Below are 42,899 nucleotides of genomic sequence, written 5' to 3'. Positions count from 1 at the left end.
CCCGTCGCCCGTCGTCGTGCCTCCGCCGGGAGTACCTTCGCCCGTCGTCGTGCCTCCGCCGTCCGTCCCGTCGCCCGTCGTCGTGCCTCCGCCGTCCGTCCCGTCGCCCGTCGTCGTGCCTCCGCCGGGAGTACCTTCGCCCGTCGTCGTGCCTCCGCCGGGAGTACCTTCGCCCGTTCCGGCAGCAGCGGAAATCAGCTCAAAATCGCTCAAGCTCCGCGGCTTTAGCTGGAACGTTGTTTTGAATATCGAAGCGATACCGGTCACCTTAACCGTGTCGCCCTCGCTGTAGTTCTGCAGAAAAACATCCCTCGAAAGACCCGTACGCGCGTCAACACGCACATGTGTTGTCGTATTGTCGGGGGCTATCGCATCAAATTCGAAAGAACCTGACGGCGACGCATCGACAATCGTATTTACCTTAACCTGATCGAGAGAAATGAGCTGTCCCTGATTGTAAGAGTCCACACCCGTAACCGTCTGCGGCACAGGAAGTGTGTCCGTCCCGGTTTTACTTAAATAATTAATCGACGTCAGCTCCAGCTCGCCGTTATACAAATCCAGATCACCGCTGACTAAGACAGTATCGCCAACGTTATAACCGGAAGCATTTGAATAAACGTACATACCACCGGTCGAATCCTGGATATAGAACGATTGTCCGCCGAACGAACCCGGCTGTGTCGTAACGACGCCCTTCAAGCTGACGGTCGTATTCACATTTTTGCTGCGCGCCGTCACGATCGAGCTGACCGGCACGATATCCGGCGGGAGCTGTTCCACCGAAGCATTCGCATCGGCAGGCACCGTTTTGGTGATTCGCGCGGTTGACCCTTCACGAATCCGAACGTTCGCGGAAGCGGGAGTCCCTTTGATTTTGACCTTCACCTCTTTGATCGCATGCCCCTTGGCGTTGGCCGTCACCGTGAAGCTGCCGCTGTAGCCCGGGTTCGCCGGATACGTCACGCCATCGTCCAAACTGACCATGCCGAGCTGCGCTCCGCCGCTTGGATTATAGAGACCCACATTCACATTCGATAACGTGGCGAACGGCGCCATATTATCAATCACAATACGCAGCGGAAATTCCTTCTCATTGGATGGCAGAGTCGACTGCGATACGAAGGAGAAGACAGGATTGCTTACCGATACCGTCGAACCGTATGAGCCCGGTTTAAACGTCGTCGAGTCGTACCACTTATAGCCTGCAGCCGGTGCCGCCCACGGTTCCGCCTGCGGCTCCGTGCTGGAAGCAGGGTTCTCGAAATCAAGAAGTGCCGTCGGCTGGTCCAGCGTCAGACCCGGGTACTGGTCCAAGCTCGTTATCGTCGGTTCTTTCATGGTCAGCCAATTGATGACGTTGACCAAATAGGTCGCATCCTGTTCCTCCGACCAGCCTGCATATGTAGTTTTGGTGGCGCCTGTCTCTTCGCGCAAATATTTCGGCGAAGCATCCTCGACAGGCGAGGAATCTCCGATAAAGGCCGCCTTGCCTGCCCCCACTTTGGCAATCGCCGAGAAAGGCCCCTCCGCGACACCGCCGCCATTGTAAACGCCTTGATCGACCGCATTGGCCCATTTCGCCGTCGTTTGCGGTAAATAAACAATACCTTTCGCTTTACTCGGATCAATGATCGCGAGCGTCGAGCCGGCATGCATCGCAACGTTCGTAACCCCTTCAGTAATACCGAAGGACTGGTCCGGGGAAACGATCACATCTCCCGACACAATGTCCGCAAGCGCATTGTAGCGGAAACGCACACCGAAATTGTCGGCAAGCCAGTCCGAGCTTTGAACTCCCTGCATCGCCGCCGAATTCGCTTCCTCCTGCGTCATGCCGGCGGCCGGATTGGCCCAAGCCCCGCGGCGATAACCGTTAAACACTTCGGAGGCGTCCCAGCGGTTTTTGTTCCGGTCCGCATTGTAGTGGTCGGCGATAAAGAAAATGCTGCCCCCATTGTTCACATATTGCAGCATGGCTTCTTGCTCAGAAGCTTTGTACGGAATGTTTGCCTCGCCGATGACGAATGCGTCATATTGCTCCAAATCGGCCAGCGTAATCGGAGTCGTCTTGCGCAGTTCCTTCACGTAATAGCCTTTGTTCGCGAGCGCTTCGCCGAAATCGGAGAATCCGCCGTCAATGACCCAATCCGCCGCTCCGGAGGTTTGGCCGTGCGTGTTGTCGAACAACACTTTCTTGTTATTAGGCACCCCTACCGGATTCAGTACCGGAGCCGGATCTGCCGGTCCCTCCGCATAAGCCGTCAGGCTCCCGCTATACGGAAGAACAGCCGGAAATGGCAGGGCTACCGAAGCAGCCAGAAGCACTTTCCATACAAAACCTTTGCTTTTCCACATGTTCGCGTCTCCACTTCCTCTAAGATGTCAGCATAATCTCGTCTCATTGCGAGTTTATCAGGAAAGTATGTTGAATTTGTTAGGCGCGCGCATGTAATTTGTGGAAAGCTAAGTCCCGCTTCCCCCCAAAGCCGACAGGGCCTCGCTCTCACGGATAGATGTTCACTATTCAATATTTAATTTAGATTTCGTTAAGAATTGTAATGTATACTTACATCTTTGAAGGGAAAGGGGGAAAAGCATTTGTCCATTAGATTTCGAATACTGCTTTCATTCATGACCACGCTTGCCGTAACTGTGCTTATATTTTTCCTTACCGCTTACTTGATTTCGGTTGCGGTAACCGGTGATGCCCGCAGTATCAGCCGTTTCTATAACATCCACTATACGCTCCATCCGTTGACGGCAGAAGAAGAAACCATCTTTATGGAAATGAAGTATTTGGCCAAAGAAAATCCGGAGAAATTGAAGAGCAGAACGCTGCTGGAGAACTATGATTTCCAATTGAAAATGGTTCAAGCCGGATTGATCGTACGAAATAACAGCGAACTGCTGTTTATGTCTCCTACGCTAAGAGAAACGAAAGTGGAATCCGCACTTCCTGACTATGAAATGAACAACTATTCCATCCGTAACTCCTTCAATGTAGGAAGCCGCTTTTTCTCCTATGCGAAATTCGATTTTTATTTTTCCGAACAAGACCGGGGAAGTATTTTTGTGATTCGGGAAAGAAGCCCTTTTGCGGAAATGATCCGAACGCTGCTGCCTATTTTGATTGGTGTTTTGCTAGCTATCTTGCTTCTAACCAGTATTGTGATCTATCGGTATGTGACCCGAACGATTGTGAACCCGATCAATGTGCTGCGCGATTCGGCTCAGCGGATTAAAGAGGGCGATTTGCAATTTAAATTGAAACCGGAATCGGCCGATGAAATCGGGCAATTGAGTATGGCCTTCGAACAGATGAGACAGAAATTGAATGAATCGATTGGGCTTCAAGTGCAATACGAGGAAAATCGCAAGCAATTGATCTCCAACATATCGCACGATTTAAAAACGCCGATTACAACCATCAAAGGGTATGTGGAAGGAATCCGGGACGGCGTTGCCGATACGAAGGAAAAAATGGATAAATACATCGACACGATTTATACAAAGACGATGGATATGGATCGATTGGTCGACGAGCTCTTCTTGTATTCCAAATTAGATTTGAAGCGAGAGCCGTTTTCTTTTGAAACGGTCGATTTACACCGGTTCATGCAAGACATGTTCGAAGAAACGGAATTTGAATTTAGGAACAAAGAAATCACTTTTCTGTGGGAAGATGCCCGTTACCCTGAAGTTTTCGTGCTTGCCGACCGGGAAAAGCTAAAACGGGTTTTCTCGAATTTATTGAACAATTGCGTGAAGTATATGGACAAATTGGACAAAGTCATAGTCGTAAAAACGACGGTAAACGATCGGCAATTCACCGTCGAGATCCGCGATAACGGACCTGGGATTCGTCCTGAGGTTCTCCCGCACATTTTTGAACGATTTTACCGCGGGGAGCCTTCCCGCAACACGAAGACGGGCGGAAGCGGCCTCGGGCTCGCCATCGCCAAGCAGATTGTGGAAGGGCATGGAGGCCGCATTTGGGCGGAAAGCGAATGGGGTCAAGGAACAAGTCTATTTTTTTCATTACAAATCCTCTCTACTCATGGTGATAACGATGCAAAAAATATTAATCATTGAAGACGAAACCGCTATTGCAGAGCTGCAAAGAGACTATTTCGAGCTGCATGGGTATATAGTTGACATCTGTCATACCGGAGACGATGGTCTGGCTATCGCTTTGAAAGGAGCTCACGATTTAATCATTCTGGATTTGCAGCTCCCCGGGATCGATGGCTTTGAGTTGTGCAAGCAAATTCGCCGAGTGAAGGAAATACCGATCCTGATTGTTTCCGCAAAGAAAGAAGAGATTGATAAAATTCGAGGCTTTGGCTTAGGTGCGGACGATTTCATTACCAAGCCCTTTAGCCCCAACGAACTTGTGGCCAGAGCCAAAGCGCATTTATCCAGATACGAACGCTTCATGGGCAAAAACAAGGATTCCGAGAAAATCCGGATCCGGGAATTGACGATCGATAAAGCGTCACGGCGGGTATTTGTTCATGGCAAGGAAGTGATTTTCACCGCGAAGGAATTCGATTTGCTGCTCTTTTTGGCAACACATCCGAACCGGGTATTTTCCAAAGAAGAGCTGTTCGAAAGAATTTGGGGGATCGATTCCGCGGGAGACCTTCCTACCGTTACGGTTCACATCCGGCGCATTCGCGAGAAGATTGAAGCCGATCCTTCCGCCCCTCAATTTATCGATACGATTTGGGGCGCAGGCTATCGTTTGACGGTATGAGGGTTCAGGAACGTAAAAGTTTCGAGTCTGTTTAGAACTATTTAATCTTTCTTTATGAGCGAGTTTAGAATGGTGGCCTATCATAGTAAACGTGAAAGACATCAAATATTGCTCATTGGGGGAAGATTCATATGAATAAGAAGCATCAGAAAATGCTGGCATTAACGATAGCGGCGACCATCGGCGGAAGCGCATTACTGCCTTTGGGCGCGTTGGCTGCTAACTCCATACCAGTTTCCGCAGACCAAGCTGTCCGTGAATTAGCTCAATTGGGCGTACTTCACGGTTACGAAGACGGCACAATGAAACCCGATAAGCCTGTCACACAAGCGGAGCTGGCAAAAATGCTCGTGCTTGCTTTCGGTATGCAGGCGCAGGGCGAAGCTTTGAAAGGGCAGCAGCATAAAGACAAATGGTATGTATCATACGTGAATACGGCAATTGCTTCCGGGATCATGGCGGAGGACAAGTTTGGACCGGATCAGCTTGTTACGTCCGAGGCGTTGTACGCAGCAGCAGCGAAAGCTTTACAAATCAGCGAGCTGACAGTGAAACAATGGATGAAAGATATGATTCACGGTAATCACACCGTGACTCGCGGGGAAGCCGCCCAACTCTTGCTGATGGCCAAACAATCGGCTCAATCCGGAGAAGGCGTAAATAGCAAAAATACCGTTGGGCAGCAAATGGCCGGCATGCTTAGCAGCACCAATTGGCAAGGAACCAAAGTGTATGATAAGTATCATAATGATCTGACAAAAGAAAATGCGAATTTTATCGGTTTGGCGAAATATGATCGGCAATCATCCCGATATGAGTTTTTTGATAAAACGACAAAACAAAGTCGAGGAGACAAAGGCACTTTCTTTATAACCAATGATGGCAAGACTCGAGTATTACTTTCAGAATCCATGGGATACCAAGCAATTGTCGAAATAACAGAACTGAATAACGATAGGTTTACCTATAAACGAATGGGTAAAGATGCTAATGGAAACGATGTCGAGGTTTTTGTGGAGCATATTCCTTATACGGAAACAGAACTCGCCTTCACGGATCCGGCTAAGACTTTACAAACGTATACGGGGGAAGTAGTGACAAATATCGATGGGGACCGGATTTTATCAAGCACGATATGGCGGGGAACGGTAGTCCTGGACGAAAACGGTCAAGATGTATCCAGCTATAACACGAATTTCCTCGGTCTTGCGAAATACGACGATCAAACCAATCAATATGAATTTTTCGATGCGAAAACAGGTCAAAGTCGCGGAGATTTCGGTTATTACGATGTTGTTAACGGAAACAAAATAAGGGCCCATGTTTCGCAAGGATTAAAGTACGGGGCCGTTCTTGAACTTACTGAGCTTAACGAAAATAAATTCACTTATAAGAGAAAAGGTAAGGATCAAGCTGGAAAAGAAATCGATGTAACAGTCGAGCACGTACCTTATAACGGTGATCTTAAGCTGAAATTCACCAAATAACCCTATTCTTCAAAATCAAACAGCGGCAGCCTGGGAATGTTCGTCCCGTCTGCCGCTGTTTCCATTGTCAGAAATACTTTGCTTACGAGCCGATCAGGAACGCCCGCGCCGGAGCGGCGTCGATCCCGGTCAGCTTCAGCGGCGCAATGACCATGAAATACGAACCGGCCGGAACATCCTTTAGACGCAGTCCTTCGACGATAGTGATCTCGTTCTCCAGCAGCGTCTTGTGCGTCATATAGTCCGGCTGAGCCCGCTCGATGCCGAGGCCGTCGGTACCGATGCCGCGCAGCTTCAGCTCTTTCGCATAGAGCGCGCCGTCAGCGGCCAAATAGACGAAGTTCGGATCGAACTCTTCGGACAGCGAATTGCGCGTCTTGAGCAAAATCCATTCTCCCGGCTGTACGGCCCACTTCTCCAGATCGGCGCGCGTCACCGCTTCAGCCACATCCGTCAAGTCCAGCACGCGAGCCGGGCCGACAAGCCGTTCCAGCGGAATCGAATCGATCGTCGCTCCGCCTTCAATCATGTGCAGCGCGGCGTCGACGTGCGTGCCGGCGTGAACGTCCATGGACAGCTGGGATTCATGCGTCTTGGCGTTCGTGAAGTCTTGCCGCGCCCAAATTTTCGGCTTCTTCTCTTCTTTATTTTTGTATACCTGCATGCCCTCGTGAATCGTCATCGAGATATCGTACAACCGGTACATAGTCGCCTCTTCCCCCTATGCCAATACGTTTGCTTCCGGCTTGGCGGCGGAAGTCGTCGTTTCCCAGTGGACCTCGCCTTCATGCTGGCCGTTCACCGGCCACCACTTGAAGCCGTCGTTTTCCAGCAGCTCCTGCGCCCGTTTCGGCCCCCACGAGCCTGCAGGATAGAACGCCAGGTCTTCCGAGCCCAGCTTCGTCCACGCATCGGCAATCTGGTCGACGAATTGCCATGCATGCGCCACTTCGTCCCAGCGCGTAAAGTAGGTGGAATCGCCGCGGGAAGCATCGTGGATCAGCCGTTCGTAGGCTTCCGGCGTGTTGATGCCGACGACGCAGCTCTGGCAGAAGTCAAGCGCAACCGGTACGAGCACGCCTTCGGAGCCCGGCTGCTTCGCATTCATTTTGAAATAAATGCCTTCCATCGGGTTAATGCGGAACACGAGCAGGTTCGGCTCAAGCGAATGCTTGCGGGACAAATAGACGTTGTCCGGCACGTTCTTGAACTCGATGACGATCTCCGTCGTCTTCACCGGCAGGCGCTTGCCCGTTCTGACATAGAACGGAACGCCGGCCCAGCGGAAGTTGTCGACGAACACGCGGGCCGCGAAGAACGTCTCCGTCGCAGACGCCGGGTTCACGTTCGGCTCGCTTCGGTAACCGGGCAGCGGCTTGCCCTTCAGCTCGCCCTCGCCGTACTGGCCGCGGACGACGTTCTCGCGGACATCCTCAGCCGAGGCGAAGCCGCGGAGCGAACGGAGCACCTTTACCTTCTCGTCGCGAATATCCTCCGGATGCAGACGGCTCGGCGGCTCCATTGCGATCATCGTCAGCATCTGCAGCATATGGTTCTGCGCCATATCGCGCAGAGCGCCGGACTTGTCGTAATAGCCGCCGCGCTCCTCGACGCCGACCGTCTCGCTCAGCGTAATTTGCACGTTAGCGATGAATTTGTTGTTCCACAGCGGCTCGAAGAATGCGTTGGCGAAACGGACGAACTCGATATTTTGCACCATTTCTTTGCCCAGGTAGTGGTCGATACGGTAAATATCCTTCTCTTCAAATACTTGCCGGAGCTGGGCGTTCAGCTTCTCCGCCGATTCCAGATCGTAGCCGAACGGCTTCTCGATCACGAGGCGATGGTAGCCCTTCGTATCGAGCAGGCCGCCGTCGCGGAGATTGAACGATACGCTGCCGAACAGGTCCGGCGCCAGCGCCAAATAAAACAGCCTGTTGCCGCCGGTCTCATACTTGCCGTCGAGCTCTTCGACCAACACGCGCAGCTGCCGGAAGCCGTTCACATCGTTAATATCCAGCGGCATGTAGTTGAAACGTTCGGCAAAGCTTGTCCAGTCGGTATCGCCGACCGACTTGTAGCGCCCGAATTCCTGGATCGATTCGAGTACGTCTTGTCGAAACTGCTCGTTCGTACGCGGGCGTCGGGCCAGGCCGATCACCGCAAAATTTTCCCCCAGCTTGCCTTCCCTATACATGCTGTATATGGCGGGGAAGAGCTTCCGCTTCGCCAAATCTCCCGTTGCGCCGAATAAAAGAATTACAGTCCCACTCATGGAATCATCGCTCTTTTCCTGAATTTGTAGTTACGCATAGCATACCCCAACAATGCCTACGATTCAAGTTTAACAACCGGGCTAACGTCCAATCGAATCGGGACAATCGCACATATCGTGAAATAGAAGCTACGAAACAATGGAGGTGTTCTCTCATGCAGCGTATCTACCCGATTACCGAGGAAGCCTGCCGCTGCCACTGCGGTAAACCCGTGCTCATCTACTTGGCGGACGGGTCCGAAGTGTACGGCATGCTCAGCCGCGTCGAGAACGGCAAATTGGTTTTGAATGAGCCTGAGACGGCAGCGGAAGCGAGCGGCAAAAGCGTAACCACGTCTCAGCGAAAATCATCGGCTCGCTCCGGCAAAAAAACGCGCGGCCGCTATCCGACCGTCCAAACGAGCGCATTCGGCGCTTTCCCTGGACCGTTCTTCCCGCCGTTCGGCCTGCTGGGGCCCGTGCTGGCGTTCGACCTCGCCTTCATCGCCGCTCTCTTCCTGTTGATTTAACAGACGGCTTGCTTAACTGCGGCAGTACGCAAATCAACTCCCGACCGTCGGAAAGGCGACGATCGGGAGTTGCCGTCTGAACGTCCCTCAGAATTCCGCAAGCCGTTTGCTCATCCGGTAGCAGTGCACGGAAGGCTCGTAGCTCTCGACCAGGTAGCCTTTGCCTACGTAGAAACGCTGCGCCCGCCAGTTGACGGCATCGACATACAAGTAGGCCTCCCGGCATCCTTTCTTGAGCCCTTGCCGTTCGGCTGCCCGCATCAGTGCGGTACCCAGGCCTCCGCCCTGATACCGCTCGTCCAAGGCCAGCATATCGATCAGCATTTTGCGCTCGCGGCATCTGCACGTGATGAAGCCGAACGGAGCGCGCCGCCCTTCCGCTACAGTTAAGGTAAAGTCATTCCCGTTCAGCCGCTTTACGATGGCAGGCATACTGGTCTGCGCAGTCGGCACAGCGGCGCGGGCGAAAGGCAGCAGCTGCCGCACAACCATTTGAAATATCGCCCCGTCGTCAATCGCCGGAATGCGCTTACGTATCATCGGCTTCGCCCCCGCAAGTATGGATGCTACAGCATATGCGCACCCGATTGCTGACGAGCAGGCGCAGCTAAAAAATTTTTATTTTCATCGCCGGGCTATAGTCAAATGTTTCCTGTCCCCTCTATAATAGAATTACGAGCTCAGCTCCCACAGATTCGGCAAGAGGTGATTCACATGTACCCGATCAGTCCTGTTTACGCTAACCGGCAATATGCTTCCGTAGAAGGCACATATAAGGTGCATGCGGTATCCAAGAACAGTCCGCTTCATCGCTCGGGCGAGCAAACGTTATTCGACATGATTATGGCGTATAACGATTACGTGCGTTCGCCGGAGGAGCGCCATTCGACCCGCGATAACAACGGTTCGGCCGGCTCCGAGCAGCGCAGGAAAAGATCGGAGCCGGCAGGCGAGACAGGCAGCGCTCCGGCCGGCGCCAATTCCCCTGTTCGGAACGGCGGCGGCCGCCCGGTCGTCACCGACGCTTATTTGCGCACGGCCATCATTTCGCCCCCCGACGGCGCATCCATATCGAGGCCGTTCAGTCCTTACGGGCGGTTTCGCGAGCTGGGCTTCGATGCCGAGCATTTGCCGGCAAGGCCGGTTCCGGCCGTGGGCCAGCGGCTGTATGACAGCATGCTAAGCGCATACGCCCCTTACAGAAGGATCGGCATGAACTACGAAGAGCGCTCCTGAAGCAGCCGTCGGCTGCTGCGGGAAGCGCTCTTTGTATGGTTTCTTGGCTTATTGAATTATATGGCCGAGCGGCGTTGTGACCCCGTCCATGCTTACCGCATTTTTTTCCCGCCAATACCGCTCCAGCTCCTGCTCGCTCTTGCCGTTAGCCCACTTCTGCAGCGTTTCACGCTCACCCTCGTACGAGTAGAACGGCACGCTGAAGCCGCACGACGTCTTGACCTCGCTGACCCGGACCGCCACGATCTGCCGCGCACCCGGCAGCAGCTCGAACTTCGGCGACAGCTCCTCCCATTCGTCTGCCCCCGGCAAAATCACTCTCCCCTGGCCATACAGCCGCATAATCATCGGGGCTCCTTCAAAGGCAACAAACATCAACGTAATTCTGCCGTTCTCCGCCACATGTGCGCTCGTCTCGTTGCCGCTGCCGGTCAAATCCAGATAAGCCACTTCATTGGGCGATAAAATCCGCAGCACGTCGTGGCCCTTCGGCGACAAATTGACATGGCCTTCCGCGCTTAGCGGCGCCGATCCTACGAAGAAGATGTGCTGCTTGCGAATAAACGCCTCATGCTCAGGCAGCAGACCCGGAAATAGCTTCCCCATCGCTTCCCGCTCCTTTGGTATTAGTTTCAGCTCTTCAGCATGCCGCGTCCGCGTATCCGTGTGCACATCTACTTGCTGCCGTATCATGGTCCTCGCACTCGAAGGGCTGCTGCGGTTTTCCAACCTTAGCTGTTATGCCGTTCTTCCGCTATAATATATATGCACCTCTGCTCCGTTCACTGCACCAGTCCGTGCTTAAACGCGTAAATAGCCGCCTGCGTGCGGTCTTCCACCCCAAGCTTGGCCAGCACGTTCGTGACGTGAAACTTCACCGTCTTGATCCCGATGAACAGCTCGTCCGCCACCTCTTGATTGGATTTGCCCGAAGCGATCAGCTTGAGCACCTCCATCTCGCGATCCGTCAGCTCCTCGTGCGGCGCTGCAGCCGGCTTCGGCTGGCGGAACCGGTTCATGAGCTTCGAGGCAACCTGCGATTCCAGCACCGACTGTCCCTTCGCCGCCGAACGGATCGCCTGGGCAATCTCCGACGCGCGCGACGTCTTGAGCAAATAGCTGAAGGCGCCGGCTTCGAGCACCGGGTACATCTTCTCGTCGTCCAGGAAGCTCGTCAGCACGATCACTTTGCAGTCCGGATGCTCCTGCAGCAGCTTCTTCGTCGTCTCGATGCCGTCCATGCCCTCCATTACGAGATCCATCAGCACGACATCGGGACGGTATTCCTGCGCCAGCCGGATGCCCTCCATGCCGTTTGACGCCTCCCCGACAACCTCAATCCCGTCCTCTGTGCCGAGCACGGCTGCAAGCCCGATCCGCACCATCTCATGGTCGTCGACGAGCAGCACTTTAATGTCCGCTTCCTCCATCGATCGTTCCTCCCTTACCATCCTTCAACCTCATTCCGCCGCCGCTTCCATGCCGTCGCCATCCGCATCGGGCCCGCCGGCCCCGGCCAATATCGGCACGCGAATATCGATCCTCGTACCTTTCTCCGGCGCCGTTACGATGTGCAGCGAGCCGCCGATTTCGCTGACCCGCTCCTTCATCGTGACAAGCCCATACGACGTATGCTTCTTGGCCTCCAGATCGAACCCGACGCCGTCATCCCGGATCGTCAGCCGTGCGGCATCCGGCCGCTGCTGCAGCCGCACCTCCAGCTTCGATGCCTTGGAATGGCGCAGCGCATTGGACATCGCCTCCTGCACGATCCGGAACAGATGGTCCTCGATTCCGCGCGGCAGCTTCAATTCGTCGTCCATATCCCACGTAATGTCCATCGGCACCTTCGCGCGCAGCTCCTGCAGCAGCTCCGACAGCCCCTCGGACAACCGCTTGCCCTCCAGATGAACCGGGCGCAGGTGAAGCAGCAGCGCTCTCATCTCGGACTGGGCGACGGCCGCCATTTCCTCGATCAGATGAATTTGCCGCTTCGACTTCTCGAAATCTTTGTCCAGCGTCCTGCCGACCGCCGTCGCCGTCATCGAGATCGCGAACAGCTGCTGGCTGACCGCATCGTGCAGCTCGCGCGCGAGCCGCTGCCGCTCTTCGACTACTGCCGAGAAACGCGCCTTCTCCGCCAGCTCGGCGTTATCGGTCGACAGCCGCTGCAGCGACGTGACCTGCTCTTCCCACTTCTTCATTATTCGATTCAGCTGTTCGCCGAGACGGCCGATTTCGTCGAGCCCCAGCTCGGGCACCGGCCGCGAGAAGTTGCCCTTCTCGAGCAGCAGCATCGTATCCAGCAGCGGATCGATCCGCCGCTTGACACGCTCCGCATGCCAGTAGCCGTAAGCCGCTCCGATGCCCGCCACGATCATCATCACCATGAACCCCAGCGGTATCGCATCCGCCCACGAAATCGACTCGATATCGATATACCCGTAAACGAGCAGCACATATAGAATGACGCCGAACAGGACGAGACTGAGCACGGTAGCTTCGCCCATGCTGCGCCATATAAGGTTCGTCAGCTTCTTCTGATCCGCTTCCAAGGGCCAGACTCCTTTCGCTGCGCCGCGTCCGACGACTCATTACAAAATTTTAATATCAATGTCTCCTACGAGATAAGTCACGACAAGTTTCACTTTATGCTCGCTGACCCGGTAGTTCGGCGACTGCCAGACGAGCTTGTTCATCAGTCCCGATTCCAGCTCATGCGCGGCACGGATTTGCCCGAAAGTGACCGACGTCTCGACGCTGACTCCGATATCGTCAGGAACGATGATGTCCACATCGCCGACAACGCCTTGAATGACGACGGTCGTTTCCTTATTCTCCAAAATCGCCAGCGACAAGTCCATATGAAACTCGCCGATGAAATGCCACACGCTGACATTGCGCAATATCCACGGCTCTTGTCCCCATCTGATGCTGTCCACCAGCGATTGCTTCTGGAGGAACGACTCGTCGCGGTGAACCCGTTTGGACTTGATGTAGAAGAAACCGAGAGCGATGAGTACGACGGCAATCAGAAACGACAGCTTGTCGCCGAGCAGCATGAACACGCCGAGACCGAGGAAGCAGTAGCCGCGCTTCGCGGAGCGCCCGCGCAAATCTCTGATTCCAAGCAATATGAGAGCGACGGCAAGCAGCCCGAAGAAGCCGAACTTATGCTGCAGCAGCAAAAACAGGCCGGTGCCGATCAGAACGAGGGCCGTGTTGCGGTTGCGTTTGCGTTTGTCGTCACTCATCTCCGGCACCTCCTCTATGGATAAACAAGAGCCATTCGGCCGCGCATCGCTGCCCGCCGCATGGCTCTTCCGCTAAGTATTTGTAATGAGCCCAACGATTAGCATATCATACATGCCCTTAGCCCATCAAAGCTAAATTTGCTGAACCGGCCCCCGCCGCTTACGCAGCTCATGGGCCTGCTCCTTCATCGCGTACAGCTTCTCCACCAAGTCCTGGACCCGGGCCCGGGTTTCCTGGTAGCGCTGCCGGATTTCACGAATCACTTCATCGTAATGCTGCTTCTCCTCAAGCATTTGCTTCGCAACGGTATCGCGGCCTTGTTCAGCCGCCTGCACCGCTCTCAGTCCGAGCTCCCCGGATAAGAACGATACGTCCTCCAGCTGGCTTTGCAGCTCGCGCTCCGTGCCGATCATCGCCGCCGTAGTCCGCTCCAGGTCGTCCATCCGCTTCTCCAGCTCGCCAAGCTCAGCGTCTATTGCATCACCCGGCTGCTCCGGTTGATCCAGCTTATCCAACAGCTCGTTCCAAGAGCTCTTCGTCACGTCCATAACTTTCGTTAACAGCGACATCATCATCTTCCTTTCGTCCTGCGGCTTGCAGCCGTCCCATCAAGCCGCCTCGTGTACTATAGCTTTATTGTAACGAGAAGAAACCGCCGGCGTAACGGACCGCGGGCGGTTTCCATCCTAGACCTAAGTTGGGGAACGCTGTCCGTGTTCCCGCTTAGAAGAAGTCGGCCAAATACGTCGTCCGCTGCGGCAGGCGTGCGGCCAGCCGGCGCACATCCTCCGCCGGGCCCGCCAACCTGCCGATCCCCTGCAGGAAGTCCACGCTTTGGTAGCCGACGAGCAGCGTCGACAGCGTCTGGATCGACAGCTCCAGCGCTGCGGTCGCCGCCTGCTCATGCTCCTGCTTGCGCGCCTCAGCCCGGCCGTCCGCCCCGATCCGCAACCGGAACAGGCCGTCGTTCCACGCCGCCTGCTCGTCGCGGAGGCGCAGCGTCCACGCTTCCTCCGCACCGCTCGCCGTAAACGGATACTGCGCAAGGAATGCCTCCACGTCAACGATCCGCACCATAAAATACGGAACCGTCTCCTGCGCAAAGCGCGGATTCGGAAGCAGGAACGGCAGCTTGTCGTCGATCGGCGCCTGCAGCTCGACCCGATCCATCATCGAATCGTGATCGGCGATAAACTTCCACAAGGCGCTGCGAGCTTCTTCGTCCAGCCATACGAGCTCATGCACCTTGCAAACCCGTTCGCGAACCTGATAGAACACATACCCCCGGGCTTCCCCGCCGGCGTTCCGGTATACCGCAGCAGTCCCCTTCTTCGATGTAAAAATACGCTCCCGCCACCACTTCTCATCCCTCTGCAGCATACCGCTATACTGCTCGGCGTACGCTTCATACAGCGGCCCAAGCACCTCCGGGACCGGCTCGACTCGCACGACAGTTCCGGGAGCGTGAGAAAACACGCCTTTGATTTTATCCGTTTCAAGCTTGTATTTGCGGAAGTCGCACAGCGTCTCCCACCCGAACCGGCGGTAAAACGCAAAATCGAACGGATGCAGCAGCGAAACCGACTGCCCCCGCCGCCGCATGGTTTCCAGCGCATGCTTCAGCAGCCTTCCGACCAGCCCCTGCCGGCGGTATTCCGGCCAGGTCGCCACACCGGCGATCCCTCCCATCGCGAGCACGCGCCCTCCGAGCCACATGTGAAAATCATAAATCATGAGCTTCGACGCCAGCCTGCCGTCTATCCATATGCCCCAATATTGGCTCGGGTCGGCGAGCCGCATCCGCTCCTCCCGCTCTTGCGGGGTAAGCTCGTATTGAAAGGCGAACTGCGAAAGGGCAAAGCTCTCCGCCATATCTTCGTCGGTTAACTGACGCAGCTCCAGCTGCGGTTCATGCTTCATTGGGCATCCGCCTCCTTGTTGGAACTATTATCCATCAGACTGCTGCCAGCCGGCAAGGGCAAGAATGACTATGAGGAAAGTTCCCGCTATAATGAAATGGATTCCGTAAAAATGATGTGAAGGAGCTTGTCCGCTATGTCGTCCGTTCACGAAGCGATCACGAAGCACGTTACCGCGCAAAACCGGCATTTAACCGAATTCCTGAAGCTCGACGCCCGGCGCGAGCAGGCGATCGGGGAGGTCGTCCGGCTGTGCGAGGCGGGGCAGCCGTTCAGCGTCGACGAGATCAATCGCGTTACTGCTGAAATCAATAAGCACGCCGCGCAAGGCATCTCGCCGCAGCGGGTTTATGTGACGAGCGAAATGGTCAGCGAATACGTCAAGAAGCGCCTTAGGTCCTGATGCCTTAGGCGCTTCTTTTCCCGGGTCCGCACACTCTGCCGGTACAAGCCTATCCGGACAAAATTAGGCTGGTCTCCGGGCATCCGTCCAGCCGCTCCCGCCCGGCCGGCATATGATAGTATCAGAGCGGCGGTTCCATCAGCGCCGTTCGGACTTATTACAACTACCGGGGAGGGTTTTACATGGCATACGCTGGCGCAGCTGCAGCAGGTGGTGCAGGTTTTGGCGCTTGGACTTCCACTGGCGCTATCCTGGTTCTGTTTATTCTGCTCGTTATCGTCGCTCGCACGTTCTGTCTGTAATTGAACGAATTGTATAGAAGAGGCCCACTAGTCCGCCTGGCGGACCGTGGGCCTCTTTGCGTTTCTATGGATAGCGGTTTATCCGCCGATTTGCGACATGCGGCGCACCGTCGGGCTATGGGATTGCGATTCGCCCGCCAGCACCTGCGCCATTTCATGATTTTCCGGCTTAATGTCCAGTGCGCGGAAGAACAGGTCGGCCAGCGCCGCGTCGTCGCCGATATAACGGCGAACGTTGAATTCATCCGACCAGTACAAGCAGGGCTTGATGTTGCCGTCGGCCGTCAGGCGCAGCCGGTTGCACGTCTGACAGAAATGGTCGCTGACCGGATGAATAAGCCCGAAGCCGCCGACCGCGCCGGCCAGCTTGTAGTTTTGCGACGGGCCGTTGCCGTACACGGTCCCCGATTGCTCGGCATGCCAGCCGTTCGCCTCCGCCCGCTCCAAGACGGTAGTCAGCGGAAGGTACCGCGCCTTCCAGCCGTCGTCGCTGTGGCCGATCGGCATATATTCGATAAATCGGACTTGAACGTTCGTATCGAACGTCATCTTTAGGAAATCGTCGATTTCGTCGTCGTTGATTCCCTTCATTAACACGACGTTCAGCTTGATCGGATCGAGTCCGACGCGGTAGGCCGCTTCGATCGCCGCGAGCACTCTGCGGATGTCGCCGCCGCGGGTAATCAGACGGAACCGGTCTTCCCGAAGCGAATCGAGGGAAATGTTTATGCGAGTCAAGCCTGCCGCACGCAGCCGCTCCGCCTTCGAAGCGAAGAAGATGCCGTTCGTGGTCAGGGCGATATCCTCGATGCCGGGAATCGCGCCGAGCCTTGCAACAAGCTCCTCCACGTTCTTGCGCACAAGCGGTTCGCCGCCGGTCAGGCGCAGCTTGCGCACGCCGAGCCCGGCCAGCACCCGCACCGTCTCCGCGATCTCGTCGAACGTCAACAGATGCTCCTCCGGCTCGAACTCCATACCTTCTTCAGGCATGCAGTAGACACAGCGCAGGTTGCACCGGTCGGTAATCGATATTCGCAAATAGTCATGTACTCGACCGAACCGGTCGACCAGCCGCTTCTGCATCAGCTGCGCCTCCTTTAGATGATTTTATTGAGCCGCGCTTGAAACGAGCTCCGCCACGCCTCCGCCAGTACCGGCAGCCCGGCCAGCAGTTCCAGCGCTTCGCGGTCGTTCTTGTCGAAATATTTGATCCGGTTGGCGAATGCTACCGTAATCCCCGCCGGATGCCGTTCAATAAGCTCCGTTGGAGTTCCCGGTGTGACGTTCCCTGGCTTCAGCACTCGAAAATAATACCCCGTATACCCGGTCTCCTGCACCCATACCGGCATCTCCGGTTCGTTATGCTTCGCGCCCAGCTTAAAGCAAGGCTGCCGGGGCTGGCTGATTTGCACGACCGCCTCTCCGAGCCGAAACGTATCGCCGATACAAACGATATCTTCGGTCATGCCGGAGACGGTCACATTTTCACCGAAGGCTCCGTGAACGAGGTCGCGTTGAAGCCGCTTGGCCCAGTATGGATAGTGCTCGGCGCAGTACGCATTGACCGCTTTATCTTGGCCGCCGTGATTGACGAGATCCGCCTGTGCGTCTCCGTCGAAATTCACTTCCGACAAATAGACGGACCCCGTGACGCCGGTCTTGTTAATGGCCGACATCACAGCTTGATCCCGGTACCGTAACGGTTGGGGCTTGCCGATCTGGATAGATAGCAGATGCACGGCAGGTCACCGCCTTCTAGCATGGATTGGTTATTACTATAGCAGAAATAACCCCTGAAGTCACCGCTGACGCGGCATGTCAGGGGTTGGGGCAATGGAGCAGGAGGGCTGTCAGGCCGGACGTGCGCGGGCGGAGCTCGAGGCGGGCCGGGAGGAGAGGGGCTGGAATGTGGCCGCGGGGGCGCAGGATCATGAGTCCGGGCGTCAAGTAGGTCAGATGGGCCGGGGGGCCAGGCATCTCCCGGGGTTCCGGGGACTGGAGGGCCACGGGTCAGTGAGGTCGTGGAGCCGAACGAGCTTGGGGCCGGGGGGCCAGACACCACCCGGCGTTCCGAGACCAATGGGCCAGGCGTTACCCGGTGACGCGGAGCCAAGGTTTTCGTAACGTTCGTTACGTTCGTTTTCCGTTCACCCAAGCGTCGTTGTCGTAGCCGCGTACTTCCCAGTAGCCGAGGTGCTCTTTGTCGATCAGCTCGATGCCGTTCAGCCATTTTACCGATTTGTAGGCATACATTTGCGGAACGATGAGCCGTACCGGACCTCCGAGCTTCTGCGGGATCGGCTGGCCGTCCATCAGCACCGCGACCATCACGTCGTCCATCCCCGCCTGCTCCAGCGATAAGGCATCCGTATATACGCCGTCGCCGGAATACAGCTTCACGTACTTTGCTTGGATTTTCGGCTTGACCAGCGCCAACAGGTCTTTTAGCAGAATGCCTTCATACGTAATGTTATAAACGGACCATCCGGTCACACAATGAAAATCGCACACCTGTACATGCCGCGGCAGCTTCAGAAACTGCTCCCAGTTGTAGAGCGCCGGTTCTTCGACCAAGCCTGAGATGGCGAACTGCCAGTTGTCGGCAGTGAAGGAGGGGAAATCCGTAACGGTGTAGATACGGAAATTGCCGCTCAGGCCGCCGCCCTTCGGCGGCATGGAGTCCGGCAGCGGCGTCGGAGCCGGCAGCATGCCTGCGCCGCCGTCGGCACCGCCGTTGGTCGCGGCCAGCTGCTGCAGCGAGACGCCGCTGCCGCCCAGGGCCCCCTTCAACCAGCGGTAGAAGGGGGGCCCGGCCAGGAGCAGCAGGGCGAGGCCCGCTGCTCCGCGCAGGAACGCGCCGCGCGACAGGCGCGTTTGCGCGAGCCGCGCGAGCGCCGCATCGGCGGCGGCGCGCGCGGGTGACGGCGGCTGCCCGGCAGCCGCCGCAGGCTTTTGCGCAGCCGGCGCAGCGGGCTGCGCGGGCGCGGGCCCCGCAGCCGGGGCGTGCGGCTGCGCCCGCGGCGCGCTCGCGCCAGCTGCTGCCGGAGCTGCTGGAGCAGCTCCGGCACCGGCAGCACCCGCAACCCCTGCAGCACTTACAGCCCCATCCGCGCCCCCACTCCCTGCAGCGCTTGCAGCCCCGGTTGTACTTACGTACCCGGCAGCAGCCCCCACATCGCTTGCATCCCTGACAGAAGCCCCCGCTGCCTTCCCGACGCTTGCACCGCGAGACGCGCGCTTCACCCAGCGGCTGCGCGAGACGCTGTGGTACAGCGCGTACGGCACGCCGACCCACGTCAGCGCGTCGTGCCAGAACAGCGCGGCACTGCTCCACTGCGCCGGCAGACTGCGCAGCTGCCACAGCACGATGCCGGATACGCACCAGCCGATCAGCAGAGCAAGCACAAACAGCAAATTCGCGCGTTGTCCCGCCCTTCCTCTGATTTGCCGCCAATGCTTACGAAGCAGCGGCACATACGCGAGCAGCAGCCCCGCCGATACGATGCCGACGACGATATGCAGCTGCTTGATCCAAACCCGTCCTTCTCCCAGCATACCCCGCAGCTCCGGTACCAACAGCAGCAAACCTGTCACCGTAAGCGCCAGCAGCGACCATGCGTTCCATGCATGCAGCTTCCGCAGCCTTTTGCCCAGCGGCTCGTTGAACCATTTTTCCCGTACGTAATTGACCTGCAAAGCGATCCCCCCGTTTCACCGGCTTCTACATTCAGTATAACGGAACGCACGGGCCAATGGCTTGCTTCCGCTTCAGACAAACGCTAGTTCATCATGGGCGCTCCCGCCAAGAACGATTCGACGAACGGTTTGGTCACATATGTTGTATGGTCCAGCAAAACCGGCACATTCTCCAGCATGCGCTCCGTCATCGAAACTAAGGCGGTTTTGCTGCCGATCGTAATTTTAACCGTATATTTCTCCATCATGTCATTCTCGTCCACATCGTTCTCCATCATTTCTTTCTCCATCATGCCGTTCTCCATCATGCCGTTCTCCATCATGCCGTTCTCCATCATTTCTTTCCCCATCATGCTCTCTTCCATCATCTCTTTGCCCGCCATGCCGCTCTCTTCCATCCCCATCTTGCTTCGAGAAAGCGTAATCGATCTCTCCATACCGTTCCACTCTACCGAAAATCCGAGCATCTCCGCGGCTTGGCGCAGCGGCACCAGCTCCATCCCTTCGACCGTGCGCACTTCCAGCTTGCTGTAATCGATTTTGGCCGCCATCATGTCCGACTGCTCTGCGAATGAATGGCCCTGCACTGGCACCATCAGCGCTAACGTTAAAGATGAAGCGGCTACCCATGCTTTCCAGTTTTTCATTTGTTCATTTTCCTCCTTGTATAGTAGGCTCCCTTGCAATACCCACTTTACAGGAGACATCTTATCGATCTATAACGCGATTCTTACAAAAGTATAAACCGTCTCTATCGATTCTCTATCATCAACGGTATCGTGAACCAGAACAAGCTTCCGCTTCCGGGCTCGCTTTCCACCCCGATGCGTCCTCCGTGCAGCTCCACGATCGACTTCGCAATTGCCAGCCCCAAGCCGGCACCGCCGCTCGCGCGGGTACGAGACCGGTCCACACGATATAACCGTTCGAATATATGCCGGGCATCCTCGGCTGCGATCCCTTCGCCCTCATCCTCAACCTCGAATTTGGCCGACCTATCGTCCTCCAATGTCACTGCAATACGAATCCCGCCCTCGAAAGGGGAATGCCTGATCGCATTTTGCAGCAAATTGCCTATTACGCGCTTCAGCTCGAACGGCATCGCCAACAGCTGCGGCATCTCTTCCGGAATCGACACGGCAACCTCGATGCGCTTCTCCAGAAGCAGCAGCTCACAGCCTTGCAGCGTCTCCACCAGCAGCGTATCGACGTCACAGGCTTCGGGCAGGAACGGCCGGTTGCCCGCATGGAGCTGGGAAAGCTCGAATAAATCGTCGATCATCCGGCTGAGCCGCAGCGTCTCGGCCCGAATCGTTCGAAGATATTTGTGCTGCGTCGCCTGGTCTTGGACGATGTCGTCCTCCAGCGCCTCGACAAAGGACTGCACCGACGCCAGCGGCGTCCGTAAGTCATGCGATATATTCGCTACAAGCTCCCGGCGGGACGCTTCGACCGATTGCAGCTGAGTGAAGCTTGCCTGCAGCCGAACCGACATTTCGTTGAACGAATGAGCCAACCGGCGAAACTCGAGCGGTCCGTTCAGCGAGGAAACGTTTTCGAAGCGGCCTCCGGCCATCCGCTCCGTCGCCTCCGTCAATCGGCGAAGCGAATGAACGAGGCGCTTGGTCCATGCAAAATGAACCGTAAACGAAACGGCCGCCGCGCCAAAAGTCACTGTCGCAAGCAGCACCGTTTCAGCCGCTTTCAGCAGCATGTAGTGGTAACATACAAACAAGCTCAGCAAAATAATGCCGATACTAATCCCGTTAGCAAACAGCAGATAAGAACGCAGCCTCATGTCCGGTACTTCCCTTCAAATTTATAACCGACTCCCCAGACAGTCTTGATCAGCGCCGGCTGCGAGGGCTCGACCTCGATTTTCTCGCGAAGCCGCCGAATGTGCACCGTAACGGTCGTCGTATCACCGTAATAATCCGTCGACCATACTTGATTAAGCAGTTGATTCCGCGAAAATACATGACCCGGCCTGCCGGCCAGCAGAACCAGAAGCTCGAACTCTTTCACTGTCAACTCAACATTCCTGCCATCAGCTGCTACGCAACGGGTCTGCAAATTGATTTCGAGTCCCGGGTAGCTGAGCACGTCGTCCATCGATACCTTTGCTGCTGTCCCTTGACCCGCCCGGCTTGCGCTTTCTCCTGCCGCTTCAAGTGCCGCGTACCTCCGTTCCCGGCGAAGAATAGCCTTGACCCTCAAGACGAGCTCACGCGGACTGAACGGCTTCACCAAGTAATCGTCCGCGCCTAGCGTCAGCCCCACCAGACGGTCCCGCTCCTCGCCTCGAGCCGTCAGCATGACAATCGGTACCTCCTGCTCATTGCGGATTTCCTCACAAACCTGCCAACCATCCTTCTTTGGCATCATCAGGTCGAGCACGATCAGATCGGGAGCGTCGCTGCGCCACAGCTGCAGCGCCTCCTCGCCGTCAGCGGCAGTGAGCACGCGATAGCCCTCCCGCTCCAAATAGCGGGCGCAAACGTCCGTTATGTTGGCTTCATCATCCGCTACCAATATCGTAAGAGGCATCCTCGCCATTCCTTTCCATGGACCCTATTTCTTCTATTATATCGCAGGCGCAAAACCGCCATCTCTTACAAAAGTATTAAGCGATAAAAAATAAGGACAAGCGGCGCCCGGCTAGGGCACGCTTGTCCTTCATTCATAGTCTGTCGAAGATAACGGTTTGGTGAGGCGTTATTTCGAAGGAGAACGTTATTACTTGGAAATTAGCGGATTTCAAAGGCGCAATCTGGAGCGGAAATCGAAACATTGCCCCTTTTCTACCCAATGACATAACTTTAACGCCGTCAAAAACCGTTATTTTGCTGCAATGCACTCATTCGGCAATTATAACGACTTCAAGGCCGCTTATTTCGAACGAATCCTTTCATAAATCGGAGAAGCAATATGTTTGCCCCTTCAAGCCCTAAAAGCCCTATCCCAACAGCCTGCTACCGCGCCGTAAACCGCCACAGCACGCTCTGGAAGTCGCCCTTCACATCCGGCAGCGCGATGCCCGCATGCATCAGCTCGTCGCCGCCATATACGTCTCCAGTCGCTTCCAGCATGTAATCGCGGTTCGGGTCGAGCCCCTTCAAGCGCAGGCGCCGGAGCGGCTGATGCGATATGGCCAGCACGCGGAACCAGGCGACCATCGCATCGCTCCGATCCTCGGCGACGACCATCCACGCCGTCTCATTGCCCTCGAACGGACTAAGCAGCCTGTACTGGTCGCCGAATTGAACGAGATGCCGCAAGCTCTTGTATTCGGCCACCTGCCGCTTTACGACGTCCATTTCCTCGTCGCTGAACTTCGTCAGATCGAGCTCATAGCCGAAGTTGCCGGACATCGCTACGTGTCCCCGCATTTCGAGCGACGTCACGCGGTGCACCTGATGGTTCGGTACGGCCGACACATGCGCTCCCATCGTAGAAATCGGGTACACGATCGACGTACCGTACTGAATTTTCAGCCGCTCGACGGCATCCGTGTTATCGCTGGTCCACGTCTGCGGCATGTAATACAGCATCCCCGGATCGAAACGGCCGCCGCCGCCCGAGCAGCTCTCGAACAGCACGTGCGGGAACTCCGAAGTGATACGCTCCAGCAGCTCGTACAGGCCGAGCATATATCGGTGCGCCGTCTCGCGCTGCCGCTCCGCAGGCAAAGCCGCCGAGCCGATCTCCGTCATGTTGCGGTTCATATCCCACTTCACGTAAGTGATCGGAGCGCTGCGCAAGATGTCGCTAACCATCGTGTAGACCGCTTCCCGCACGTCGGCGCGCGAGAAATCGAGAATGAGCTGGTTGCGGCCCTCCGTCCTCCGCCGGTCCGGCACATGCAGGCACCAATCCGGGTGCGCCCGGTACAGCTCGCTGTCCGGCGACACCATCTCCGGCTCGAACCAGAGGCCGAACTGCATCTCAAGGCTTCGCACCCGTTCTACGAGTTCCTCCAGCCCGTTCGGCAGCTTCTTCTTATCGACGAACCAGTCGCCGAGCGAGCTGTTATCGCTGTCACGCTTGCCGAACCAGCCGTCGTCCAGCACGAACAGCTCGATGCCGAGCTCTTTGCCGGCACGGGCGATGCTCTCGATTTTATCCGCGGTGAAATCGAAATACGTCGCTTCCCAGTTGTTCACGAGAATCGGACGCGGCTCGTCGCGGTACAGCCCGCGGCATAGCCGCTTGCGGTACAAGCTGTGGAACTTGCGCGACATGCCGCCGAGCCCTTGCGCCGAATGCACCATGACCGCCTCCGGCGTCTGGAACGTATCTCCCGGCTCCAGCAGCCAGCTCCAATCGAACGGATTGAGTCCGATGGACAGGCGGCTTGTGTGGTATTGGTCGCTTTCCGCATGGGCCGCAAAATTGCCGCTGTATACGAGGTTGACGCCGTAGACGTCGCCGCTGTCCTCGTCCGCTCCCGGCGACAGCAGCGCCAGAAACGGATTTTGATTGTGTGACGAGGAGCCGCGCGAGCTGCTGACCGAATACATGCCCGACGTCAGCGGACGGCGTTCGATCCAGCGCTCACGTGACCAGGAGCCGTACAAATTCAACACTTCAAAATCCCTGTGCGGGAAATCGACGGAAGCACTAAGCGCTCGCAGCAAGCGCAGCGGCTGCCCGCCGATGTTCTCAAAGCGGACGGACCGCGTGATCGCATCGAAGTGGCGAAACGCCGTATAGCTGAGCACGGCCTTCAGCCCCGCCGTATCGTCGACAAGCTCAATCTCCAGCGTATCCGCCTCATCGTCCGCCTCGACATATGTAGCGGGCAGCCCTGCCAGGGCCGGCTTCCCGGCGATGATCCGATGGGACCGGTACAGCAGCTCCGTCACGGTGGAGCCGTTCGCCAGCTGCACTTGATAGGCCGGGTGGCGGAAATCGCTCGTCCCGTAGGCCGGATACTCCTGCGGCAAGGAATCGAAGGAAATCGAACCGTCTTCCGGGAATGGCGTCGGCGAGAAAGACGCCCGCGACGCCGTCTGAAGCAGCTTGTCCAGCGACGTGCCGCGTACCTTGCTTCCCCAATACAGGTGCGTCAGTACGCCGGTCTTTATGACTTGCATGGCATAGCTCGTTCCGGACGTCTGCAGATGAAACGTTCGCGAGCCGGCATCATAATGAATAGGCACGAATGTCAGCCTCCTACTTTTCGATCAAGGTAAGGTTACCCCTCTACTGTAACCGAAACGGTATCTTTTCGTGCATGGACAGATGTAAGCTTCACATGGACGGATGTAGCTTTGCGGACGACCGCGACCATGCCGAACCCCGCACCTGCAATAAGCAGGCCAAGCAGCGAAAACATCGCTTCTCCGCCTACGGCATTCATCAGCAGGCCGCCCAGCACCGGCCCGACCGCCCTCGCCAGCTGCCAGTTCAGGCTGAAGATGGAGAAATACCATCCCCGTTTGTCCGCTGGGGCCATCGTCGAAATCACCTTCTGAATATGCGGGCCCTGCAGCATTTCGCCGATCGTAAAGACGAATTCCACAACCAGCAGCAGCCAAAACCACGGTGCAAAGCCATAACCTAGCGCCACCAGCGCATACAGCAAGTAAGCGGCGCCGATCACCGCACACGACGGCAAATGCTCGCTGCGGGAGGCGATCCACATCTGCAGGACGATCACCGCCAATCCGTTGAACGTAAGCATTGCCGCGAACATCGCCTGATAGTTGTCCGGATGATTTTTTTGCAGATGCAGCGGGAGCGTCGTCTCGACTTGAGCGTACAGCATGTTCAGCACTAAAGCGCACAACGTAATCAAATACAGCGCCCGATGCTCCTGCCAGCCTTGAACGACACCACGGATCCAAGGCAGCCGCTCCGCAGACACCCGCTTTCCGGAGCCATCGGCCCCTTCCTTCAAGTCCCCATCCCCGGCCTCGCCCGTACCGCCAGGCGGCCTCGTCTCCGGTACCTTCAGCCACACGAGCACACTATACAGCAGCGTCGATGCAGCGCAGATGACGAATACGAGCTCGGGCCGCCAGGCAAACATCAGCAACCCCAGCAGCGGTCCTGCAGCCGCGCCGACATTAAGCGCCGTGTGCAGCAGCGCGAACACCTTCGCCCTGTTCTGCAGAGGAACGACGTCCGCCACCTGCGCATTAGCCGCAGGCATGAACATCGCATTACCGAGCCCGATGCACGAGGCGACAAGCGCATACTGCCATACTTCGTCCGCGAGCAAGTACCCCAGCATACAAACCGCTTGAATCCATAAGGATGCGAGCATGACCGGCTTGCGCCCGTATTTGTCGCTTAGCGTCCCTCCGTAGATGCTCATCAGCATCCCGCACAGCGGCGGCAATCCGACAATCATCATCGGCAGCAGGATCGAACCGTCCATCCGCTCGTGCAAATACAGCACAAGAAACGGCCTCAGCATAAAATTCGTAACGGAAGTCAGCGCCGTCCCCACCACCCGTATCCATATCGCCGTATCGCAGGTGCGGTAGACGCCCGACATTTTGTGCAGCATAATTCATCTCTCCAATCGTATGTCTCCCCATTCTAAACCATATCTGCAAAATAAAAAGGCAAAACCCCGCGCTCGGGATTTCACCTTTTTGTGCCGCTATGCTGGTTCCTGTCCGCATTGTGTATCGTATCGGAAGCGAATGTCGCCGCGTTCCGCCATTTCATCGATTCCTTACGGTCGTAGTGTGCGTGAGGCTGCCCCCGGACCGTTCTAGCGCGAAATTTTACGGTATGTATTAATGAAGGCAAGGACGTCCATTTGTCTGCCCGTTTTTTTAGCTATGCGAGCCATCGACAGAAGCGAACGCCAAAATTCGTCCAGCACCTCGGATTCGTAATTTTTCGCCGCCGGCCGCTTGATTTCCGGCTGGGGCGTCTCGTCCGAAATGATACGATTGATTTGCTTGATACGCCATTCGGTACCGTTTACATATTCTACGCCAATCTCCCGCATCTTTTTACGGACGGAAGTTACTGGTCGATTCAGCTCGCTGGCGATCATCGAAGGCGGGCACTCTCTGGCAAGCTCCAGCAGCCTGGATAGCTCCGGCTTGGTCCATGATCTTTTCGACACAAAAACTCAACCCCATTCGTCGTTTAATGTCGTAATATGTTGTAAATTCATTATAACGACGAATTGTTAAGAAAGTTTTAGTAGTTCTAAAGGGCTATTTAGTTTCGCAATCTTTTTTCTCCAGCCGCTCGACTTTATCTTTCAGCAGCGCCAGCTCTTGGGTGAGCTCCCGAACCCGGTTCGAGAATCGGGATAACGATACCGTACACGTAAAAGTAATCAGGTATACCGAAATAATGCCGAACAGGAATAACGTGTTGCTCGGCACCTCAATGCCGACGATGCCGGAAAGCACCTTTAACAAATTCGGAAACAGCGATAAGAAAAACAATACGACGATAATCGCAATCCAAAGCAGCGTGTACTTGAGCTCCAGCTTGTACTTCTTGATCATGTTGAGAATATAAAGAAAACTGATTGCTGTCAGGGCAATCAGAATCATTTGCAATTTTAACGGGACCACCAGTCGTTCACCTGCTTATTAGATAGCTTGCTTGCGCAATGAGTCAATCATAATCGCCGCAGTCACTTTTACCATATAATATACGGATTTCCATAAATTTATGGAAGACGTTCCGTTCCGGCGCTCGTTCATGAGCACTGGAATTTCCTTCACTTTGTAGCTGAAGCGTTTCATTAGGATGAGCGATTCCGGCTCCGGGTAATCTTGCGGATATCGCATGGCGAACAGCTGAATAATTTCTTTGCTGCACGCTCTGAAACCCGACGTAGGATCCGTCACGGTCATCCGTGTCATCAGCCGAATGACAGCGCTAAAATATTTGATGCCGATCCGGCGCAGAAATGTCGACTGAAAGCCTTGTCCTTCCAGAAACCTTGAGCCTATGACCATATCCGCCTGCCCGCTCCGGATCATTTCGACCATGCGAACGATATATTCGGGATTGTGCTGCCCATCCCCGTCGACTTGAATGGCAATATCGTATCCGTTGGCAGCCGCATACTTGTATCCGGTTTGAACGGCTCCCCCAATGCCCAAATTGACAGGCAGATCGATCGTAATCCCCTGAAACCGGCGGCTGACGGCGGAGGTGCCGTCACTCGACTTGTCGTTCACGACTACGATATCGAACTGCAGAAGCTCTTGAATCCGCTGCAGCTTATGGAACAGACCCGGCAAATTTTGTTCCTCGTTGAACGCCGGTATGATGACTAAAATCTTCATTTTCCCCGCCTCTTTGCCTAGTCTGATGGTGTCATTAACCGGCTTTCGCCGTTCTTTAGTTAAAAAAACCTCCGGTTCGTTACCCGTAGGGCAATGTTACCGAAGGAATATCATCGCGTTCATCACACCGAATGCTGCGGCGGCGGCAACGGTCACCAGCCATTTCCATCCTGCCGGACCTTGCAAAGCAATGTTCGCGGACGGCCGATTGATCATAAACCTCCGTGAGCTATAGAAGAGCAGCAAGGCGATCGTGGTGAAGAACAGCACTGCACCGAGTATCGGGTGAAGAACATGCATCGCGAACGGAATGCCGAAATAATGGAGCGCTGTAAGAATGACGACGATCCGCGCCGTGTTCGCAAGTACCGCAAGCACACTTCCAGCCACAACGATAACCGCTTTGCGGGTCAGACTCGATTGGAACACGACCAGCATCACCGGCAGCAATATGATAATCGCCAAAATGCTGTCGGCCCCGCTGCAGGCCGTCGTCATCCGGACAAGCACCCAGCCAGCGCCATGCCGGACACCGATTCCGTTGTCTGCCGTAACCCCGAGCTGCAGCCAGTCGACCGAATGCCGATAAGCCTCCAGCACGCCCATTGTGAACCGTTCAAGAGGAGGACTGACCGTCTCCACGATCTTCAAATAAATCGGCGGGCATACGAGCAGCAAGTAGATCATCGGCATCCGTACCAATGGCACCGCGCTTCTTCCAAACATGGCCAATGCCATGAACGCCGACCATACCGGCCAAAGGAAGAGCGCCAAATCCCGGTTAGAGAAGGTGACTATAATGACACCCGTTGCGGCGAGAAGGGCCAACCCGATCCAGCCGTCTACCGGCTCTCCCCTCTGGACAATCGGAATGCGCAGCATATTCCATCCTGCCCAGAAGAAGGCCATGACGGGAATCCAGGTCAAATAAGCAAGCGGCGTGTCTCCCAGCGTATTCTGCAGCAGCGGCAGCAAGTAAGGAATGAACGGTATCGTGCTGCATAGGATCCACTGCCAAACCCAGCGTGTTGTAGAGGAGCCCGATGCTAAGGACAGCCGCTTCGCCATTCCTTAGGCTTGAGCCTTTCTTCTATACATGAAGTACAGGAGGCCTGCCAATCCTAGAGGCAGAATTGCGGTGTAAGGCACTTCAGGAATGTTGCCCCCGTCTTGATAGCCGCCGGTGTTATTTCCAGCGTTGCCATTGCCGTTGCCATTACCATTACCGTTTCCATTGCTGTTGCCATTACCATTACCGTTTCCGTTGCCCGTCGTTTTGTCGGAACTGTCGCCGGAAGAACCGCCGCAGCTGTTGTTTCCGCCGCCGTTGTTATAGCTGCCGTCATTGTTACAGCCGCCGTTGTTGGTGTTTCCGCCCTGATTGACAGCCCCGCCGCCGTCGTTCTTGCCGCTGCTGTTGCCGTTATGATTCTGGCTGCTGACAGCTGCGCTATCAGCGCTTTGAACGAAGCTGCTGACGGCCTCCGTATCGGCGCTCTGGCTGCTGCTGACAGCTGCAGAATCGGTACTCTCAGCGCTGCTGCTTACGGCCGCAGTGTCTTCGCTCTTGCCGGAATTGTCGTTTGCCGCATATGCGTTCGAAGCCGTAGCTGCGAACAAAGCCGCTACCATGAGTAAGGAAAATAACGAACGTTTCTTTTTCATAATATTCACCCTATGCGATATATTTTTTGAATTATCAAACCGACTGCCAAGCCAACTGCCGCAAAAATGAAAGAAATGATACCAGGAATCAACAAGCTGTCATCAATATGGAATCATGCCAGGCATCACCTACATCAACATCTTCTCTCGACATATGTATAGGACTATTATACCATGACAGGTCGTACTTGGTATCGAAAAATCGCAGAGTTAATAATTATTAATTTATCCTTTATCCAGACCATAAACATCCGATACATATTGCGGCGGCGCCCCATACACCATAAAGTTCCGGCTCTCCGCCGCTTTCCTTACGGTCGTTTCATTGCGCACGGAATCCTCATTGCCATACAGCTCAATCAACAACAGCACTCGAACACCGCTGCCCTCAGCAAACGCAGTAAGCCGTTCTAAGGTGTCCATGCTCCACTCCATACTGTCCGCGGCGACGAAGTTCGGATTTTCCCAGCAGATCCCATCCAGCCAGCGGCAGGTCATTTCGCCCAGCTGATGCAGCCCGTTGTTCTGAATAAGCACCGCTTCCGGGAAGCGCTCCCTCAGCTGACGCACCATATGTGCCGCAGCATGAAGCTGCTCCAGCTGCCGTTCCGCCGGCAGCCGGTGAAGCTCCACATTCCCGATCGTGTCCAGAAAAATGCCTTCGTAGCCCGACTTCACCAGCAGCGACCCGATTCTATGAAACAAAAGGCCTTGCCAGCGCGGAGAAGTTAAATCGAGCATGTACGTTCCGAATTGTTCATTACATACCCGCTGCCCGCCACTGTCGCTTAGAAAGTCTTCGTCATTCAACAAGCGAAACATCGGATCATAGTCCGCTATCTCCATGACGCTTACATATGCCGCCGGCAAGGTGCCGCTTCTCTTGAGCTCCCGAATTTCGTTCTCCGATTGTCCTGCAGGCTCTACGATCGCCAGATCGAACCGGCTTAGCTCTTCAACACGTCCGACGCCGTAATACAGCGCAAAGGTCGAAGCCTCCTTCATCCTCGCTCTGCCGTTCATCCGATTTTCTTCGTCTCTTTTCGAGTCATATACTCCGTCCTTACGAAGCACGTCTCGCATGATTTGCCGTGCTGATTGCACAGATTCGTTTCATGCTCCCAGCACATCTTGTCCTGGCTCTTGCTCCTATACACCGGACAATGTTCGCATATACTTGATGGCGTGCAGCACATATCCCAGCAGCTGCCAAGGGCCCCTTTAGCCACTCGAGGGTCGGACCGCTTCGATTGAAACCACCCGACAAGCGCCGCTACGACGGTCGGATCCAGCTGAGAACCGGCTGCCGACTGCAGCATCTGCAGCGCTTGATCGAACGGCAGCGGATCTCTGCCTCTGCGTCCGTTAATTTTGGCCAGGAACGTTTGCACGACGGCGATGATTTTAGCCCCCATCGGAATATCGTTGCCGCGCAGCCCCGTCGGATAGCCTCCTCCGTCGATACGCTCGTGATGGTGCATAATATAAGAGGCGACCCGCTTATTGCCGGTTGTAACGCTAACGATGGAAGCGCCGACCTCGGAGTGCAGCTTCATCATTTCGTATTCCGATTCGGTATACTTTCCTTCCTTCTGATACAGCTCGCTAGACAAGCCTAGAACGCCGATATTGCTCAAATACGCAGCCAGCGCGATATCGCGGATTTCGTCCTCAGGCAGCTTCAGCTGCTTGGCGATGACGATGCTGTAGCGGCTCATCTGCTCGGAGTAACCGACCGTGTAAGGATTCAGATTGTCCATCATTCGTGCCAGCTGCTTGAGAATATTCACATAAACCTTGGACAAATGCTGCAGCGGCGATTGAGCGGCAATAATTTCGCTTAGCTCCTGCGCAACCCGCGTCAGCTGGTTTAGCCCGATATCCGCCGTCTGGGCGATACGGCTGAACAGGAGAACAAGCGTGCCCGCGCCTCCCACAGACACCGCACATACGGCTGCCGAAGCCTGCGCAGCTACATAAGGGGGGAGCTGATAATAGTCCGCATCGCTTTGCTGAATGAGCTTATATCCATGCTTGCTTCCTTGCTCGCTAAGCTCCTCCATCGTCACCTGATCGTTCTGCAGCTCTTGAACGATAACCGGATCCGCTCCGCTTGCGGCAATGATACGATACTCTGCACGGCCCGGGACCCGCTCGAAGAAAATGCCGCCATCCGCACCTGCGGCACGGGAGCAAGCTCCGATCATCAGCCGCAGCGTCGAGACCGGATCAACGGCGGCGTCGCTAATATTTTGCAGCGCTTTGCCGGATGCCAGCACGACATCGATCTGAGCGCGCATCGTTTCCGCCAGTACAATTTCCGGCACCATCGCCTGCATGGTCTCGCCGATCGATTCCAATGCAGCCGCCGTGCTCTTATCCACTTTGCGGACGGGGCCGATCCGGACGGCCCCACGGCCGCCGAGCGGCAGCGTCAGGAGAGGAACCTCGCCTTCCTTCACAATCTCCAGCTTGCTTGGAATCGACGCAGGCTGCAGGGAAATCGGCGGCATATAATTCTCTTTCTTATATGCGGCTAGTCCGCTATACGACGGTCTGACTTTGCCGAAATCCGTTTCGCTGTGCCTCACCGCTTTAAGCAAATATTGCTTGTCCTTGACTACGTAGAAAGCATACACCGGAGCATCGATCACCGTACCGACCAGTTCAAGCAATGCGTTGAAGTTTTTCTCCACCCCAAGCGAGGGCTGGAATCGCATCAGCAGCTCGCTGGTCAAATGCTCCCTGCGCCGAAGCGCCTTCAACCGTCTTGCCATCAGACCTACAACGGCCAGCATCAGCAGCATGAGCACGGCCAAGCCGAAAGCCGCATACGAATACCACGGCTCCATCCATATCCACACAGCTTGCAAGCTTTGCATCATTTACACCCCCTCCTTATTCCACAGGTTTAACAGGTTTAACTTCCACAAGCTGATTCCGTAAGCTGCCGCCGCTGCCGCAAGCGTTGCTGCGACAAGCATCAATCGGCCGCTCATAGCTTCCAGCCCTATTCCTGTAAGCCAATACCGGTAACCGATAACCCCGATCAGAAGCACCGGAACGTTGGCCAGCACGATGCGCAGCACCGGCTGCATGAAGAGCTTGACCGCAAGCCGCAAATCTTTGAATAACAGCCAGGTGAGCGCGATGCCGCTCGCCACAGCTCCGGCAGCCGCCCCGTATGCAATCCCGACGGGTCCAACCCTCGCCGTAAGATAAACATCGGCGCCAATCTGCAGCACAGCGGCGAGCAGCGAAACGATGAGCGGAATGAACACCTTGTGTGAGGCAAGAAAATATCGGACAGCGATCGCAGCTACCGCGAGTCCGGTTATCGTCAGCGAATACCCGCCCAGCATTTCGGCAGTAATCAGAACGGAATCACGGCCAAACGCCCCTCGTTCAAACAGCAGGGCAACGATCGGCTGACGAAGCATAAACAGCAAAATGGTCGTTGGAAAGGCGATGACCAGCATCATCGTTAGGGCCCGTCCCACCGACTGCTGCAAAGCCGCCATCCTGCCCAGCGCCATATCCTGCGACATACCCGGGAGCATGACGCTGGAAAGGGCCAGAACGAACACCGAGATCGGCAGCTGAGACAAGCGGAAGGCGTAATTAAGCCCGGTTACCGTGCCTGTATCGCCTTGTAATGCCAGCATTCTCTCTACAACGTAAACACCGTGCGTTCCGAGCGATATGAGCAAATACGTCACAAAGGCCGCTCCGATTTCCTTCCTGTCGCTGCGCTCCGGCCGGCTCGGGCGAGCTTCGTGCGGATATTGGCTCATCAAGCTCTTGACGCGCACCCAGGTCCAAATCGTCATCGTTACGACACCGGCGGAAGCCGCAGCAGCCATAGCAACCGCCGTCATATCCGTCGGCAAGCTCCATGTCAAGCCGGCGGCCGCCGCCAGCGTCACCCCTGCATGCAGAACGATCCAGGACCCGGCCGGCCAGCGAAACTGCTGCGCAGCCTGGAGCAACGCAAACCCGATATACATAAGTGGAGCCGCAGGAATGATCGGCAGCATGACTCGCAGCATCCGGACACCGTCCGTCGTACCGCTGCCGGTCCAGCCCTGCATAGCTGCAGGCGCTGCGGCAAAGAGCAAGACGGCTATGAGCGCCGCACTCCCCCCGGCGGCAATAACCGCCCACCTTACTGCTTGCCGCAGCCGTCCATATTCGCCCTGAGCCAATAGTCGGGAAAATACGGGCACACAGGCGATTCCGATCGAAGCCGCAATAAGATTGCAGCCGACCGTATCCGGAATAAAATACGCCATGGAGAACGCATCCGCCAGCTGCGACGTGCCGAGCTTCATGGCCGTCAACAGATCTTTAACGAAGGCGAGAACGGCAACAACGGCGTTGAGCATGGCGACAGTACCGGCGAAGCCGAGTAACGTTTTCCACGGGCGGTACGGTACGGTCTCTTCTCTAACGCGCATCGCTTCTTCCTCCGTTCTCTTTAGCTCCAAATTTTTCGCACTTCCCGTTCGCGGTCGAGCTTGTTCTCCGGGCGATACAAGTGGTAAATGATCAGGTTGTCATCTTCATAGAATGTGGTTATATTCTCCGGCGGCAAGGACGCTTTTGCGGTTTCGATCCAGGCGTCCAAATTTTTGTACTCGCCGACATAGCGCTTATACTTCGGCGCTTCAAGCCGATATATTTCTTCGTCCTGTGATACTTGGAAGATCTGTTTTTCTTTGAAAATAAAAATATCGGCCGCTACATCCGCATGCTCCTCCTGACCGTATCGGGTGAGCGGCGGCTTCGTCGGATCGAAATCGTTGAGCAAGCTCGGCGATCCTGTTTCCAGATACATATGGCTTCCTTTGCCGAGTGTGCCGAATGTGAGAGGAAACATTTGAATCCTCGGCGACACAATCAAATACGATTTGGTGGCATAGAGGCGAGTAATCCGCAAATACTGTTCGACCGTCGTTTTGGATTCCAGCTTGTACGGGATAATCGGCTTCGGCGGCGCGATGAACACCGAACCTGCCAGTACGGCCGTCGCGGCTCCCGCTTCAATTGCCTGCCTGATCCGAATGCGCCCGAGTAGCCGGAACAGCACGTAAGCCCCCATTCCAATGATCAAAGGGATTGACGTATACCATAAATCGCGGGAACGGACGATCAGCACCTCACGCTCCGTATACACGCCAAAATAGAACAACATGAACGTCGACAATACGAACAGCGCAATAAACAATTCGGGTAACCGGTCCAGCTTTCCTGCCGTTTTCTTTACACAAGCATAGAGGAAAAGTAAGACAATCGAGGCAAGGGCGGCATAATCCATCGGAACAAGCTCCGGCAGCTGATACGTGTTTTTCTCGGAGCTGACGAATTCGGTTACCCCTTCATACACCGTCACCCGGAATGCATAAGCTAGCGCGATCGGCGTGATCGCGATGACGACGCAGATGACCCCGGCCAGAGCCAGGTGCACATCCCGTCTCCATTCCTTGCCCCGGGTTAACAGGAAATGCAGCGCCAGCAGCCACCCCATTCCCATGCCGATCCACACGAACGGGATCGAATGCGCGAGTCCGACTGCCGCTGTGCCGGCCATTCCGGCCCACAGGGTTACCCGGCTGCCGGTTCGCATGTACTGAACATAGAAATACAACGTAAAGAAAACGAACGCCATCCCGAATTCCTGAGACATGGATGAAGCTTGCCGGGCATAATTCACATGAAAGAACAGCTCGCTTAATACGCCGTACACCGTCATCGCTATTAACGCCGCTGCCTTGGAGCTCGTCCATCTCGTAATTGTGAAATAATACCCGAGCATAATCAACATCGAATTCAGCGGCCCGATATATTTCAGCACATACAGAGCGTCCACATCGGCGAATTTGCGAATCGTCGCCAGAAATACTTGATAACCCGCCGGGTAAATGCCGTCCGGATACAGCGTTTGCCGTTCCGCATACTTGATCCATTTCAATGCGACCCACCCGTCCGACATGGTCGGAACTGGAGAGTGGACGGCATCATAGAACCGGATATACGCGGCGATACCGAAGATGACCGCCATCAGCAGAAAGGAGTAAAACGTCAGTCCGGAAGCTGCGAACGATTTCGCAGCGGAACCTAGCTGCCGTGTTTTCCTGATGAGAAAGGGTACGATGCTGCTCTTGAGATGAATAAGTCCTTCCGCATAATCGAACAGCCACTGAACAAGCCGATTGTCCTCTTCCCCTGCGGACAGCCGCTGCGCTCTTCGTCTTCTCACATAGACGTGATAAGCAATCAAAGCCAATACGCCGGCGACGGACATGAACTCATAAAGCCGAACGGAAATCAGGAAGAAGCTGACTGCCAGCATCAGGAAAGCCATCAGCAAATAGTTCGCAATCGTTTGCTCCAGACGGTCCTTCGTATATTGCGGAAAAATCAGCTTCGGCCACAAATAAAGCAGCAGGAACATAGCCAGGAAAAAATGAAACAAGTGATAGCTTTGGTTCCAGAATGAATCGTACATAAGCTTTAGCTCCCTTTGAAGGCGTTACGAGGCCGCATACAAGTAGTAATCCAGCTTGCGGAGCACCTGCAGTACGTTCCTTGCCGAAATAATCATGAAAGCAAGGGAGCCGGCTAACAATCCGATGACGGCATACTCGTATCCCCACCAGCGGCTGCAAACGAAGCCTACAACCAAATTCAGCGCCATGGCCGGAAATACGCATTGGATCGCTCTCATGGGCTGGGACAGTGCGAATAGGACGACCGTGTTCATCAAGGCAATAGCAACGAAGACGTAGGCGATAAGCGCCCAGAAAAATACCGACTGTGTAATCGGATCCGTGATCAGAATCCTGCCGGCGTTAGAGGGCAGCTCCGTTGTAATATAGCGGGTAATAAAATAAATAAGGATGGCGCTCAATCCGGAAATGCCGGCTACGGCGCCGATTCTCTTCCAATACTGCAACACGAAGAATTGATTCATTTTATCCGCTTCGTGGCCCCAATAAGCTTTTTGGCTCGTTTGAATGTCCTGCATCAGCTTGCTTAAGACGACTTCGCTGACCCCCATCGGAATAATCAGCACGAGAAGCGCGAAATCGAGCCCAAGCTCGTAATACCCGCGGAACAAAATGTAAAACGGCATGTACCCCGGATTGTACGTCGTCCATGCCATAATTCTATCGACATACAGAAAGGCGAAATACAGAAATCCGTACACGAAATAGGGCATTGTCGAGTACAGCAGGACCGACATCTTGGGCAGCTTGGGAGCGATCCCCCTCTCCCCTTTCTGCTCCGCCTTCTTGAAAAAATACACGACCAGCGCCATGCTGATGACCGAGACGACCAACAAAGCAATGAGCTGGGCAACAATAATATTTTTCTCGCCGATGATCTGAATGATCAGGTAGACGATGCCGATACCCGCCAAAATAAGCCCTGTGAACACGAGCTCTTTCTTCAGAATGTACATCACCGTCACCGACAGCCAGATCGCATTCAGAAAGAAAAAGTACAGAATCGCCACCGTGAGCAAATCGTAGGGCAGCACTTGAATGAACGAATTGATTACATACAGCAGCCCGCAAACGATCAGGCAGACGACAAAGCCAAGCGTAATGAGATAGAACGTGACCCGTCTGGCCATTTGATAATATCCTTGAATCACATAAAAAAAACCTCTCCGCGCAATGGCTTGCGTAAATCCGCCGACGGTAATGAAGCTAAGAATCGTACCTACGCCGATGCTTGTCGCCAGCTCGACGGATAAATTTTCATAGGACCAGAGGGAGAACCGCAGCGTCAGCATCGACAAGATGGAAAGCGCCATCGGCAGTGCGAAAATAACGCCGCGCAGGAAGTTCCGCATCAGCTCCTTGACCATCTCAAAAAATGTATAGCTCCTTACTTTGGAGAACGGGGTAAAGGAAATGCGCTGCTGCATACGCTGCCAGAGGATCGCCGCCAATTCGAATACGTCTTCGACGCCGAACGCTTCCGCTGCGCGCTGATCGTTCCAGCCCATCGACTCGAGCAGGGCCGCCACCTCGAATTGATCCTCAGGCTGCAGATGCCTTTCCAGCACCGCGTCGAGCAGCCCGGCTAACGCCTGCTCCTTGGCATCGACGCCCCCGGCTACTACGGATTGGATGACAGCCATCGGCTTAATCCTCCAATCCCTGAATAATCATGTTGACGATAAGTTCGGCCAGCTTCCCTTCTTGTTCAGCCAGCCTCACGGTTTCTTCGGTAATCTCCGCATGCCTTGCAATAATAAGCTGGCCGCGTCTCCCCAGCAAATCGTCTCCCGCCAGCTTGCCGACAATATAATTGCGCTTCAGCGCATCCAGCTCCGGCGACGAAGAACGGGGCGGTGCTGCGGCAGGTCCACCGGCAGGATCTACAGGCTTGGCAGGTGCGACTCCTGGTTCGGATGCCGCCAAGGATGGCTGCGTAACGGCTTGTAGCTCCGCCGATGCCTGTTTCCGATTCGACTCCGGGTCCGGATAAGCGATGTCCGGGTTCATCATCGTACGGTTTGCTGCTGCAGGAGCGTTCCGCTCTACGGATTCGCCCTGTACGAAATAACTGTCCGGCGGAGCTTCCGTGGCAGCGGCCAGCTGCTCGTAAGCAGGCAGCAGCAGCTCGCCCCCGATCGGATCAAGGAACTCGTCCGCGTCGTCCCAGAAACTGTTTCCCACCGCCGCATGTTTCGGCCGTGCATTAGGCACCCAGCGATATTGTTCGATAACCGGCCGGGAAGCAGCGTTCGCAGCCACGGCGTTTGTCTTTGCTACGGCTTCCGCAAGCTCCAGGTTCGCTTGTTGTTCACCGGCAGCCGCTGCATGTTGACCCGCTTCTCCCGGCAAGCCCGCTTGCTGAGGCGGCTGCTCTTTCCCGGCGGCCAGCTTCCGCGCCCGTTTGGCCGCGGCGTCATAGAAATCAATCGCCTTGGACAAGCTCTTGGCTTCAGGCAGCGTGCTTTCTATATCTGAACTTCCTTGTCCCGTTTCCAGCCACCGCTTTGTCTCCTGCACACGCTGCCGGACAAGTGCCATCTGTTCATGCGTGAGCACGGCACTCTGCTTCTTTTCCAATCTGGCCAGCTCCGCCAGCAGCCGCTCGCGTTCCACAGCCGCCTTCTGTAATCGGGCCGAGAGCTCCTCGATCTGTTCCTCCTGCATCCGGTGCAGCTTGTTTAGAAAAATATCGACGGTTTTACGGTTGTAGCCAAATAAAACCACCTTCATATTTTCCTTCGTCATGTCTGCACCTCCCCTCTGTCTTCCTTCATGCTGATAATTATCGAGTCCCTTTCATTTGTCCTTGCGACAAACCTAGGGTATCAGACACGGGCTCCAGCTCCGCATCTGCTATTGGCTCCGAAGCACTGCGTTTGCGGGCGTCTTCCACAAACATGCCGAACAGTCTCTCCGATATCTCTCTTTCAAAGCTGACTTGATCCGACATAAGCACAGTCAACGACCGTAGACGCTCCGTCAACTCCTTGTTCTGTTCCAGCAGCGTAAGAAGCTCCTGCTCAAGCTCGTGCTTCTTCGTTTCAAATTCGGATGTGACCGAAGCGATGTGCTGCTCTACGAGCTCCGGTTTATAACCGATCAAAGAGCGATTTCGATTCATTCTCATTATCAGAGACCTCCTTAAGCAGTTCGACTCGGTTGCACGGTTCCTAGAAGCAGCTCATATTTCATCATTTCATGTGCCGCCAGCTCATCTTCTCCTATGCTCTTGTATGTATGAGCGATTTCCAGAACCCATACCGGTACCGAAGGAGATGCGGGAGCCTCCTTGATCGCAAGCCTGAATTGCCGAATGGCCTCTCTGTAATAACCTAAGAGCAGTAACGCGTAGCCTTTCTCCGCATACAGCTGCTGCCTCTGCTTGGAGCTTGCCGCTGCCGGCCTGGGCACGGGCCATGTTTCACCGGCCGGCGCCACTGTCGCGGGTACGGCTGGAATGAAGTCCTCAGCGCCTACCGCCAATTTAATGTAGCTCTTTAAATGCTGCTCCAGAACCCGATCCAAGGTGAAGAAGTTCATAGCCCTCTCCATTCCGTCTCGAGCCATCGATTCCCGCAAATCCGGATTCCGCAGCAGCTTGATCGTCCCCTGCGCGAGCGCTTCCGTGTCAAACGGCTTCACCAATATTCCGGTGTCGCCAAGCGCTTCCTTAATCCCCCCGACATCAGTAGCGATGCATGCCTTGCCCGACATCATCGCTTCGACGATGGAATACGGAAACGCCTCCGATATACTGGACAGTGCAATGACGTCTCCGCTCTGGTATGCCGCTGCCATCGAGGTCGTATGTCCTGCGAAGATGAACGTTTCCTGAAGTCCGAGACGTTCCCTTAGCTGCAAGCATTCCTCGTAGTATTCGGGAACCGAGACGGAGCCGTATACGATGTACTTCACATCGGGGATCGATTCTTTAACAATGGCCGCCGAGCGTATCAGCGTCAAAATATCTTTTATCGGATCGATTCGTGCCACGGCGACGACCGTCGGCGGTCCGCTGCGGATCGTCGATTCCTCTTTAAATATTTGCTGATCCACACCATTATAGATGACGCGAATTTTGCCCGGATCGACGTCGAACCGTTTCTCCCAACGGGTGTTGTACTCGCAAACGGGAGATACCTGATCGGCAAATGCGTAATTCAGGCTTGTAACGGATTGGATCATGCGAATCAGAAACGTATTCAGAAACGATGAATATTCCCGTTTTGCAAGCGATAAGTACTGCTCTCGCAAATACACGCCATGCTCGGTCAGCATGAACGGGGTCTTATTTTGCAGCTTGCCGAGAACGCACGGAATACCGCAGAAGGCTGCCGCCGAAGCATGTGACACATGAGCCTTAGGAATCGGCGTATTGAGAATATTAAAAAATCGGTATACCCATCCTAAGCTTTGAATGAGCGAGTAAATGTCCGGCTGAGCAAGCCGATATTTCGGGTCCTGAGCAATCGAAAGAACGATCGTTTTGTACATATCCCAAGCCAGCTCCGACTTAAAGCTGAGCTTGAATTCATATTCCTGAAAGTATTCATAAAGCGCATTTAACGTATTTGCCAAACGAATGGGATCCTTCTCCAAGCTAAGCAGCTCTTGCACCAAATCCGTGAATAACGGAAGAAACAGGTGCCGAATCGACTGCTCCGTCGTTCTGCGCTTGGAGAAGAACGTTTGGGAAAACGGCGTGTGAAGATGCTCGCTCGGCTCTTCCGTGCCCCACAGCGGCATCTTGATCAGCCTCGTACTGTCCGGCAGCTGAAATTTCTGCGTAACGAACGGATCCATCAATACGCTGTAGATCACGTAGTCAACAGATTTCAGCCTTTTTATGAGAATATCGCACCAGGTGCTGACGCCGCCCTGATGGAAAGGATAAGTACCTTCAGTCGACATCATGACGACAAGTTTTTCACTCAAGAACATCACCTTGTCTTATTATAGTGGATTCATAGCAGCGAAAGCACTTGTATCATTATGGAAGAGAAATACGGGATATCCCCATTGTATTTAATAGAAATAAGAGAAAAATAAAGGACTCATTAAGAAAAATAAAGACGATCAATGATGTAGCGTTATCCGGTAGATGTCGTCATTTTTCGATCAATTTCGACTTTGAGACCAGCATACAATGAAATAACCCTGTTGTCTATGCGTTCGAGCATGACACAGGGCCGCTAAACGAAGCCTTCATTTATGTAATTAATTCATGCCTTCGCCTGTAAATTTATAACCGGCGCCCCACACGGTCTTGATAAGTTTGTTGTTCGGATCAAGCTTATCCCGCAAGTTCTTGATATGCACCGTTACCGTGTTGATGTCGCCAAACTCCCCGTTCCCCCAAATCGCATCATAAATTTGCTCTCGGGATAATACGCGGCCGCGGTTCTCCGCCAAATATACCAGGATCTGAAACTCCTTCGTCGACAACATTACGCGCTCTTCGTATTTATATACCTCGAACGTTTCTTTATTAATCATTAAATTTTCAAATGACAGCACGCTATCCTGCTTTCCTTGGCGCTGCACATTCCGCTGCTCTCTCCGAATATGAGCCTTCACTCTCGATACCAATTCACCGATAAGAAAAGGCTTCGTTACGTAATCGTCCGCACCGATCTCCAAACCGATAACTCGATCCAACTCGCGGTCTTTGCCGCTAAGGAGAACAATCGGAGCCGTAAAGCGGCTTCGAATTTGCCTGCAAACTTCCAGCCCATCCATACCCGGCATCATAATATCAAGAATCAACAAGGAAAAACCGTTTCGATTGTTCTCCAGTATATGCAGCGCGTCTTGGCCGTTATGTGCCGTTGTCACTTTATAGCCTTCAACTTTCAGACTTTCCGCAATGAGATGAACGATCGCTCTGTCATCATCGACTATCAGAACATGAGGTACATTCGTCATAACGTCATTCCTATAATCAAAGTTAGGCTTAGCTTAATAATCATATCATAATTAATCTTTATCTGAAATGATACCCACCGTTATTCCTTATTTCTATACGGGGCTCTTCATATAGAAAAAGGGTCTCAGCTCAAAGCTGAAACCCTGTCTTCTCTCATGAATGCGGACGAGAGGACTCGAACCTCCACGGCTGTTACACCACTAGAACCTGAATCTAGCGCGTCTGCCAATTCCGCCACGACCGCATAACACATGAGCCATGTAGGACTCGAACCTACGACACCCTGATTAAAAGTCAGGTGCTCTACCGACTGAGCTAATGGCTCTTATAGGCTGTTCCTGGTGCCGTTGAAGGGACTCGAACCCCCAACCTGCTGATTACGATTCAGCTGCTCTACCAATTGAGCTACAACGGCATAAAATGGCGGAGCTGACGGGATTCGAACCCGCGGTCTCCTGCGTGACAGGCAGGCATGTTAGGCCTCTACACCACAGCTCCACAACAAACTTCAATAGCGGCGGAGGGACTCGAACCCACGACCTCACGGGTATGAACCGTACGCTCTAGCCAGCTGAGCTACGCCGCCGCGGCGTTGGCTTGTTCAACGAGAAAGATTAACTCCTTCAAAACTGAATACGAGTGAGAGGTGATTATGCCTTGCGGCAGATTTGATCCGGTC

Annotated in this window: 39 protein-coding genes, 5 tRNA genes and 1 pseudogene; 8 read left to right on the top strand and 37 right to left on the bottom strand. The window is 54.9% G+C overall.

Features of this window, described 5'->3' with window-relative positions; all coding sequences use genetic code 11:
* The coding region (locus ACFFK0_RS22780) for a DUF5689 domain-containing protein (protein ID WP_377472664.1) at positions 1-2,358 on the bottom strand (2,358 nt) is incomplete at its 3' end.
* Positions 2,359-2,601: 243 nt separating this feature from the next.
* On the opposite strand from ACFFK0_RS22780, the gene ACFFK0_RS22775 reads away from it, so the two are divergent.
* The 4 genes and pseudogenes from ACFFK0_RS22775 to ACFFK0_RS22760 all read left to right on the top strand — a co-directional run bounded on the left by ACFFK0_RS22775 (position 2,602) and on the right by ACFFK0_RS22760 (position 6,246).
* On the top strand, positions 2,602-4,095 hold the full coding sequence (locus ACFFK0_RS22775; RefSeq protein ID WP_377472663.1) for a sensor histidine kinase: 1,494 nt from the start codon (positions 2,602-2,604) through the stop codon (positions 4,093-4,095).
* On the top strand, positions 4,073-4,759 hold the full coding sequence (locus ACFFK0_RS22770; protein ID WP_377472662.1) for a response regulator transcription factor: 687 nt from the start codon (positions 4,073-4,075) through the stop codon (positions 4,757-4,759). Before ACFFK0_RS22775 ends, ACFFK0_RS22770 begins: the two co-directional genes overlap by 23 nt.
* Before the next feature lie 131 nt (positions 4,760-4,890).
* Positions 4,891-5,088 (top strand): annotated as a pseudogene (locus ACFFK0_RS22765) (S-layer homology domain-containing protein); the annotation flags it as partial.
* A complete protein-coding gene (locus ACFFK0_RS22760) occupies positions 5,062-6,246 on the top strand; it encodes a DUF4822 domain-containing protein (protein WP_377472665.1) in 1,185 nt (394 codons plus the stop codon). The pseudogene ACFFK0_RS22765 and the gene ACFFK0_RS22760, both read left to right, overlap by 27 nt.
* A gap of 82 nt (positions 6,247-6,328) precedes the next feature.
* Here ACFFK0_RS22760 and ACFFK0_RS22755 read toward each other — a convergent pair whose 3' ends face one another.
* Both ACFFK0_RS22755 and zwf read right to left on the bottom strand, forming a co-directional pair.
* The gene (locus ACFFK0_RS22755) at positions 6,329-6,952 is read right to left on the bottom strand and encodes a cyclase family protein (protein WP_377472661.1); all 624 of its coding nucleotides are present in this window, start codon (positions 6,950-6,952) and stop codon (positions 6,329-6,331) included.
* Between the two features lie 15 nt (positions 6,953-6,967).
* Positions 6,968-8,521 carry a glucose-6-phosphate dehydrogenase gene (gene zwf, locus ACFFK0_RS22750; protein WP_377472660.1) on the bottom strand — a complete coding sequence of 518 codons (1,554 nt, stop codon included), beginning with the start codon at positions 8,519-8,521 and terminating at the stop codon, positions 6,968-6,970.
* A 155-nt stretch (positions 8,522-8,676) separates the two neighbouring features.
* Between zwf and ACFFK0_RS22745 the strand changes: the two genes are divergently transcribed.
* Positions 8,677-9,030, top strand: coding sequence for a hypothetical protein (locus ACFFK0_RS22745; RefSeq protein ID WP_377472659.1), 354 nt, complete (start codon positions 8,677-8,679; stop codon positions 9,028-9,030).
* An 87-nt stretch (positions 9,031-9,117) separates the two neighbouring features.
* Here the strand turns inward: ACFFK0_RS22745 and ACFFK0_RS22740 are convergent, their stop codons facing one another.
* A complete protein-coding gene (locus ACFFK0_RS22740) occupies positions 9,118-9,570 on the bottom strand; it encodes a GNAT family N-acetyltransferase (RefSeq protein ID WP_377472658.1) in 453 nt (150 codons plus the stop codon).
* Between the two features lie 174 nt (positions 9,571-9,744).
* Between ACFFK0_RS22740 and ACFFK0_RS22735 the strand changes: the two genes are divergently transcribed.
* Positions 9,745-10,266, top strand: coding sequence for a hypothetical protein (locus ACFFK0_RS22735; protein ID WP_377472657.1), 522 nt, complete (start codon positions 9,745-9,747; stop codon positions 10,264-10,266).
* 48 nt (positions 10,267-10,314) lie between these two features.
* On the opposite strand, the gene ACFFK0_RS22730 is transcribed toward ACFFK0_RS22735, so the two are convergent.
* The 6 genes from ACFFK0_RS22730 to ACFFK0_RS22705 all read right to left on the bottom strand — a co-directional run bounded on the left by ACFFK0_RS22730 (position 10,315) and on the right by ACFFK0_RS22705 (position 15,441).
* Positions 10,315-10,872, bottom strand: a complete 558-nt coding sequence (locus ACFFK0_RS22730) for a pyridoxamine 5'-phosphate oxidase family protein (RefSeq protein WP_377472656.1) — start codon at positions 10,870-10,872, stop codon at positions 10,315-10,317.
* 176 nt (positions 10,873-11,048) lie between these two features.
* The gene (locus ACFFK0_RS22725) at positions 11,049-11,696 is read right to left on the bottom strand and encodes a response regulator (protein ID WP_377472655.1); all 648 of its coding nucleotides are present in this window, start codon (positions 11,694-11,696) and stop codon (positions 11,049-11,051) included.
* Between the two features lie 30 nt (positions 11,697-11,726).
* Complete coding sequence (locus ACFFK0_RS22720) at positions 11,727-12,821, bottom strand: sensor histidine kinase (RefSeq protein ID WP_377472654.1); 1,095 nt, start codon at positions 12,819-12,821, stop codon at positions 11,727-11,729.
* Between the two features lie 39 nt (positions 12,822-12,860).
* Positions 12,861-13,520, bottom strand: a complete 660-nt coding sequence (liaF, locus tag ACFFK0_RS22715) for a cell wall-active antibiotics response protein LiaF (RefSeq protein WP_377472653.1) — start codon at positions 13,518-13,520, stop codon at positions 12,861-12,863.
* A 132-nt stretch (positions 13,521-13,652) separates the two neighbouring features.
* On the bottom strand, positions 13,653-14,096 hold the full coding sequence (locus tag ACFFK0_RS22710; RefSeq protein ID WP_377472652.1) for a PspA/IM30 family protein: 444 nt from the start codon (positions 14,094-14,096) through the stop codon (positions 13,653-13,655).
* A gap of 148 nt (positions 14,097-14,244) precedes the next feature.
* Entirely contained in the window at positions 14,245-15,441 is a 1,197-nt protein-coding gene (locus ACFFK0_RS22705; RefSeq protein ID WP_377472651.1) for a GNAT family N-acetyltransferase, read from the bottom strand.
* Between the two features lie 135 nt (positions 15,442-15,576).
* Here ACFFK0_RS22705 and ACFFK0_RS22700 point away from each other — a divergent pair, with 135 nt between their 5' ends.
* On the top strand, positions 15,577-15,843 hold the full coding sequence (locus ACFFK0_RS22700; RefSeq protein WP_377472650.1) for a YpbS family protein: 267 nt from the start codon (positions 15,577-15,579) through the stop codon (positions 15,841-15,843).
* A 182-nt stretch (positions 15,844-16,025) separates the two neighbouring features.
* Positions 16,026-16,145 carry a YjcZ family sporulation protein gene (locus ACFFK0_RS22695; RefSeq protein WP_377472649.1) on the top strand — a complete coding sequence of 40 codons (120 nt, stop codon included), beginning with the start codon at positions 16,026-16,028 and terminating at the stop codon, positions 16,143-16,145.
* Positions 16,146-16,223: 78 nt separating this feature from the next.
* Here the strand turns inward: ACFFK0_RS22695 and moaA are convergent, their stop codons facing one another.
* The 27 genes from moaA to ACFFK0_RS22560 form a co-directional block, all read right to left on the bottom strand.
* The gene (gene moaA / locus ACFFK0_RS22690; protein ID WP_377472648.1) at positions 16,224-17,228 is read right to left on the bottom strand and encodes a GTP 3',8-cyclase MoaA; all 1,005 of its coding nucleotides are present in this window, start codon (positions 17,226-17,228) and stop codon (positions 16,224-16,226) included.
* Positions 17,229-17,242: 14 nt separating this feature from the next.
* The gene (locus ACFFK0_RS22685; protein WP_377472647.1) at positions 17,243-17,884 is read right to left on the bottom strand and encodes an MOSC domain-containing protein; all 642 of its coding nucleotides are present in this window, start codon (positions 17,882-17,884) and stop codon (positions 17,243-17,245) included.
* A gap of 391 nt (positions 17,885-18,275) precedes the next feature.
* A complete protein-coding gene (locus tag ACFFK0_RS22680; protein ID WP_377472646.1) occupies positions 18,276-19,841 on the bottom strand; it encodes a molybdopterin-dependent oxidoreductase in 1,566 nt (521 codons plus the stop codon).
* 83 nt (positions 19,842-19,924) lie between these two features.
* Entirely contained in the window at positions 19,925-20,488 is a 564-nt protein-coding gene (locus ACFFK0_RS22675; protein WP_377472645.1) for a stalk domain-containing protein, read from the bottom strand.
* Between the two features lie 104 nt (positions 20,489-20,592).
* Entirely contained in the window at positions 20,593-21,639 is a 1,047-nt protein-coding gene (locus ACFFK0_RS22670) for a sensor histidine kinase (protein WP_377472644.1), read from the bottom strand.
* A complete protein-coding gene (locus ACFFK0_RS22665) occupies positions 21,636-22,388 on the bottom strand; it encodes a response regulator transcription factor (protein ID WP_377472643.1) in 753 nt (250 codons plus the stop codon). Before ACFFK0_RS22665 ends, ACFFK0_RS22670 begins: the two co-directional genes overlap by 4 nt.
* Positions 22,389-22,813: 425 nt before the next feature.
* Positions 22,814-25,003, bottom strand: a complete 2,190-nt coding sequence (locus tag ACFFK0_RS22660; RefSeq protein WP_377472642.1) for an alpha-galactosidase — start codon at positions 25,001-25,003, stop codon at positions 22,814-22,816.
* Positions 25,004-25,038: 35 nt separating this feature from the next.
* Positions 25,039-26,358, bottom strand: a complete 1,320-nt coding sequence (locus ACFFK0_RS22655) for an MDR family MFS transporter (RefSeq protein WP_377472641.1) — start codon at positions 26,356-26,358, stop codon at positions 25,039-25,041.
* 210 nt (positions 26,359-26,568) lie between these two features.
* The gene (locus ACFFK0_RS22650; RefSeq protein WP_377472640.1) at positions 26,569-26,931 is read right to left on the bottom strand and encodes a hypothetical protein; all 363 of its coding nucleotides are present in this window, start codon (positions 26,929-26,931) and stop codon (positions 26,569-26,571) included.
* Positions 26,932-27,025: 94 nt separating this feature from the next.
* A complete protein-coding gene (locus tag ACFFK0_RS22645; protein WP_377472639.1) occupies positions 27,026-27,394 on the bottom strand; it encodes a DUF2304 domain-containing protein in 369 nt (122 codons plus the stop codon).
* An 18-nt stretch (positions 27,395-27,412) separates the two neighbouring features.
* Positions 27,413-28,117, bottom strand: a complete 705-nt coding sequence (locus tag ACFFK0_RS22640) for a glycosyltransferase family 2 protein (protein WP_377472638.1) — start codon at positions 28,115-28,117, stop codon at positions 27,413-27,415.
* Positions 28,118-28,213: 96 nt separating this feature from the next.
* Positions 28,214-29,185 carry an archaeosortase/exosortase family protein gene (locus ACFFK0_RS22635; RefSeq protein ID WP_377472637.1) on the bottom strand — a complete coding sequence of 324 codons (972 nt, stop codon included), beginning with the start codon at positions 29,183-29,185 and terminating at the stop codon, positions 28,214-28,216.
* Positions 29,186-29,188: 3 nt separating this feature from the next.
* Complete coding sequence (locus ACFFK0_RS22630; RefSeq protein ID WP_377472636.1) at positions 29,189-29,782, bottom strand: hypothetical protein; 594 nt, start codon at positions 29,780-29,782, stop codon at positions 29,189-29,191.
* A 225-nt stretch (positions 29,783-30,007) separates the two neighbouring features.
* Positions 30,008-30,805 (bottom strand): endo alpha-1,4 polygalactosaminidase, encoded by a 798-nt coding sequence (locus tag ACFFK0_RS22625; RefSeq protein ID WP_377472635.1) that lies wholly within the window; start codon positions 30,803-30,805, stop codon positions 30,008-30,010.
* Positions 30,802-32,667, bottom strand: coding sequence for an HD-GYP domain-containing protein (locus tag ACFFK0_RS22620; protein ID WP_377472634.1), 1,866 nt, complete (start codon positions 32,665-32,667; stop codon positions 30,802-30,804). The genes ACFFK0_RS22625 and ACFFK0_RS22620 overlap by 4 nt, the downstream gene beginning before the upstream one ends.
* A complete protein-coding gene (murJ, locus tag ACFFK0_RS22615) occupies positions 32,668-34,239 on the bottom strand; it encodes a murein biosynthesis integral membrane protein MurJ (RefSeq protein ID WP_377472633.1) in 1,572 nt (523 codons plus the stop codon).
* 20 nt (positions 34,240-34,259) lie between these two features.
* Positions 34,260-36,290: a hypothetical protein gene (locus tag ACFFK0_RS22610; RefSeq protein WP_377472632.1), complete on the bottom strand. Its 2,031-nt coding sequence runs from the start codon at positions 36,288-36,290 to the stop codon at positions 34,260-34,262.
* 24 nt (positions 36,291-36,314) lie between these two features.
* On the bottom strand, positions 36,315-37,934 hold the full coding sequence (pelG, locus tag ACFFK0_RS22605; RefSeq protein ID WP_377472631.1) for an exopolysaccharide Pel transporter PelG: 1,620 nt from the start codon (positions 37,932-37,934) through the stop codon (positions 36,315-36,317).
* Positions 37,935-37,938: 4 nt separating this feature from the next.
* A complete protein-coding gene (locus ACFFK0_RS22600) occupies positions 37,939-39,039 on the bottom strand; it encodes a hypothetical protein (protein ID WP_377472630.1) in 1,101 nt (366 codons plus the stop codon).
* Positions 39,040-39,076: 37 nt separating this feature from the next.
* Complete coding sequence (locus ACFFK0_RS22595) at positions 39,077-39,421, bottom strand: hypothetical protein (protein WP_377472629.1); 345 nt, start codon at positions 39,419-39,421, stop codon at positions 39,077-39,079.
* Between the two features lie 14 nt (positions 39,422-39,435).
* Complete coding sequence (gene pelF, locus ACFFK0_RS22590; protein ID WP_377472628.1) at positions 39,436-41,229, bottom strand: GT4 family glycosyltransferase PelF; 1,794 nt, start codon at positions 41,227-41,229, stop codon at positions 39,436-39,438.
* 282 nt (positions 41,230-41,511) lie between these two features.
* A complete protein-coding gene (locus ACFFK0_RS22585; RefSeq protein ID WP_377472627.1) occupies positions 41,512-42,219 on the bottom strand; it encodes a response regulator transcription factor in 708 nt (235 codons plus the stop codon).
* Between the two features lie 161 nt (positions 42,220-42,380).
* Positions 42,381-42,464, bottom strand: a tRNA-Leu gene (locus tag ACFFK0_RS22580).
* A gap of 8 nt (positions 42,465-42,472) precedes the next feature.
* A tRNA-Lys gene (locus tag ACFFK0_RS22575) sits at positions 42,473-42,545 on the bottom strand.
* A 14-nt stretch (positions 42,546-42,559) separates the two neighbouring features.
* Positions 42,560-42,635: transfer RNA gene (locus tag ACFFK0_RS22570), tRNA-Thr, on the bottom strand.
* Positions 42,636-42,641: 6 nt separating this feature from the next.
* A tRNA-Asp gene (locus tag ACFFK0_RS22565) sits at positions 42,642-42,718 on the bottom strand.
* Positions 42,719-42,732: 14 nt separating this feature from the next.
* Positions 42,733-42,806, bottom strand: a tRNA-Met gene (locus ACFFK0_RS22560).
* Positions 42,807-42,899 lie beyond the last annotated feature (93 nt).

The sequence above is a fragment of the Paenibacillus chartarius genome (assembly GCF_042432825.1).
GTDB classification, from domain to species: domain Bacteria; phylum Bacillota; class Bacilli; order Paenibacillales; family NBRC-103111; genus Gordoniibacillus; species Gordoniibacillus chartarius.
This window is presented reverse-complemented; position numbering and strand designations above follow the sequence as displayed.

Coding starts and splice junctions, on each gene's coding strand:
- ACFFK0_RS22770 (WP_377472662.1), top strand. CDS start 4,073: ATGCAAAAAATATTAATCATTGAAGACGAAACCGCTATTGCAGAGCTG.
- ACFFK0_RS22760 (WP_377472665.1), top strand. CDS start 5,062: ATGAAACCCGATAAGCCTGTCACACAAGCGGAGCTGGCAAAAATGCTC.
- ACFFK0_RS22755 (WP_377472661.1), bottom strand. CDS start 6,952: ATGTACCGGTTGTACGATATCTCGATGACGATTCACGAGGGCATGCAG.
- zwf (WP_377472660.1), bottom strand. CDS start 8,521: ATGAGTGGGACTGTAATTCTTTTATTCGGCGCAACGGGAGATTTGGCG.
- ACFFK0_RS22745 (WP_377472659.1), top strand. CDS start 8,677: ATGCAGCGTATCTACCCGATTACCGAGGAAGCCTGCCGCTGCCACTGC.
- ACFFK0_RS22740 (WP_377472658.1), bottom strand. CDS start 9,570: ATGATACGTAAGCGCATTCCGGCGATTGACGACGGGGCGATATTTCAA.
- ACFFK0_RS22735 (WP_377472657.1), top strand. CDS start 9,745: ATGTACCCGATCAGTCCTGTTTACGCTAACCGGCAATATGCTTCCGTA.
- ACFFK0_RS22730 (WP_377472656.1), bottom strand. CDS start 10,872: ATGGGGAAGCTATTTCCGGGTCTGCTGCCTGAGCATGAGGCGTTTATT.
- ACFFK0_RS22725 (WP_377472655.1), bottom strand. CDS start 11,696: ATGGAGGAAGCGGACATTAAAGTGCTGCTCGTCGACGACCATGAGATG.
- liaF (WP_377472653.1), bottom strand. CDS start 13,520: ATGAGTGACGACAAACGCAAACGCAACCGCAACACGGCCCTCGTTCTG.
- ACFFK0_RS22710 (WP_377472652.1), bottom strand. CDS start 14,096: ATGATGATGTCGCTGTTAACGAAAGTTATGGACGTGACGAAGAGCTCT.
- ACFFK0_RS22705 (WP_377472651.1), bottom strand. CDS start 15,441: ATGAAGCATGAACCGCAGCTGGAGCTGCGTCAGTTAACCGACGAAGAT.
- ACFFK0_RS22700 (WP_377472650.1), top strand. CDS start 15,577: ATGTCGTCCGTTCACGAAGCGATCACGAAGCACGTTACCGCGCAAAAC.
- ACFFK0_RS22695 (WP_377472649.1), top strand. CDS start 16,026: ATGGCATACGCTGGCGCAGCTGCAGCAGGTGGTGCAGGTTTTGGCGCT.
- moaA (WP_377472648.1), bottom strand. CDS start 17,228: ATGCAGAAGCGGCTGGTCGACCGGTTCGGTCGAGTACATGACTATTTG.
- ACFFK0_RS22675 (WP_377472645.1), bottom strand. CDS start 20,488: ATGAAAAACTGGAAAGCATGGGTAGCCGCTTCATCTTTAACGTTAGCG.
- ACFFK0_RS22670 (WP_377472644.1), bottom strand. CDS start 21,639: ATGAGGCTGCGTTCTTATCTGCTGTTTGCTAACGGGATTAGTATCGGC.
- ACFFK0_RS22665 (WP_377472643.1), bottom strand. CDS start 22,388: ATGCCTCTTACGATATTGGTAGCGGATGATGAAGCCAACATAACGGAC.
- ACFFK0_RS22655 (WP_377472641.1), bottom strand. CDS start 26,358: ATGCTGCACAAAATGTCGGGCGTCTACCGCACCTGCGATACGGCGATA.
- ACFFK0_RS22640 (WP_377472638.1), bottom strand. CDS start 28,117: ATGAAGATTTTAGTCATCATACCGGCGTTCAACGAGGAACAAAATTTG.
- ACFFK0_RS22635 (WP_377472637.1), bottom strand. CDS start 29,185: ATGGCGAAGCGGCTGTCCTTAGCATCGGGCTCCTCTACAACACGCTGG.
- ACFFK0_RS22630 (WP_377472636.1), bottom strand. CDS start 29,782: ATGAAAAAGAAACGTTCGTTATTTTCCTTACTCATGGTAGCGGCTTTG.
- ACFFK0_RS22625 (WP_377472635.1), bottom strand. CDS start 30,805: ATGAACGGCAGAGCGAGGATGAAGGAGGCTTCGACCTTTGCGCTGTAT.
- ACFFK0_RS22620 (WP_377472634.1), bottom strand. CDS start 32,667: ATGATGCAAAGCTTGCAAGCTGTGTGGATATGGATGGAGCCGTGGTAT.
- murJ (WP_377472633.1), bottom strand. CDS start 34,239: ATGCGCGTTAGAGAAGAGACCGTACCGTACCGCCCGTGGAAAACGTTA.
- ACFFK0_RS22610 (WP_377472632.1), bottom strand. CDS start 36,290: ATGTACGATTCATTCTGGAACCAAAGCTATCACTTGTTTCATTTTTTC.
- pelG (WP_377472631.1), bottom strand. CDS start 37,934: ATGGCTGTCATCCAATCCGTAGTAGCCGGGGGCGTCGATGCCAAGGAG.
- ACFFK0_RS22600 (WP_377472630.1), bottom strand. CDS start 39,039: ATGACGAAGGAAAATATGAAGGTGGTTTTATTTGGCTACAACCGTAAA.
- ACFFK0_RS22595 (WP_377472629.1), bottom strand. CDS start 39,421: ATGAGAATGAATCGAAATCGCTCTTTGATCGGTTATAAACCGGAGCTC.
- ACFFK0_RS22585 (WP_377472627.1), bottom strand. CDS start 42,219: ATGACGAATGTACCTCATGTTCTGATAGTCGATGATGACAGAGCGATC.